This window comes from Pontibacter qinzhouensis, assembly GCF_008017455.1.
In the GTDB taxonomy this organism is placed as follows: Bacteria; Bacteroidota; Bacteroidia; order Cytophagales; family Hymenobacteraceae; genus Pontibacter; species Pontibacter qinzhouensis.
In genome coordinates, this window is record NZ_VRTY01000032.1 from 1 (window position 1) to 56,879 (window position 56,879).

The 56,879-nt window shown below is 48.2% G+C and carries 32 protein-coding genes; 16 read left to right on the forward strand and 16 right to left on the reverse strand.

What is annotated here, in order from left to right; genetic code table 11:
• Positions 1-632: 632 nt before the first annotated feature.
• From FVR03_RS10185 to FVR03_RS10225, 9 genes are all read left to right on the forward strand, one after another.
• On the forward strand, positions 633-3,602 hold the full coding sequence (locus FVR03_RS10185) for a SusC/RagA family TonB-linked outer membrane protein (RefSeq protein ID WP_147921645.1): 2,970 nt from the start codon (positions 633-635) through the stop codon (positions 3,600-3,602).
• Between the two features lie 127 nt (positions 3,603-3,729).
• The gene (locus tag FVR03_RS10190; protein WP_147921646.1) at positions 3,730-5,220 is read left to right on the forward strand and encodes a RagB/SusD family nutrient uptake outer membrane protein; all 1,491 of its coding nucleotides are present in this window, start codon (positions 3,730-3,732) and stop codon (positions 5,218-5,220) included.
• Positions 5,221-5,817: 597 nt separating this feature from the next.
• Positions 5,818-6,903 carry a Gfo/Idh/MocA family protein gene (locus FVR03_RS10195; protein ID WP_147921647.1) on the forward strand — a complete coding sequence of 362 codons (1,086 nt, stop codon included), beginning with the start codon at positions 5,818-5,820 and terminating at the stop codon, positions 6,901-6,903.
• A 286-nt stretch (positions 6,904-7,189) separates the two neighbouring features.
• A complete protein-coding gene (locus tag FVR03_RS10200; RefSeq protein ID WP_222707206.1) occupies positions 7,190-8,779 on the forward strand; it encodes a sodium:solute symporter in 1,590 nt (529 codons plus the stop codon).
• Between the two features lie 312 nt (positions 8,780-9,091).
• On the forward strand, positions 9,092-11,953 hold the full coding sequence (locus tag FVR03_RS10205; RefSeq protein ID WP_147921648.1) for a glycoside hydrolase family 2 TIM barrel-domain containing protein: 2,862 nt from the start codon (positions 9,092-9,094) through the stop codon (positions 11,951-11,953).
• Between the two features lie 366 nt (positions 11,954-12,319).
• Positions 12,320-12,811 (forward strand): hypothetical protein, encoded by a 492-nt coding sequence (locus tag FVR03_RS10210; RefSeq protein ID WP_147921649.1) that lies wholly within the window; start codon positions 12,320-12,322, stop codon positions 12,809-12,811.
• A gap of 99 nt (positions 12,812-12,910) precedes the next feature.
• On the forward strand, positions 12,911-14,479 hold the full coding sequence (locus FVR03_RS10215) for a hypothetical protein (protein WP_147921650.1): 1,569 nt from the start codon (positions 12,911-12,913) through the stop codon (positions 14,477-14,479).
• Positions 14,480-14,707: 228 nt separating this feature from the next.
• A complete protein-coding gene (locus FVR03_RS10220; protein ID WP_147921651.1) occupies positions 14,708-16,018 on the forward strand; it encodes a plasmid pRiA4b ORF-3 family protein in 1,311 nt (436 codons plus the stop codon).
• A gap of 26 nt (positions 16,019-16,044) precedes the next feature.
• On the forward strand, positions 16,045-16,455 hold the full coding sequence (locus tag FVR03_RS10225; protein ID WP_222707207.1) for a DUF3024 domain-containing protein: 411 nt from the start codon (positions 16,045-16,047) through the stop codon (positions 16,453-16,455).
• A gap of 93 nt (positions 16,456-16,548) precedes the next feature.
• Here the strand turns inward: FVR03_RS10225 and FVR03_RS10230 are convergent, their stop codons facing one another.
• The 6 genes from FVR03_RS10230 to FVR03_RS10255 form a co-directional block, all read right to left on the reverse strand.
• Positions 16,549-17,772: an alpha/beta hydrolase family protein gene (locus FVR03_RS10230; protein ID WP_147921652.1), complete on the reverse strand. Its 1,224-nt coding sequence runs from the start codon at positions 17,770-17,772 to the stop codon at positions 16,549-16,551.
• A 1,040-nt stretch (positions 17,773-18,812) separates the two neighbouring features.
• Positions 18,813-22,445 carry a malectin domain-containing carbohydrate-binding protein gene (locus tag FVR03_RS10235; RefSeq protein ID WP_147921653.1) on the reverse strand — a complete coding sequence of 1,211 codons (3,633 nt, stop codon included), beginning with the start codon at positions 22,443-22,445 and terminating at the stop codon, positions 18,813-18,815.
• A 177-nt stretch (positions 22,446-22,622) separates the two neighbouring features.
• Complete coding sequence (locus tag FVR03_RS10240) at positions 22,623-25,466, reverse strand: glycoside hydrolase family 95 protein (protein WP_147921654.1); 2,844 nt, start codon at positions 25,464-25,466, stop codon at positions 22,623-22,625.
• Positions 25,467-26,002: 536 nt separating this feature from the next.
• On the reverse strand, positions 26,003-27,613 hold the full coding sequence (locus FVR03_RS10245) for a DUF5060 domain-containing protein (protein WP_147921674.1): 1,611 nt from the start codon (positions 27,611-27,613) through the stop codon (positions 26,003-26,005).
• 75 nt (positions 27,614-27,688) lie between these two features.
• Positions 27,689-29,308 carry a glycoside hydrolase family 28 protein gene (locus FVR03_RS10250; protein WP_222707208.1) on the reverse strand — a complete coding sequence of 540 codons (1,620 nt, stop codon included), beginning with the start codon at positions 29,306-29,308 and terminating at the stop codon, positions 27,689-27,691.
• A 48-nt stretch (positions 29,309-29,356) separates the two neighbouring features.
• Positions 29,357-30,934 carry an MGH1-like glycoside hydrolase domain-containing protein gene (locus FVR03_RS10255; RefSeq protein WP_255474159.1) on the reverse strand — a complete coding sequence of 526 codons (1,578 nt, stop codon included), beginning with the start codon at positions 30,932-30,934 and terminating at the stop codon, positions 29,357-29,359.
• Between the two features lie 538 nt (positions 30,935-31,472).
• On the opposite strand from FVR03_RS10255, the gene FVR03_RS10260 reads away from it, so the two are divergent.
• The 3 genes from FVR03_RS10260 to FVR03_RS10270 all read left to right on the forward strand — a co-directional run bounded on the left by FVR03_RS10260 (position 31,473) and on the right by FVR03_RS10270 (position 34,520).
• Positions 31,473-31,952: a hypothetical protein gene (locus FVR03_RS10260; RefSeq protein WP_187270114.1), complete on the forward strand. Its 480-nt coding sequence runs from the start codon at positions 31,473-31,475 to the stop codon at positions 31,950-31,952.
• A 678-nt stretch (positions 31,953-32,630) separates the two neighbouring features.
• Positions 32,631-33,518 carry an AraC family transcriptional regulator gene (locus FVR03_RS10265; RefSeq protein WP_147921656.1) on the forward strand — a complete coding sequence of 296 codons (888 nt, stop codon included), beginning with the start codon at positions 32,631-32,633 and terminating at the stop codon, positions 33,516-33,518.
• 45 nt (positions 33,519-33,563) lie between these two features.
• Entirely contained in the window at positions 33,564-34,520 is a 957-nt protein-coding gene (locus FVR03_RS10270; RefSeq protein ID WP_147921657.1) for a DMT family transporter, read from the forward strand.
• A gap of 134 nt (positions 34,521-34,654) precedes the next feature.
• Here the strand turns inward: FVR03_RS10270 and FVR03_RS10275 are convergent, their stop codons facing one another.
• The 4 genes from FVR03_RS10275 to FVR03_RS10290 form a co-directional block, all read right to left on the reverse strand.
• Positions 34,655-36,244 carry a right-handed parallel beta-helix repeat-containing protein gene (locus FVR03_RS10275; protein ID WP_147921658.1) on the reverse strand — a complete coding sequence of 530 codons (1,590 nt, stop codon included), beginning with the start codon at positions 36,242-36,244 and terminating at the stop codon, positions 34,655-34,657.
• A gap of 268 nt (positions 36,245-36,512) precedes the next feature.
• A complete protein-coding gene (locus tag FVR03_RS10280) occupies positions 36,513-39,302 on the reverse strand; it encodes a TonB-dependent receptor (RefSeq protein ID WP_147921659.1) in 2,790 nt (929 codons plus the stop codon).
• Between the two features lie 185 nt (positions 39,303-39,487).
• A complete protein-coding gene (locus tag FVR03_RS10285; protein WP_147921660.1) occupies positions 39,488-40,627 on the reverse strand; it encodes a phytase in 1,140 nt (379 codons plus the stop codon).
• 228 nt (positions 40,628-40,855) lie between these two features.
• Positions 40,856-42,526, reverse strand: coding sequence for a tetratricopeptide repeat protein (locus FVR03_RS10290; RefSeq protein ID WP_147921661.1), 1,671 nt, complete (start codon positions 42,524-42,526; stop codon positions 40,856-40,858).
• 753 nt (positions 42,527-43,279) lie between these two features.
• Between FVR03_RS10290 and FVR03_RS10295 the strand changes: the two genes are divergently transcribed.
• Both FVR03_RS10295 and FVR03_RS10300 read left to right on the forward strand, forming a co-directional pair.
• Positions 43,280-44,026: a DUF4184 family protein gene (locus FVR03_RS10295; protein WP_147921662.1), complete on the forward strand. Its 747-nt coding sequence runs from the start codon at positions 43,280-43,282 to the stop codon at positions 44,024-44,026.
• A gap of 165 nt (positions 44,027-44,191) precedes the next feature.
• Positions 44,192-44,917 carry a DUF4184 family protein gene (locus FVR03_RS10300; protein WP_147921663.1) on the forward strand — a complete coding sequence of 242 codons (726 nt, stop codon included), beginning with the start codon at positions 44,192-44,194 and terminating at the stop codon, positions 44,915-44,917.
• Between the two features lie 208 nt (positions 44,918-45,125).
• Here FVR03_RS10300 and FVR03_RS10305 read toward each other — a convergent pair whose 3' ends face one another.
• The 3 genes from FVR03_RS10305 to FVR03_RS10315 all read right to left on the reverse strand — a co-directional run bounded on the left by FVR03_RS10305 (position 45,126) and on the right by FVR03_RS10315 (position 51,050).
• Complete coding sequence (locus FVR03_RS10305) at positions 45,126-46,418, reverse strand: TolC family protein (RefSeq protein WP_255474160.1); 1,293 nt, start codon at positions 46,416-46,418, stop codon at positions 45,126-45,128.
• Positions 46,419-46,625: 207 nt separating this feature from the next.
• The gene (locus FVR03_RS10310; RefSeq protein ID WP_147921665.1) at positions 46,626-49,730 is read right to left on the reverse strand and encodes an efflux RND transporter permease subunit; all 3,105 of its coding nucleotides are present in this window, start codon (positions 49,728-49,730) and stop codon (positions 46,626-46,628) included.
• Between the two features lie 234 nt (positions 49,731-49,964).
• Positions 49,965-51,050: an efflux RND transporter periplasmic adaptor subunit gene (locus FVR03_RS10315; RefSeq protein WP_147921666.1), complete on the reverse strand. Its 1,086-nt coding sequence runs from the start codon at positions 51,048-51,050 to the stop codon at positions 49,965-49,967.
• Positions 51,051-51,332: 282 nt separating this feature from the next.
• Here FVR03_RS10315 and FVR03_RS10320 point away from each other — a divergent pair, with 282 nt between their 5' ends.
• Entirely contained in the window at positions 51,333-51,668 is a 336-nt protein-coding gene (locus tag FVR03_RS10320) for an MGMT family protein (RefSeq protein WP_147921667.1), read from the forward strand.
• A 279-nt stretch (positions 51,669-51,947) separates the two neighbouring features.
• Here FVR03_RS10320 and FVR03_RS10325 read toward each other — a convergent pair whose 3' ends face one another.
• The 3 genes from FVR03_RS10325 to FVR03_RS10335 all read right to left on the reverse strand — a co-directional run bounded on the left by FVR03_RS10325 (position 51,948) and on the right by FVR03_RS10335 (position 55,379).
• Positions 51,948-52,520 carry a hypothetical protein gene (locus FVR03_RS10325; RefSeq protein WP_147921668.1) on the reverse strand — a complete coding sequence of 191 codons (573 nt, stop codon included), beginning with the start codon at positions 52,518-52,520 and terminating at the stop codon, positions 51,948-51,950.
• A 741-nt stretch (positions 52,521-53,261) separates the two neighbouring features.
• The gene (locus FVR03_RS10330) at positions 53,262-53,846 is read right to left on the reverse strand and encodes a hypothetical protein (RefSeq protein ID WP_147921669.1); all 585 of its coding nucleotides are present in this window, start codon (positions 53,844-53,846) and stop codon (positions 53,262-53,264) included.
• 957 nt (positions 53,847-54,803) lie between these two features.
• Positions 54,804-55,379 carry a DUF1579 family protein gene (locus FVR03_RS10335; protein WP_147921670.1) on the reverse strand — a complete coding sequence of 192 codons (576 nt, stop codon included), beginning with the start codon at positions 55,377-55,379 and terminating at the stop codon, positions 54,804-54,806.
• A 431-nt stretch (positions 55,380-55,810) separates the two neighbouring features.
• Between FVR03_RS10335 and FVR03_RS10340 the strand changes: the two genes are divergently transcribed.
• A complete protein-coding gene (locus FVR03_RS10340; protein WP_147921671.1) occupies positions 55,811-56,872 on the forward strand; it encodes a hypothetical protein in 1,062 nt (353 codons plus the stop codon).
• Positions 56,873-56,879: the final 7 nt, after the last annotated feature.

The following is a 56,879-nucleotide window of genomic DNA, read 5'->3' on the forward strand; positions in this document are numbered from 1 at the left end:
CAAACAGTTCCTGGACGAGAAACTGCTCGTAAACGGCTGCTAATGTATAACAGGAAAGCAGGTGCAGGCAAAACAGCAGTCACCTGCTTTCCTGATGCACACCCGACCCTCCGGACCCTTGAGGCAAAACAGCTTCTCTGAGCTTTGGAAGGCTAAAAACATTAGAATAATCGGGTTGCTTGATGAATGGCACCCTGGTAAGTTCTAAATCTTCTCCACCGTTCGGAGTCATCCGGAGAAGGGCGACTTGAAGCAGCAAGAATTTAACCCTTGGCTCGTTTAGGCCATTTTTTCTTCTGAAGGCCATTTTCATTCAAATAATCTGGTTACAGGCCGATAGGTTAGCTTTGTAGTAGAATAGGCTGCCCTGCATCGGAAAAGAACGAACTTTGTTACCAGCAGGAGGAAGGCCACGAACAGCGATACTGCTTACACCTTATTCCTTCACAACACAAACCCCTTACTTTTGAAATTCTGCTTCTGCAAACAGGTGAAGCAACCAGGTAAAAATACGAAAACAATAGTTTAAGTTTACAAACAGTAGTTCATTGAAACGCTACCAGGAGGCATGGCTGGTAATGGCAGGCATGAGAGCAACTGACGAATAGTTATACACCTTTAACCTTATCAAGATGAAACATATTTTACTGAGAGAGCTGAGATACGCATTGGTACTCCCTCTATTGCTTTTGATTTGCAGCAGCGCGTTTGCTCAGAGCCACTCCGTGCAGGGTAGAATTACCGACGAGAAAGGCGCTGGCTTGCCTGGTGTAACCGTAATGGAGAAAGGAACGACCCGTGGTGCCGCAACTGATCTGGACGGAAACTTTTCGTTTCAGGCTGGAAGCGGTACAGCTACATTGGTAATTTCTTTTGTAGGCTATACGTCGCAGGAAGTGCCGGTAAACAACCGTGCCACCATTAACATCAGCCTGAGGCCAGATGCCAGAGCCCTTGATGAGGTAGTGGTAGTTGGCTACGGCACCGCCCGTGTGAAAGATATAACCGGTTCTGTGGCACGTGTAGGAGAAAAAGACTTTAACGTGGGCATCAACACCTCCCCGGAGCAACTTATACAAGGTAAAGTAGCCGGTGTGAACATTGTGAACAATAATGGAGCGCCAGGCGGTGAGGTTACCTTCCGGATAAGGGGAACTTCTTCGGTTCGTTCTGGAAACCAGCCGCTCTTTGTAGTAGATGGTGTGCCGCTGGATGGCCGTAACACCAAACCAGCCGCTGCAGCCGGCGAACTGGGCAGCCCGGCAGGCTCTAACCCACTCAACTTCCTGAACCCGAACGATATTGCCACCATCGATGTGCTGAAAGATGCCTCTGCCACCGCTATTTATGGAGCCAGAGGAGCTAACGGTGTGGTAATCATCACCACCAAAAAAGGACAGCAGGGCGCTCCAACACTGAATGTAGATATGTCGACGGGTGTGAGCATGCTGGCCCGCAAACCTGAACTGATGGATGCCAACACGTTCCGTCAGGGCCTTGCTTTGCGCCAGATCGAGAACCGCGATGGTGGCGCCGATGTAGATGCTTTTGATGAGATAATGCGTACGGCGCAAACCCATATCGCCAACGTATCGATGGCCGGTGGTAACGACAAAGCCAACTACCGCCTTTCTGTTGGCTACCACGACCAGGAAGGTATCATCAAAAAATCTGGCTTTAAAAAGTATACCGGCAGCTTTACCGGCACCTATAGCTTTTTGCCGGAAGACAGGTTAAAAGTAGACGTGAACCTGATTGTAGCGAACACCATCGAGAATGGCGCTCCTATTGGCGAGAACTCTAACGTAAACGGCAGCCTTATTGGTAACACCATCGAGTGGAACCCAACCGTGCCTTTCAGAAATACAGATGGCACCTTTGTGCAACGGTTGTTTGGCACCAGCGTTTCGGGCTTGCCAACTAACCCGGCTGCTCTGCTCGAGTATTACAACGATGTTACGAACATTACCAATGTGCTCGGTAACGTAGGGGCCACCTTTAACATTGTAAAAGGCCTCGACTACAGAGCCAGCCTCGGTGTAAACCAGTCAAAAGGTAACAGAGCCATCGATACTTCCGGCGATCTGTTTCTTTCTACTATAACCGATATCGGTCTGGCGGTGGTTAATAACTCTACGCTCACCAGCAGCACCCTGACCCACACCTTAAACTATAACAACCAGGTAACCGATGGCCTGACCTTAGACCTGTTGGCAGGTTACGAGTACCAGACTTACAAGAACAGAAACTTTAATATTACCGCCCGAGGCTTTACCTCCTTCGACCTGCGCGGAACCGACATATTACAGAACGCCAGAAGAGACCAGGTAAACATCAGCTCGTACCAGGACCCTACCAATGAGATTCAGTCGTTCTTTGGTCGTGCCAACCTGAACTTCTCCGACCGCTACCTGATTACGGCTACCATGCGGGCCGATGGCTCTACCAAGTTCGGTAGCAACAACAAGTATGGTTACTTTCCATCGTTTGCCGGTGCCTGGGTGCTGTCTGAGGAGCAGTTTATGGCCGGATCGGAAAAGCTGAGCAACCTGAAACTGAGACTGGGCTGGGGTAAAACAGGTAACCAGGAGTTCCCGGCAGGTTCGTCGCAGGAGCGGTATGAGTTCGGGCTGCAAAGCATTGCGCTGGCTAACGTAGCCAACCCCGACCTGAGGTGGGAAACCACAGAGGCCATTAACCTGGGCTTAGACTTCGGGTTCTTTAACAACAGGATAAACGGTACCATCGAGTTTTTCGATAAAGCCACCAAAGACCTGCTGTTCAGGCTGCCTGCGCTACAACCTGCCCCGGCTGCCAACTACTGGACCAACCTGCCGGCCACTGTTAAAAACACCGGCGTGGAACTGTTGCTTAGTGCACTGGTTATAGAGAACGAGAAATGGATGTGGGAAGTAGGCATGAACGCCACCTATCTGAAAAACCGCTTCGAAGATTATACCGGTGCTCCTGTGCTAACCGGCCAGATAAACGGCAACGGCCTGGGCGAAGGCAGCAACAGCCAGCGCCTGGCAAACGGCCAGCCACTGTTCGCTTTCCACATGCGCGAGTTCCTTGGCTTCGACGATAACGGTGCAGCGCAATACAGCCAGGAGGCGAGCTTTGTAGGCGACCCGAACCCAAAATACCTGTTGGGCATCAACACAAACCTGAGCAGAGGCAAGTTTACGTTTAACATGAACTTTAACGGGGCCTTTGGTCACCAGCTTTATAACAACACAGCCAACGCCGTTATTACGGCAGCCAACTTTGGCGTAGGCCGCAACGCCACCGCCGAAATAGCCCTTGGCCCCGAAAGCCTGAGCAACTCCAATGTGGTATCGACTCGGTACATGGAGAGCGGAAACTTCCTGAGGCTGCAAAGCGCCGCCTTGGGCTACACGCTGGGTAACATTGGCAGCGCCTTCAAAAATGCTCGTTTGTACCTCACTGGCCAGAACCTGTTGCTCTTTACAAAGTACAGCGGCTTCGACCCTGAAGTAAACACAAACCGTGGTGTTGGTGGTGTTCCATCATTCGGTATAGAGTATACGCCTTACCCTATGCCACGAAATTTCACCCTTGGCTTTAATGTTTCTTTCTAACAAAAAGGAGAGTTGAATTTAAAATTGAATAGTAAGCACTGTGTTGTGGGCCAGTAAAGCGAAATAGAAAAATTTTCTGTCCTGTGGTACCGGTGTTCTTATGACCAAACCTGTTAATTTTTAGAAGATGAAATTTATAAGATATATAGCTCTTAGTCTGGTATTGGCCGGTTGCACCGACCTGGCCGAAGAAGTACACTCTGAACTTCCTGCTGACAAAGCGCGGGCATTTCTGGAAGAGAACGTTAACTATGCGTCGATGATGGAGCGGGTGTACCGCGATTTCGACAACCCTTTTGTGCAGCATGGGGCATCGGTGTGGGTAATAGACGAAATTAGTGGCGACGCCATGGTCTGTCCGTCGAGGCCCTCGGGCTGGGACAACGGTGGCGTGTACCGCGACCTGCACCAGCACACCTGGCGCGCCGACCATGCCTACCTGCGGCAGGTGTGGGAGCGTATGAACCGGGGCGTGTTCGATGCTACCAATGTGCTCAACTTTAGCCCTACGCCAGAGGTGGCCGCAGAAGCACGCTTCCTGAGAGCTTACTTCATGTTCACTTTGCTCGACCTGTACGATAGAGTGCCTTATCGGGAGCCGGGCTCTAACCTACTGCTTGCACCGGTGGTGTACTCCGGCACAGAGGCCATCAACTTTATAATTAAAGAAGTGGAGGAGGCCCTGCCGCTATTATCAGATACCGCACCAGCGTACAAAGCTTCTAAAAATGCTGCACATGGTTTCCTGGCCAGGCTCTACCTGAACAAAGGCGTGTATGCCGATCGGGCTAACCCACAGTTCAACAATGCCGACCTGGATAAGGTGATCCAGTATGCCGATGCCATTACAGGCAAGTCCATCAACTTTTATTGGGATAGCTTCGGGCCGGACAACAACACTAAATCAACCGAGTTGCTCTTCACCATCGAGGGGCAGGGTGGCGTACGTTCTCACTCTTTGTACGTACTCTGGAATGCCATTTTCCCTACTGAGATAAACTTGCCTAACGGTGGCGGCTGGAACGGTTTTGCTGCTTTAGGAGATTTTTATGATACCTTCGAGCAGAACGACATCAGGCGATACTATGAGCACCCGATTGTAAAAGCAAGAGGCTACAACGCTGGTTTTCTGGTAGGGCAGCAGTATAATGCTAATGGCGATCCAATCCCGAATGTGGTGTTCACAAAAGAAATTCCTACAATAGTAGGAGCCTCTCTCTGGAATGGTGTGCGCCCGGTGAAATACATTCCGGACTATGCCAACCCAACTGCTGCTGATAACGATTATATCCTGATCCGTTACACCGATGTGTTGCTCATGAAAGCAGAGGCCCTGTTGCGAAAAGGATCAGCCAGCGAAGCCTTGCCAATCGTGAATAATATCAGGACAAACCGGGGCGTTGGCGCTTTCCAGGCGCTCACCCTGGATAACCTGCTGGCAGAACGCGGCCGGGAGCTAAATGCCGAAGGACTGCGCCGAACAGACCTGGTACGATACGGAAAATTCCTGCAGCCCTGGCACCTGAAACCAGCCTCTGACCCGATTCGCCTGGTGTTCCCGGTACCGCCTGCCGATGTGCTCGCCAACCCGAACCTGGAACAGAACCCGGGTTATTAGCGCTCATAGTTACAGAGGTTTCTGAAAACAAAGATGGAGTGCCCGTTTTTCATCAGCAGATGTTGGCGGGTATTCCATCTTTTTTTAGTTTGAAATAGAAGACCTTTTGCAGTATAGAGCCAGGTACAAATTATGCTAATGAAACTGGCCTTCCGGAGCTAAACGAGTCCTGTAGCGGCCTTACACTGTAAGGCCGCTACAGGACAAAGCAGCAAGCCTGGAATCTGGCAGATTGAATGGTTAAGGAGCTTCGCCGAATTAGAAATTAGAAATGGTAAAAAATGTGCTGTAAGGGCTCTTATAGAAGCATCTTTATCAGTTTTTTATGAGGAAGTTGCCCAAGTTTCTTCAACCGTTACGACGGCATTACACTGTAAGCCCGCTACAAAGGTTTTGCTTACAAGATTAGCTCCGGAGGCTTTGCTACTGTTGCTGCACATCCGAAAGGGGGGCTACTTTTTTTGTTCCTGATTTTGAGTTTTTACTTGTTGAAACTGCATCAGGATAAAATAAATGACTAAATAGCGTTAGTAAAATTTCGTTGTTTCATTCATAAATTAGATATTTATGGATGAATAGCATCTAAAGAAATCATATATGTTAAAATTAGGAATATTAGGTCTGGGAGAAGGCAGGAGCACCATGTCTGCCGCTTTGCAAAGTCCGAAATGGGAACTGAAGGTAGTTTGCGACAGAAACCTGGATATGTGTAAGCACAGAGCTAAAGAGTTCGACTTCCACCAGTACACCACCGAATACAGCGACCTGCTTAACGACCCGGAACTGGATGTGATTGCTATCTATACCCCCGATCACCTGCACGCTGAGCATATTAAGCAGGCGCTGCTGGCTGGCAAGCATGTAGTTTGCACCAAGCCGCTGCTCAACGATCTGTCGCAGGCAAAAGAGCTACTGGAGGTAAGTGCAAAGGCTGGTAAAAAACTATTTGTTGGCCAGAGCAGCCGCTTTTTCGAGCCCATGAAAAGACAGCGTGCCGATTATGAAGACGGCCAGATCGGAGACCTGGTGACTATAGAAGCCTACTACCACGCCGACCACCGCTGGTTTCTGGAGAAACCCTGGGCGTTGGAGAAAAGCTTCAGGTGGCTATATGGAGGCCTGAGCCACCCGGTAGACCTGGTGCGCTGGTATATGCCCGACATTGAAGAAGTAATGGGCTACGGCATGCTGAGCCCCAACGGTGTAAAAGGCGGCCTGAAAAACGAAGACACCATGCACTTTATCTTTAAAGCCAAAGATGGCCGTATTGCCCGTGTAAGCGGCGTGTATACCGGGCCGGTGCAGCCTGTTCTCCGCGACAGCGAAATGAGTTGTATCCTGCGCGGCACCGAAGGCTGCAGCCAGGGCGACTACATGGACCTGCGCTATGCCATTACCACGAACACCGGCGAAGAAAAAGTGATTACGTTTGAGCATAAACTGAAGCACTATTTCCGTTTCGAGGGCAAGAGCCACCATGCCGGCGAATACCAGAACTACCTCGAGTATTTCGCTGATTGCATAGCGCAAGACAAAACCGCTTACCCAGACCTGAAAGAAGGCATCGGCACCATTGCCCTGCTCAACGCCATGGAAAAATCGCTGGAGACAGGTGCCCCTGTAAAAGTAGCCGACATACTGCAGCAGCACGACCTGGCCGAACTGCAGGGTGCAGCCGTTTAGGCCATCCGTCCTGTTGGTTCATCTATCCGGAAGCTGCCTGTAGTGCCTTTTGCCTACAGGTAGCTTCTTTATATTTTCTGGTAAACCTTACCAGAAAATACTTGTCCTGCAAAAGCCTTGACCTCAAAAAAGTGTTTTTACCTTCGGAAGGCCTTTTTCATTAGCATAATTTGTTCCTGGCCCGGCAAGCCGCAGATAACTTTATTTTATCCATCGTTTTAACATCTAGGTGTTTCGCGCCAGTATCAGTACTGGAGCGGAACCAACAAGTAAAACCAACCTGATTGTGGAAGATATTTACAGCATTTTAGAGCCAATAGACTTTATAGTTGTGGCGGCCTACCTGGTTATTATAATTGGCTTAGGCTTTTGGGTGAGTTTCCGGAAAAAGAAGGATACCGGCGAAAACCTGTTCCTGGCTGGTCATTCCCTGGGCTGGTCCAGCATTGGTTTTACCATGTGGGGAACAAACGTAGGGCCGTCGATGCTTATTGCCTCGGCCAGTATTGGTTTTACCACGGGCATGGTGGCCGGTAATTTTTCGTGGTACGCCTTTCTGTTTATTTTTCTGCTGGCTGTGGTGTTTGCACCGCGTTACCTGGGTGCCAGGGTGCTCACACTGCCTGAGTTTATGGGCAAGCGCTTCGGGCAATCTACGCGCAGCATTCTGGCCTGGTACACTATTGTAACCGTTCTTATTTCGTGGCTGTCGTTAACTTTGTTTGCCGGCGGTATTCTGGTGAGCCAGATTCTGGACCTGCCGCTCTGGGGTTCGGTAATGGTACTGATTGCCATTGCGGCCTTTTTTACCATAGCAGGTGGTTTAGAGGCCATTGCTTTTACCAACGTTTTCCAGATGATTCTGCTCATTGTGGTGTCGCTGGCGCTAACGGTGGTGGGCGTTATGAAAGCTGGCGGACCAGTGGCTGTTTACGAAGCCGTGCCGGGTGAGTACTGGAACCTGCTGCGCCCCCTCGACGACCCGCACTACCCCTGGGCAGCTATTTTGTTGGGTTACCCGATTATGGGCGTATGGTTCTGGTGCACCGACCAGTCTATGGTGCAGTCGGTGCTGGGGGCCAAAAGCCTGAAGCAGGGGCAACTAGGGGCTAACTTTACCGCCTGGCTCAAAATTCTGGATGTGCCGCTGTTTATTTTGCCTGGCATCGTTTGTTTTATTCTGTACCCCGAACTGGAGAACCCCGATACTGCCTACATGACTATGGTAACACGCCTGTTCCCGGCCGGTATGACGGGCCTGGTGATGGCCGTGCTCATTGCGGCACTGGTAAGTACCATCGACTCGGCCCTGAACTCGCTCAGTACTGTTTTCACGATGGATATTTATGTGAAAAAAGTGAAGCCAGATGCCACCCAAAAAGAAATCGTGAAGATGGGGCGTATTGTAACAGTGGTGGGCTCACTCATCGCCATTGGGTGTAGCCTGGCCATCGATAGTATCAAGGGCCTGAACCTATTCGATGTGTTTCAGTCGGTGCTGAGTTTTATTGCGCCGCCAATGTCGGTCGTGTTTTTGTTCGGAGTCTTCTGGAAAAAGACTACCACCCGCGCTGCCAACTTAATCCTGACGGTTGGTACCGCTTTTAGCATTGGCACAGGAATTTTGTACCTGTGGGTGTTCCCATCCGCTATTTACGATTTCTGGCCGCACTTCCTGCTCTTGTCGTTCTACATTTTTGTAATCCTGAGCGTGTTAGCCTTCCTTATTTCTTACTTCGACAAAAATGCGGAGTTCAGAAGCCAGAATGTGCTTGACTTCAGCAACCTGGTAAAGCCAAGCCGGACCGTGTATGTGTTCTGGCTACTGCTTATCGTGGTTATGGTGAGCCTTTACGTGTTCTTTAACGGGCACTAAAAAGGCTGAAAAAGGCAAGGTTTTTTCATATAAAAATGCCTTATTTACATTTGAATACGAACAAAGGTTTGTGCTCCTGAAAAATGGTGGTAGCAGGGTCAAGAATTTAGCCTTCTGCCGCGAGTTGAAAGCTCGTGGGGGTAATACCTTGAATTATTCAAATGAAAATGGCCTTCCGAAGCATATTTCCGGATTTTATACCCAGGGTGTGGCTGAGATTAACCACAGACTTACACCGCTAAAATCTTCAGCACAACTCTTACTATAAATATTCTATTAGCATACAATTAGTTTAATTATTACCCAGAAATCATGAAATCTATTTCAGTCCGATTCCTATTTGCTATCTTCCTGCTCCTGCCGCTTTTTGCGCTACATGCCCAGGAAACGAAAGTGCAGTACCTGTCCGGCACCGGAAACGACAAAACCGTAGACTGGCAGTTTATGGTAACAGAAGGCCGTAAATCAGGAAAGTGGACGAAAATACCGGTGCCCTCTGTCTGGGAGCAGCAGGGCTTCGGTACGTACAACTACGGCCACGACAAAGACGAGAAGCGCGGCAAAGAGAAAGGCCTGTACAAGTACAGTTTTAAAGTGCCCGCCAACTGGAAGAACAACACGGTAAATATCGTATTCGAAGGTTCCATGACCGATACGGAAGTGAAGCTGAACGGTCAGTTGGCCGGGCCGGTGCACCAGGGTTCTTTTTATCGGTTTAAGTATGATATTACCAACCTTCTTAAGCCCGGAAAAACCAACGTGCTGGAAGTAACCGTAGCCAAGCACTCTGCCAACGAATCGGTAGTGAAAGCGGAGCGCCAGGGCGATTACTGGATTTTTGGCGGTATTTTCCGGCCTGTGTACCTCGAGGCCTTGCCTGTGCAGCACATCGAACGCACCGCCCTAGATGCCAAACACGATGGCAGCTTTGTAGCTGAAGTTAACCTGAAAGGGCTGGCAGGAGCCAATGAAGTGGCAGCCCAGGTTTATACTTTGGATGGCAAGAAAGTAGGCTCTGAATTTAAGACAAGTATAAAACAAGGCGAAACCGTAGCCAGACTGCAAACCAACGTGCCATCGCCAAGCCAGTGGACGCCGGAGTTCCCGAATCTTTACCGCGTTACTTACTCGCTGCTGCAAAACGGCAAGCCAGTGCACACGGTAAGCGAGCGTTTCGGTTTCCGTACTGTCGATTTCCGGGAGCGGGATGGCATTTACGTGAATGGTACTAAAATCAAATTCAAAGGAGTGAACCGCCACTCTTTCCTGCCAGAGTCGGGCAGAACCACCAACAAGAAAAACAGCATTGAAGATGTGCAGCTCATTAAAGAGATGAACATGAATGCGGTGCGCATGTCGCATTACCCACCCGATAAACATTTCCTGGAAGTATGCGACTCGCTTGGCTTATTTGTAATAGACGAGCTAACCGGCTGGCACGATGCTTACGACACAGAAGTTGGTTCTAAACTGGCCAAAGAAATGGTGATCCGCGATGTAAATCACCCTTCCATCGTAATCTGGACCAACGGCAACGAAGGCGGTCATAACTTTGACCTCGACCCTGTGATAGATTCTATGGACATACAGAAGCGCCCCGTAGTGCACCCCTGGCAGAACTTCCGTGGCATAGATACGCAGCACTACACCAACTACAACTACGGCACCGGTTCTTACTTCGAAGGCCGCGATGTGTTCTTCCCGACGGAGTTCCTGCACGGCCTCTACGATGGTGGGCTTGGTGCCGGACTCTACGATTTCTGGGAGCTGATGTGGCAGAAGCCCTTGTCGGCCGGTGGGTTTTTATGGGTGTTTGCTGACGAAGGCCTTGTACGTACCGACAAGAAAGGGCAAATAGATACAGACGGCGACCATGCTCCGGATGGCATCCTGGGGCCGCACAAAGAAAAGGAGGGGAGTTTCTATGCAATCAAAGAAATATGGTCGCCCATTAAATTTGAGCAGCGCGAAATCACGCCTGCCTTCGATGGCACTTTCCGGGTAGAGAACCGTTACTTCTACACCAACCTCGACCAATGCACCTATTCCTATAAACTGGCGCAGCTGCCAGAACCGAACAGCACCCGCAAGGCCGAAACCAAAACAGGCACCTTTAAAGCGCCTGCCATAGCACCCAGCGACAAAGGCACACTGGCGCTGCAACTCCCCAACGACTGGCAAAATTTTGATGTGCTTTACATCACGGCCACTGACCCGCACCAGCAAGAGATCTTTACCTGGAGCTGGCCCATTACACGCCCTGCCACCATAGCAGAGCGCATCGTTACAAAAGATGGTACACAAAAAGCAAGTTTCCAGGAGTCTGGCAACATCGTTACGGTGTCTGCCAATGGCGTTCAGGTAAGCTTCGACAAAACAACCGGCCTGTTACAGCAGGTGAAAAATCCGAAAGGTGTGATTCCGTTTGCCAACGGACCGATACCTGCCGAAGGCGAATCGGGTTTCCAGAAGCTGAACGTGGCGCAGGAGGGCAATAATGTGGTAATTAAGTACGATATCGCTGAAAAGAAACAGTTCAAAACCCTGCAATGGACCATGCATCCGTCAGGCTGGCTGCAATTGGACGTGGAGTACCTGACCTACAAAGGTGATGAAAACGACCAGTTAGGCGAACATTCCGATTTCCTGGGTATTAACTTCTCTTTCCCTGAAGACCAGGTGAAGGGTGTGCAGTGGCTGGGCAATGGCCCGTACAGAGTCTGGAAGAACCGCCTGCATGGCAACAAATTCGATATCTGGACGAAGAAATACAACAACACTACTACCGGGCATATTGGCTCTGGTCATACACGATTCGAGTATCCGGAGTTTAAGGGTTATCACTCGAACATGTACTGGATGAAACTGCTGACCACGTCGCAGCCTTTTACGGTGGTAACCGATCAGGAAGATATTTTCCTGCGGTTATTTACGCCAGCCACTACACCCGAGAAAACCTACCACACGGCCCCGCCTTTCCCGAAGGGCGATATTTCCTTTATGCATGGCATTACGCCGATTGGTACCAAATCGCAGAAGCCTGAGTACCTGGGCAATTCCGGTCGTCAGAATAACTACTTCGACTACTGGAGATCGCGCCCGAAACAAATGACGCTTTACTTTAACTTCTCCGAAGACCAGGTTAATACGAATCTGGCTACCAGCAAAAAGTAGCCGGAGCCAATTCTTGCCCCAAAAAGCCCTTGCCACGGTAAGGGCTTTTTTGCCTTTGGAAGGGTGTTTTGATTAGAATAATTCATGCCACGGATAGGGCATGCTGGAGGTAAGGTTTGTGTTTGGAGTAGGAAGGAGCCAGCTGGGATTTTAGTGTTAGCTGGTAAACTAGGAGCTTAAGAGCTAATTTCTTATCTTATAGCACCATTTTATCTGTTGTGCAGCCTGCAATCTGGTTCTGTGAGGGAATAGTGCACAAAGAGACACTCTGCAATTTTGGATGGTAATCTATTTAATACTTGGTGCATAGTGCAGATAAGCGTAGGTTTACTACTGTTATCTAGTAGTTACTTGTAATAAATAATTATGAACTCAGATAGAGATTGGGTAGAAGAATTGATAGGTGTTTGTGAAAAGAATACTTTAGATAAAGTTATCGAATGGCTGGGGCAAATAATTAGAACCGATACTGACCATAAAAAAGACCCAATATATTTTCTTAAGCCAAATAACCCAAGGATAGAAAGGATAATTGTAAATACACAGAATGAACAATTAGACAGAATTGGAATAGAAGGAAATAAGTTCTCACTTACATTTGAGTTTCTTAGCGGACTCACTGACGGATATAAAAGAACTTTCAATACTTATGACCCCATATACGACGAGCAGTACATGTTTTATCCTACGAAAAAAGAATTTCCGTTCGTAGCGTTTGATAGTTGGATTCCTGAAGAAGAGCAAAAAAAGAGTTTAGAAACTATCGCATTTAGAGAAGTGAATTTCTACTTTGGTAAGAATAAAGTTCCATATCATTATAGAGACGGTTGGATTTTAGAAGACCGTCAAAACATATAAAAATTACAGCAAGTAACCCAGTATATACTTCATGCTTCGGCTAAAGCCTCGCAAGTCGTATATACTAGCACCGTTAGCTGTGATTTTAGGACGACCGCAATGAACAGAACGACACTGACGAAAATATTATCAAATTCAACTTTTGCCGACACGACAATTCCATACAGGACATTTGTTGACGAAGACAAAAGACTAATTGCAGTTGCAAACTCATTTTCTACTCAATGGTCAGGTCGAAACATCTCTATTTGGTCAACATCTATACTGCTCTATGACCTTGACACTTTAGAACTAAAGAATTTCGTTGACAATCTAGACTATCCAGTAAATGACCTTTCATTTCATCCAAAAGAAAAAAACATTGCTCTTGGAATAGGTCGTTATGACGGTGGTGCTTATTATGAAGGTGAACTTTTACTCTGGAATTATGAAACTAATGAGCTTAATTCCATCCTGGCGGACAACAGAGAAGTTATCAAATGTTCATTCAGCCCAAACGGAGACAAACTCTCCTTTACCCTAAATCCTACAGACGACCTTGATTGCCCTGACTACACAGACAAACAATACGACCTTGACTTCCCCATTCTAACTAAAATCAAATTAGACAATTTAAGCCCCGTTTTAGTAAACGACCACATTGACAATTTCAATATCGAAGATTACAATAACAGACTAAGTAATGCCGACAGGGTATTGACCGATATTTCAAATCAGAAGAAACAAGTTTACAAAAACCGAAATTTAATTTGGGACATAGTATTTATTAGCAAGAATGAAATTGCATTAGCAAGAAACAACGCAACCGTTGAAATATGGAACATTGACACAGGAACAGTTAGAGAAATTAAATTGTTTAACAATGGCGACTGTGTTGAACTATTCTTCAACTCATCTAACAACTCACTACTCGTAAACCTATGGAGTAGAGATTTTCAATCTGAAAACACGAACGAATTATTTTCTATTGATCTTTCAAATTTAGAATTTCAAGAAGTAATCAATTGCAGTCATATCATTTCAAAAAGCAAAAACAATTATTTTTTAGCACGGCAAGTTGACCATTCAGAGAAAACGAAAAAGGACTTTATTCTTAACCCAAGCTATAAAGTTGTTTTTGAAAAACGCATTGGGCATTATGACTTATTTAATCACTATTTAAGAATTGACAACAGCGAATTGCTTTATTATTTAGTAGGCAATCCGAAGGAGCAGTACCAAAATAAAACCTTGTGTTCTATAAATCCAGGGACGTTTGAAATAAAAGAAGTTTGGCAATTAGAAAAACAACCTAATCACTTCAATGACTTAAACGGGATTAAAATCAATGATTACATAATAATAAGTGGTAAGGTTTATTCCTCAAACAGAAATCCTTACGACACACAAGAATTATTCTGTATAGACTTGGTGACCAAAAAAGAAAAATGGTTGAAAACTGTTGGTAGTCAGGTATGTTCATTCGCAATTCTTGACAACAATTCGACATTAGTTTTAGCTTTGACTAATGGACAAATTGAGTTAATTGAAAGTGAAAACGGCAAGACAATAGAAGTCATTAACAGAAGCAAAAATCAATCATTTGCAAGACCATTATCGCTTGCGACCTTTGACAATAAAATTGCGGTTGGACTAACAAACGGACAAATTGAAATATATGAAAGATAGAAAAACGGCATATAACAGCAGCTACCCAAAAGTGGCGGTTCAGTGGTTAAATCAAGCTTTGTGCTTCTATCAAAGTTTCTGCTTGGTTGACAGTGAAGTGCTTCGAAACCGCCACCTTCGTTTAGCTGCACAAGCACGTTACCCCCTCAATTAGTTTACGCTACTTCCTCTCACCATATGAACCAGTAATACATAATTTTTTCGTGTAAAAAGATACTTAATTTCATCATGAAGAAGCTTACTATTTCCTCACTTCCTGTTATTGATGATTTCGAACTGTTTCTGACCTTTCTTAAGGCGAAAACAAAGGTACCTCTTACGGCTGGTAACAACCACTTAAAGCGAACAGATTTAGCACGCCTGAACCAGGAGATGCATTTCAAGGCTTTCTGGGCCCACGACAAAAGTATGCAGCCCAAATACCCGCTGCTCCACTTTTTTTACCATGTAGTAATTCAAACGGACCTGGCACGCCTGTACCACGAGAAGCAGGCAGCCAGTTTACAGCTAAACCATGCCGTGCTGGAGCAGTATGAGCAGCTGACACGTAGCGAAAAATATTTTTTCCTGCTCGAAACAGCCTGGTGCCACCTCGATTATGAAGCGATGGAGGGGAGCAGGTCGTTTCACTATTTTGGGGTTATCATGCACCTGTTCGAACTCTTAAATAAACTGGAGCCAGGGCAGCAGTTACTCATAAAGGATCAGAAAATAGTAATTCCGGAACAGAAAAACACCAGACCGCTTTGGGTAAGCAACCAACACATGTACTATGTGTTCTGGTTTCTGAATTTATATGATCTGGAACCGGGTGCTGCCTTCACCACAGCTCCTGATAGTTATACATTTCCGTTCAGCAGCTTCGGGGCGACAGCAACTGGAAAAGAATTGATACCCGTGCTCCTCGAAAAGCGTCCGTTTGAACTTTGGAATGACCTGAATGGCGACGAGCTTTCCTTTAACTTTGAGCCTGTTTTTTTGTTAGGCGATCAGGAGGAGGAGGGAGATAAGGATGAACAGGAAGAGGAGCAGCGACCCGAAGAACCATTTCTGGTGGCTTTTAAAGCCTTGGTAGCACCAGGAGAGTTAGAGCAATCGCTTCTGCAGCGCTCCGCAGAAAAAGAAGCCTCCAAGAACGGTGTTTATCGCATAAAAGTTTCTTTGTCGAAGCAGCTATACCGGACAATACTAATTGGAGCCTCTGCCACCTTCGAGGAACTGCACCTGGCCATACAGGACGCTTATAATTTCGACAACGATCATCTGTATGCCTTTTTCCTGGATGGGAAACGATGGTCCAGGAATGCCATTAACGACCCTTATAGCGAGCAACCACCATACGCCGATGAAGTAACTTTAAGTAAAGCAGGCTTGTACGAAGGCAAGCGCCTGCTCTACCTTTTCGATTTTGGCGATGAGTGGCAGTTTGCGCTTCAGGTGCTCCTATTAGACACTTCTTTGCCTGAACCAAAAAAAGCGATTGTAGTAGAAGCAAAAGGAGATGCGCCGGAACAATACTGGTCTGAAGAGGAAGAGTAATTGGAAACTATTATTCATGTAAAGACATGGCAAAAAAGAAAGCGCCGAAAATGTGGGTATTTACCTCAGCTAAAGCTCCTAAACCCACCGTTTCGGAAACTGATAAAAAGCAGGTAGCCGCAATGTGTCAGGCTCTTATAGAAAAAATGAAACCTACCTGGATACAACCGCCTAATCCTGACTGGGGGTATGTGCATGATGTGTACGGCAAGTGGTACCGCAGCTATTTCTATTTTTGCGCCACCTACCGCTGCGATAATCCGGCAGCCGTAGTTTCTGAAAACGAAACCAAGTTCACACGGCTGGAATATGCCGGGCCAGGTAAATATCATATGGCCTACTTCCGTCATACCGGGCAGTGGTTTACCGTTTTTGAAGATCTGACCCTGGAGAACTGCCTGGAGGAGGTAGAGCAGAACCAACTGTTCTGGCCTTAAACTTTGTGGAGCCCTTAGCTAAAAATCAGGTAAAATCCTTTTGGAGGCCGTTTTCATTAGAATAATTCGGTTCAGGGCCGAAAGCTGCTAACTTTATTTCTTCCGCTTCTTACCTTTGGCATAAGAGGCCACCAGTTTTGTTACGGCTTCGTCGCCCATTACGGCGTGTGCAGGCCTTGGGTGTTGGGCATCAAAAACATGCAGGTCTTCCGGCTGTGCAATTTTTACAAAACTTTCGTCTATTTCCCCTTCATCGTTTATAATGTTCTCCAGGGCCAGGTTCAGGTGCTTTGCCAGAAAGAAGTAGGCTGCTTTTCGTTTGTTGGGGCCATAGTCGTGGCCCTCGGTGGGCAGGTGGTGGTTTTCTACGTTTTCGGTTTTGTTGTAGAGGCTGTACACATTTTTGATGTACGGGTATTCTACCTCCGATGTGTTTTTGGTCCAGTCTTTTCCGTCGGAGATCAGGAGCATAGGGCGAGGTGCGGCCAGTGCGGCAATTTCTACGTTGCTTGTCTGGTGGTCTTTGCTTTTATGAATGGGCATGCCGCTCTCGCACACGCAGCCGCCAAAATGAAACGCAGACACCATGACCACCGGCACCGATACCGCAATACGTTTGTCGATGGCCGTCAGAACAAAGGTTTGGGTTCCTCCTCCAGATTCACCGGTTACACCAATCCGCTTTTTATCTACTTCCGGTAGCGAGAGCAGAAAATCTACGGCGCGCTGGCTGTTATGCGTTTGCAGCTGCAGGGCTAGTGGGTGTTTGTGTGTAGTTTGCTGCGCATCGCCGTTACCAACCATGTCGTAGGCAAACACAACTGCTCCCATACGGGCAAGGGTGGCGCATCGTTCCTGCACATAGGCACTAAACCTGGGGTCCTTGCCATGGCCATGAGGCGACAGAATAGCGGCATAAGAATCCAATTGCTGGGTAGGGCGGTAGAGGTTACCGGTTACAAAAAAGCCGGGGAAGCTCTCGAACGCCACATTTTCCACCGTATAGCCATCGTAGGTTTTTTTGCTATGGATGATCGGGTTCAGCGGTGTGTTCATGGGGAGTTGGTGCAGGCGGGCTCCTTCTACTATGCCCTTCTGGATTCGTTTGGCTCTTTTCTCCCAGCTTTTCCGGTCGCTGTAGGTGCTGGCAAACTTATCGAGGGCTGCCTTGCCTTCTGCCTCCGTAAAGTAACGACCCTGCGTGAGGAGCGTGGTGTCTACGGCTTGTGCACCTGCTTTTGCACCAATAATGGCAAGTAGCAGTGCCAGCAGCAGCTTTTTAGATGCCAGAAAATTGATTTTAAAAGTTAAAGGCATATCTCTTTTGTTTATGTTTTCTATCGGCTACAACCGAAATTATTCTAATAAAAATGGCCTTCCGAAGAAGAAATAGGTAAAAGTAGCTAAGGGTTTAAAAACGATTAGGTACTGTAAGTGTGTATTATCATATAGACCTACTACTGTTCTATTTATTGTAAAGCACTTACCTCTTTGTCATCCTGAAAGGATCTTGTGGGCGAGATCCATCAGCAATAGCTACTGGCTTGTTAGTATAAGTTTGCATAGCTGCTGTTTACCTGTTAATCAGGCTGAAGCTATTGCATAGCTGGCTTCTTGGTTCTTTTTGTCTTGATACAAAAAGAACAAAAAAATCAAGAAAATAAAAATCGAGGGTCCCTTCCCCCACTCGCTGACCGCTCTTTAAAGAGGGCCCCTTCCCCCGACAGTTTATTTTCATTCCGTGCACCTGGCAAAGGTATTCGCTCTGTAGCATTCGTAGAGGAATTAATTCTTAGCCTGTCTTACACCTGGTATTGAGGAGTCAGTACAAATTTAATTTAATAAACCCTTAGTAAAGTTCTGGCTAAAATCCTTCTGAAGGCTTTTTCTATTACAATAATTTATAATCTGATATTTTACATCTGGCAAAACAAGAAGTTAAAAGTGCTACTTAAATGTATTTAACTTCTTCCCGGCGCAACGATTAAAAGTGGTAAATGTTAAATAAGGTGTATCAGGTATTGTGCCTGCCGCCACTGCCTTAGCTATCGAACAAATCCCAGTCTTTGGCTTGAGCCGCCCCGTGAGATCCGGTGCCGCCTTTGCGGCAGCCTGAGCGCGAGCGAAGGCAGGAGGGAACGCAACGGCGATGGCCAAAGACGAGGCCTCGCTTATATAGGGCCCCTTCCCCAGCCGTGAGCGCTCGGAGCCAAAACTATGAAACAAAACAGCAGGAGGGCACCGGATAGAACAGCAACTAAGTCAGATGGAACCCCCTCTTCAAAAAAAAGTAGAGCAACACAGATGCCCCTTACTATTAGTTTATCTTGATAATATCTATAGCCTATCTAAACAACCTACTGTACCGCCAGATCATAAAAACTCACATTCTCAGCCTCAGACGAGATAATCCGGATTCTATAATATCCTGCATTTATCATACTGCCGGTGGTGCTGTTTATGTAATTCCACTTGGTTGGGCGTGTAGGTGTAAACTCAACAGCTTCCTCTTTCATCAAAGTACCATCTATTGCTAATAATTGCAATTTACCTTTAAACTCTCGTTCGTGGGGGTTATGATAGCGTACTTCCAGCGCGTAAATATCAGCCACGCCTACCTCAAAATCGAACTCTACCACATTGGTTTCTGAAGCTGATTTAAAAGTTACGGTCGCTTTTTTATTTACCTCGTCTACTATCTGCGTTGGGCCAGCTGTTTCTCCAGGTTTGGCATTGTAGCGGGCGGTGGTTTTGAGGTCGTAGGCCGGATCTATGTTGGCTGCTTTGGTTACGGCTACGGCATACATAGCGGCGCTTCCTTTGGAGATGCTGCCATTGTTGCCTAAGCTAACGGTGGCTCCAGCCTGGAAACGCTTTTTGTAAACCTGGAAACGGTTGCCTTCGTCCTTCGTGTTCTGCATAAAGCTTTTGGTGTCTTCGTAATCTTTCAGCCAGGCTGGCTTTTGTGTGATACGTGCATCGATGCCTACAAAAACATCAGCCTCAGCACTTACCACAAACTGCGCTATGTTGGCGCCTGCCGCTGCTTTTACAGATGCCGGAGTCTGGAGCCACTCAGCGCCATACCAATCAGAAGGCAGGGAGATAAAAGCAGTTTCTGAACCTGCATACGGTTTGTTGCCTGTACCCAGCCAGGTATGTGCCGACCAGTTTTTTGCAGCGGCTTTGTCTGTTACCGTCAGGTTTTGGATTAAAGCAGGAGAGGGGGCAGCCGCCTTAAGAGCAGGATTGGCAGAAGAAATGGCAATACCTGAAATCAGTGCCTGGCCCGCAGTTACCCGCGGAAAAGAAATAACCAGTTGCCCGCCTGTTACGGTTGCGGTTACTGTTTTCTTCAGAGCCCCGTCGTGTCCAACTTCTTTCCAGATATCCAGGTTCTCAATTACGGTCTGGTCGTTTATGGCTACATCGAACAAGCGCCAGCCGGTGCAGTCGAGTCCGCCACCTGTTCCTAACCACGGCTCCGTGAAATAAAGCTCCACCTGGTACTCGCCATCCGGCACCGGAAACTCATACCGAAGCTTGTCGAGGCCATAGCGGAACTGCTGGAAAAGTGGCCACTCGGTTGTTCCGTTTATCGGGTCGTAGGTGCGGCGTTGGCTGGCAAAGAAAGGAGGTAAGTCCGTGAAATCATCTGTCCAGGATACGGAGCCCCAGGTGTTGGCTGTTGTCTTATGCACATCGGCCGACCAGGTATTGCCGGTGGCATCGGTATAAGCCGGGCCACCACAGTTCACGCGGTACAGGTAGTTCTGACTGGCCGCAGCTGCCGTAAGTGGCTTCGCATCTTTCAGGAAGGCCTTGAAGTTAGGAGCTTGTGGCAAGTGGTTCAGCACGATATAATCTTTAGCTACTTGCTTGCCGTTTACATAACCCACTGCATAGAGCACGTTGTAAGTAATGTCTGCTCCGTTCCAGGTAAAGTGCGCTCCTTTGCCTTCCGGACGTTTTTTCTTGCCCAGCGAACGGGTATTTACATCGTTAAACAACTCCACTTCATCGCAGTTAGAATAAACTACAATACCGTCTTTTTTGCCCGGTTTTATCCAGCGGTCGGGCCAGGTGTGGGAGGCAATGTAAACCATCGGCTCGGTTTCTTTGAGCGCGTAGTTAGATCGGAACATGTAGTACACATCCAGCGGCTCCTCCCATGGCGTAAGCGTTCCTTTATAGTTTACCGGCCCAATGCGGTCCAGTTCGCGGAGACCTTCGCCGCCCTGCACGCGGCCGGGGTTGTCGTGCGAGGTAAAGAGCCAGAAGTAGTGGCCGGAGGTATTGTCGCGCACCGATTCTGCCAGCCGCACTTTCATTTCCATGAGCTGTGTCATGCGATCTTCGCTCACAACGCCATTCTGGTCAAACTCGCCTTCGGTATGCAGGTCGAGGGTACGCCAGGCACCATACTCGCCGATCAGGACCTGCCGCTGCATGTCTTCGTGATACAGGCTTGGGTTGCCGCCATAGGTGCCGGTCCAGTTCTGGGGCACATCCCAATCGGTGCCGCTACCACCGTTGCAGGTCGTTACAACGCGGCGTGTTGTCCAGCCAGCCGGGTCGAGTTGCCGGATCAGTTCAGTGCACTCTCTTGAGAACTCTTCCGACAGCTTGCTTTCGTTCTGCAGCCCCCACATCACCACCGACGGACTGTTGCGGCGCTCCCGCACCCAGTCTACCAGCAGCTTTTTAAAGTTCTCTTTAAATTCAGGAGTATCATACCATACGTGTGCCGAAATCTGGGTCCAGAGCAGAACGCCAAGTTCATCCCAATGCTGTTGGTAACGCAGGTTGTGCGGTTGGTGTGCATCGCGGAACGAGTTAAAGCCGGCTGCTTTCATCTGCATGACCCGCGACTTTATCTGCTCTGCGCTAAAAGCATGACTCTGGCCGATGAGGTGTTCATATTCTGCCACACCGTTAATAAACACCGGTTTGCCGTTCAGGAAAAAGCGTTTATCGTTGTCGTTTCGGGCAACTGGCCAGCTGATCCACCTGATGCCGTATGGTGTACTGAGTTGATCAATAGTTTTGTTTTTCTCTACCACCTCCGTTACCAGCGTGTATAAATAAGGGTCTTCAACCGACCAAAGATGCGGATTGTTGATAACCGGAGGCCTCTGGCTGATTATCGCCATTTTACCTGCCTGAATTTTCGACTTCGATTTAGATTCGGCCACCGTTTTACCCGACTTATCCACAAGTCGGTTGATAACTGTTACCGTTTTGTATTTGCTGCCGTAGTTTTTGACCTCTGTGTTGATGTTGAGTTGGGCAGATTTCTCCGAGATGGTGGAGTCGTTCCAGATATGCACGCCAAATGGCTCGATTCGTACCGGGTCTGTCACGATCAGGTGCACCGGCCGGAAGATTCCCATCGGTTGCGAACCTTCGGAAAATCCCCGCTCATCGGAGCAGCCGCCACACACCCAGGGCAAATCCTTTATCTCGGCCGGATGGTCGGCGCGAACAGCCAGGAGGTTTTCTTTCTTGTCGAGTAGAATGGCATCTGTAACATCTAAGGTAAAGGTGGTGCGGCCGCCGGCATGGTAACCGACCTGCTTCCCGTTTAGCCAGACTGTAGCGTAGGAGCCAACGCCTTCAAAATAGAGGAAATAGCGCTGCCCTTTTTTCTGGGGCTCCACCTGAAACGTTTTGCGGTACCAGGCATAGCCGTGCCGGTTGCCGTGGCGCATACGGCGGTAGCCTTCGTAGCCATCCCAGTTGTGCGGCACATCTACTTTCTTCCAATTTTTTGTGGCGTAAGTTGGCTGTTCAAAACCCTGGTAAGCATGTATATTTTTGTCGTCGGCAATAGAATGCCAGCCTTTGTCGAGCGAAATATCCTGGCGAACTTCTGATTGTGCCTTGGCAGTAAAAGCCATGCACAAAGCCAGAAGCAGCAACAAGATTTGTGCTTTTACCTTTTTGTTTAATGATAGAATAGATGCTACTGAAAAATGTAAAACTCTCATGAATGAAATTAGTGAGACTACTTAATGTGATTAATTTTTGCCCCGGCTACCGCACAAACCTCGCAGCGTCTTTCAGACCTGCGAGCGTTTTGGAGGCTACGACGCTTTGGGTAAATTTTCTGGCTGAGGCTCAGATACTCCCAAGTCTGGAAGACGCTATGAGGTCTTGATACAGCTCTAAATCTGCTTCAGCTCTTTGTTTAGCTTATAAGTCTTTCCTTTCTGAGTATCGAAGCTGATGGTTTTGCCACCATACCTTACCACACATTTGTTACCGGCTAAGGATGTTACCTCCAGGTTCTGCAGTTGGCCATTGGCCCATTTCAGGTTTAATTCATAGCCTCCTCTGGCCCTGATTCCTTTTATCTCTCCCTCTGGTAAAGCTTTTGGCAAAGCTGGCAGAATGTCGATGGCACCATCGTGGCTCTGCACCAGCATTTCGGCAATACCTACTGCTCCGCCCATGTTACCATCTATCTGAAAGGGCGGGTGCGCATCGAAGAGGTTAGGGTAGGAGCCTCCTCCCTTTGCTGCCGGATGAATGAGCATGTTCACCATTTTGTAGGCGTGGTCGCCATCCAGGAAGCGGCTCCAGAAGTTCAGTTTCCAGGCAAGGCTCCAGCCGGTGCCTTCGTCGCCACGCATCAGCAGCGATTGTTTCGCCGCCTTCATCATATCCGGGTTCTTCTGCCAGGTAATGTCGTTGCCCGGGTGCATGCCCCACAGGTGCGACACGTGGCGGTGCTTGTTATCCGGGTCATCGATGTCCTGTAACCACTCCTGCAACTGCCTGTGCTTGCCAATCTGGTTGGGCGCAATCTTCGGCCACATTTCTTTTAGTTTGTTCCGAAAGGCAGCATCGGTATCTAGTGCTTCACTGGCTGCTATTGTTTTCTGGAAAAGGCTGCGAACTAATTGGTGATCCATGGTAGGACCGGCTACCAAACCACCGTTTTCAGGAGAGTTGGAAGGCGTACTGATCAGCCAGCCTGTTTTAGGGTCTTCTACCAGGAAATCTACAAAGAATTCGGCTGCTCCCTTCATAACAGGGTAGGCACGTTCTTTCAAAAACTCTTTATCTTGTGTGTACTCGTAGCGGTCCCAGAGGTGGTGGCTCAGCCAGGCACCTCCGCCAACCCAAACACCGTGGTTAGATGAGTTGATAGGGGCAGTGCCGCGCCACAGATCAGTATTATGGTGCATTACCCAACCACGTGCGTTGTAATGGGCTTTGGCTGTAACCTTCCCTCTTTCCGCAAGTTCATCCACCATGTCGAACAGGGGCTCGTGCATAGGCGAGAGGTTGAGCGGTTCTGCCGGCCAGTAAATCATTTCTACGTTGATGTTAGTGGTGTACTTGCTTCCCCAGGGTGGCACCAGCATATCGTTCCAGATGCCTTGTATGTTGGCCGGGTGTGTGCCGGGGCGTGAGCTGGAGATAAGCAGGTAACGACCATATTGCAGGTACAGCGGCACCATAGAGGGGTCGGAGGACGTTGAGAACTTTGCAATACGCTCGTTGGTAGGTAAATCGGCATTGGCCGTATGAGGCGTATGAAAGGTGAGGGTGTTAAAATAGCCCTGGTATTCTTTTACATGCTCCGTTTTTACCTGTTCGTAAGTGGCGTTTTGCACTGTTCGTAAAGCTTGCCGACAGACTTCTTCCGGGTTGCCTGAAACATCGTCGAAGCGTACAAAGTTGGTGCCTGCCGTCAGGTAAAGCGTGGCTTCGTCGGCTCCTGTAATGGTTATTTTATCGTCGGTAACAGTTATTTTTCCACCTTTGGTTTTGGCGTTCAGAAAGCTTTCGCCGCGCAAGGCACCACTTTTCACCTGCAGGCTCAGCCCCAGTGTTTGGGCATCTATTTTGCGGGTAGATGATCTCTTATGAGGACTGCTTAGTGAAGTTTCGAACGTAATCTGCCCTGGCTTACTGGCTTTCAGGTGCACCGCCACTACCTGGTTGGGGGCACTGGCAAAATACTCCCGCGTAAACTCTACACCGTTGGCGGTATATGTCGTGCGGGAAATCGCCTGCTGAATATCCAGCTCACGTCTGTAATTGCTGGCATTTTCGTGTCCTTTAAAATCAAGCCAAAGGTCTCCGAAGGCCTGGTACGATGCCTGAAAAGCGGGCACGGCAGGTGGCATGTCGTCCTGAATCCAGTATTTCCAGGGCTTGGTGTTTAGCGGAATCAGGTTCTTCTCAGGTTCCGGGTCGCCTTCGGAGTAAATCGATAGCGGAATATTGCCAAACTTATGCCCGATAATACCGCCCTTGTCGAAGTAATTGAGCACCTGCACGGCAATCTGGTTTTTTCCTTTCTTCAGGAGTTTAGCCGGAATAACATAGCGTCTGTGGTTGCCGATGCCGGTAGTGGTGCCCACTAACTCGCCGTTTACAAAAGTAAAGTCTTCGTCGCGGATGCGGCCTAGTTCCAGCTTCAGGTCTTTGCCTTTCCACTTTTTAGGAAGCTCAAAGGTAGTTCTGAACCAAACGGCTCCGTCCATGCCTTCCATGCCGGCTATATCGGTGCTTTCCCAGCCTTGTTCGGTCGGGAGTGTCATTTCTTTCCATTGGCTGTCGTTGAATTTTGGTTGTGCGGGTGAGGCAGGTTGTTTCTGAAGCGCTTTTACTTTCTCTACCCACGCTCCCTGATCGCCATCTTCGTTGCTTTTCAGGCTCATGAAATGCTCCTGCGCCAGTTTTTCGGCTTCTTTCTGTTTGCCTTCAGCTAATAATTTTCTTAGTTCGGGCAGGTATTGGGCGGCTCCCTGGCGGGCATATTCGCGTGGCTCTCCGGTCCAGAGGGTTTCTTCATTAAATTGAATGCGGTCTTTTTCTACGCCGCCATATACCATGGCAGCCAGGCGGCCATTGCCAAGTGGCAAGGCATCTGTCCACTCTTTAGAAGGCGTGTTGTACCATAGGGTTAGATCGTTTTTGCTTTCTTGCTTTTGGTTGAAGGCAAACAACGTAAGGAGGAGAAAACAAAGTACTACAAAGCTTTTGGCTTTCATGCGGTTTGGGTTAAAGTAAAATCAGTGGAGCATCTGTAAACAGATGTCGCTGTTAACAAAAGTGATATAAGACTTAGGGCAAAGGGTTCTAATGCATTGAAAGCTGCTTGATCCAGTGCCCTCTTGCCGTATTGTTTCATAAGTTTTGGCTCCGAGCGTTCACGGCCGCGGGGCCTCGTCTTTGGCCATCGCCGCTGCGTTCCCTCCTTGCTCCGCTAAAGCTGCGCATGCCGCTTAAGCGGCACCGGATCTCACGAGGCAGCTCAAGCCAAAGACTGGAAAAGTTCGATAGCCAATGGTAATTACTTACACTCTGATACTCCTATTAATTCATATAATGAGCAAAAGCAATTAGAGCTTTTAACATTTAAGCCATTTAACTATTCAACAATCAACAGACAATCTAATTATTTTAATGAAAATGGCCTTCCAAAGGCTTTTTTAGCTTTTTAAGGTCAAGGGTTACTTCAGTTTTATTACAGATTAAATTGTCGTTTTAAGAATCTGGCAGCCATAATTTCTAATTTGGCGCAGCCCTACGGTTCTACTTCATCTGTTAGCTCGTTTCGCTTTATGGTTTCTTTTGTATCGTTCAACTTTCCGGTATCTACCTGCTGAATCCGGAGCGCGATGTATGGTTTGTTTGGAAGCTTTATTTTCGTGTTTTTCTTATCCCTGTACTTGTAGCGGTTCACTTCTTCTACTTCAAAAACCTGCTTTAGTGGAGTAACCGTCATGTTCCAGGCATCTATAATATCTACCTTAAACTTCATGCCGGGTTTTAAGGCATCGTCTGGCAGTTCAAAAGTCCAGTTTTTGGGTGTGTCTTTACCGAAGTAGTAGAGGTAATACTCGCCGTACTTGCCGGCGGCGTTCATCAGGTAGTATTGGTCCAGCGGGTTCAGTCCTTCTTTTGGTCCCTGTTCCACCACCTCTTTCAGGAAAGCAATGCGTTTAGGGCTGGTGCCGGAGAGGGTGCCGCCATTCGAGATCCAGCCTTCTTCTGTAGCCTCGCCGTGGGTGGCGTAGGAGCCGCCAACATAAGCAATCCAGAAACGATCTACCATCTCCTCGCCGGTTAATTGTCCCCAGCGCCGGCTTACGTTGCCTTCGTAGTTAATTTCGTCGTGCACAATAGGTTTGCGGTATATGTCGCGCAGGAGCGGCGACACACCAAAGGCCTTCACGGCATTGTAATACTGCAGGCTCACATGCGTTACCCAAGGCTTGGAGTAATCGTACAACTTATCGGCATTATGGATGGAGCGCAGGTGTTGGTACGGGTCGTTTTTCTCCACTACCTGGAACAACTGATCCCAGTCTTCCTGCGAGAGGTGGCGCATAAAGCTGTTCTCGTTGGCCAAACTCCACCAGATGTTGCGGTAGGCACCGAACCGGGCAATGATATAGCGGATAAAGCGCTCGTTCGTCTCCATGTCCATTTTGTCGAAACCCCAGGCACCATCGTAAGGGCGCAGCAAAATAAAGTCGGCCTCTATACCTAATGCCCGTAACCGCTCTACACATAGCTCCAGGTGCTTAAAGTAGTCGGTATTGAAGCGGGAGAAATCCCAGTTTTCTTTACTGGTACCCTCAAACGGAAACTGTGTTAGCTTGAGCGGCCCCTCCACATATTTTGGTTTAAAAGGCGGAATAGCCAGGAAACGCGCCTTGTTAAAAGGCGAGTTCTTCAGGGTTTCGATGGTTTGGTCCTGCCGCTCTTTGGGGTTGTAGGGCCACTCGTAAATAGTAGTGCCGAAAGGAAAATAGGGAGTGCCATCTTCGTAGGCAAAGTGGTACTGCGCGCGCACCCGTACCGGACCATGGTTACCGGCCGCGGCAGGCGTGCACACAAAAGAACCTTTTTTGCCGTTTAGCACCTCATGGCGGCTCCGGGTTTCATACGTCCAGGTGCCTTCGGTGTCGGGCATAAAACGCACTTTGTAGGTGCCGTTGCCATCGTAAAAGCCATCCGGGGTAAAGGTTTTGTCGCCTTGCTTAAAAGTAGCTGTGAGCGGTACTTGTATAAACGGATTTCCGGCCGATGGGCCTTGCAGCGTCAGCTCAAAAACATCCCACCGCTCTACCTGCTGGCCCTGAACAGGTTTATCCTGGGCAGCAACAGAGCCGGCCAGGATAAACAGCATTATCAATGAAAAAATAAAAGCTTTTTGACGCATGGTTGGGTCCAAAGGCCTGTTAATGTATGTGAATTTTTCTTTTTACTTCCTGGATGCTGCCTGTGGCTTAATTTCCAGAGCAGGCGTTTCAGCTACTTCCTGGTCTTTGGCTACAGGTGTTTTGGCGTGTCGGAAGTTGTTGCCATTCAGAATGATGCCTTTGGTTTTGCTGCCTTTCAGTTGCAGGTACACATCAGTACCCGGGCGTGGGTTGGCGTTAAAAATAAAGGCATCGTCTACGTTGTTGAGCTCTACAACAGGCGTGTTAGCGTGTGGCGTATGGGTTTTAACGCCGCCGATCTCCATCATCTGTACCTCCTGCGCTATAATGGCCGGGCCTGATTCGGTATTGATCGTCACGTTATGGAATTCAATGTTTTTAGCATTCCGGATGGTGGCACCTGTTTTGGAGTTTATGTTGATGTTGTTGAAGGTGATGTTTTCAACAGGCATCTCCTCAATGCCATCAATCAGTATCGCTTCATTGGCATCGTCCACGGTAATGTCGCTTATGTGGATATTGCGGAAGATCGGGGTTCTTTCAGAAACCGGTTCCGGGTCAGATTTAGCGTATTGCATGCTCAGTACAATGGCTTGGTCCTTAATGTCTTTCATAATGATGTTGTCGACACGGATTTCTTCTACCACGCCACCACGTCCACGTGCTGTTTTTATCCGGATGCCACGGTCTGTTCCGTCGAATACGCAGTTCGAGATGGTGATCTTTTTCACGTCGCCAGACATTTCGCTGCCGATTACCACGCCGCCATGGCCTCTGAGCATGGTGCAGTTGGTAATGGTATAGTTTTCGGCCGGTGTAGCCATTTTGCGGCCTGCTCTGTCTTTACCGGATTTAATGGTAATGCAGTCGTCGCCTACGCTGATGTGGCAATCAGAAATGTGCACGTAGCGGCATGAGGATGGGTTAATGCCATCCGTGTTAGGAGATTTCGGGTTGTTGATGGTAACGCCTGTAATAGTCACGTTTTCGCAGAACTCCGGGTTAACAGTCCAGAAAGGCGAGTTGATAATGGTGATGCCTTCGATGCGTACATTTTTGCAGAATAAGGGCTGGATGAAGGGCGGGCGCAGAAAGCCACGTTCCACCATACCCGGTATGTCCGGCATCAGCACATCTTTATTGTTTTTGTCGAACTCAAGCTGCCACTTGGTACGGGCCATGCTTTTGTCGTAGAGCTTGTGGTGGAAGTCCCACCATTTTTTGCCTTGCCCGTCTATGGTGCCACGGCCCATGATGGTGATGTTTTCCTGCTCGTAGGCATAAAAAAGCGGCGAAAAGTTTACCACATCAATTCCTTCCCAGCGCGATGGCACCATGGGCAGGTAATCGTCAAAATTATCACTGAACTTGATCAGGGCACCAGCATCTATAAAAATAGTGATGTTGCTTTTGAGGTGAATAGGGCCAGTCAGGTATTCGCCTGCCGGGAAGAACACAGTGCCACCACCTGCTTTAGAAGCAGCATCGATGGCTTTTCTGATTGCTTCAGTGGCTATTTTGCTGCCATCGTTCTTAGCTCCGTACTTCAGTACGTTGTAGTAGGGGCTTTTCTCTGCCTTTGTCGTAACTGCCGTAAGCATGACAAAACAGAATAACGAAAAGAAGAAGCTGCGGAGGATGCTGTACCGTCTCGTATTCATTATAGGTTTGGTTGGAAATTATAAGTAAATTTTTTGTGCCGTGTATATTTAGCTCTTTTTCACGGGCAGTTTTGCCACCGCCTGTTTCAGGTCCCTGGAATGATGGATCTCTTTACCATCAACAAAAATCCGGAAGCCTTTGCCTTTGCCATACTTCTCGCCGGTTTTATCCCATAGAATAGTTACAATCTGGTTGTGGTAGAGCACATTGTCGAGGCAGAACCAGTCCCACTGGCCTTCCGGAATGAGTGGCTGCACTTCTAAGCTATTACCGGGTTGTGGCTTAAGGCCCACCAGGTCGTTTATAATAAGGTCGGTATAGCCGGAGTGGTTGTAGTAGCTACTGCGTGGGTTATCGCCTTTAAGCCAGTAACCGGTCTTCTCATCCTGGTACTCACCCAGGTAAGGTTTGCCGTTTTTCTGATGCGATTTGGCATAGGTATGCAGAGCATCATAATAATCCTGCTTCGTCATGGTGTGGTTGGAGTAGTCGTTGAGCAGGTTCGCCAGCCCTTTCAGGGTTTGGGTGGTGGCAAATGGCCAGAGAGCACCATCCCATTCGCATCCGTGGCCAGAGCCGCGCGTACGGAAAGTTGGTTCGCGACGCTCGGCAGTGGTCAGACCCCAGGGAGCAGCAAAACCAGCTGAGTCGCGGATCTGTTCCCAGGCATGTGCAAACGCCGGAGAGTCGTCGGGCAGGTTAAAGTACCACGGAACGTAACCAATGGCTTCGCGGGCTCTGTTTAGCTGGCCGTCTTCGTGGCGGGTCTTAAAGAACTTGTCCTGCTCATCCCACAGGTGCTCCTGTACCGATGCTTTTATGGTGGCTGCTTTTTGCCTGTACTCGGTTGCCAGTTCTGGCTTTCCGGCCATGGTGGCCAGGTTAGCAATGGCGTTGGCATAGCCAAACATGTAGCTGCTGATGGTAGGGCGGGCATTTTTCTCTTTGCGGGAGCCGCTCACCGATTCTTCCATGCCATCGCGCACATCAAACTGCCAGAACAGGTTTTTGCCGTAGTCGTTGGTTTCTTCCCAGGTCTTAAAGTCCTCTACAAAGTCATCGAGCAGGGCCAGCACATGGGCCGAATCCTGGTTTACCAGAAAGCGGTTATAGGCGGCATCGCCCACCCAGCTGCTGAACTTGTAGTATTTGCTGCGGTCTAATTTCTTTTCTGTCTCAAACCAGAAGTTTACATACTGGTTCAGGTACTCCTGGTTATGCAGCCAGCGGCCCTCGTACACGTGGTGGGAGAGGGCACAGCTGATAGTGTTGTGAATGCCGGCATGACTTACGGGCGTAATAAACTCCGTGAAAACAAAGCCATCAGGGGTTTCTTTTAAGTGCTTCCGGAAGCTCCACCAGCGGTAGTAATAGTTCTTTTCGAGCACGGAGTCGGGGCACTCAAACAGCGGCACGTTCTGCTTCATCCAGCTGGCCGCCTGCGCATTCGGCACGTAGTTAACCACGTCCTCCGGCTCCATCTGGTTAAAATACGTTACGTATTGGTCTAGTTTGTCGCCTTGCAGCACCCGCTCGTTAGGTTGCAGCGCATCGGAGTCGGAGCAGGTCTTTACCATTGCAAGCAAACCGACCATTAGAAATAGCTTTTGAGCTAAGTATACCATGAACTAAAAATTATTAAAAACTGATAAGAAGCTGGTTTTCAAACGAACAATCGTTTCTGATGAGGTAAAAAAAAGAGCCATCAGAAACAGATTTTTCTTTGTTTTTTGGTAAGGCTAAGGTACTACTAAATTAAAGCCTTTACAAATAATAATTTACTTATAAAGCAAATGTTTAAATATAAACGGAAGCAAAAAGCGTTCCTATAAGCAGCGTTTTGAGGTAAAAATTCGATTTGCCACAAAAGTAGAGGTGCCTTTCTGTTATACTGCTTTATAGACTGCATACTCACTTATCGGATTTAGAAACGGCATCACCTTGAAAAATACGACACTTATAGCACGATTTTTTATGACTTGTTTAAAACGTGCCCCACATAGTGGTAAGTTGTGTCGCTGGCTATAGTGGGCTATAACTCATCTATCCAACCCTTGGATGTTTTTAGTCGAAAATGCTTCTGAAGGCCAGTTTCATTTAAATAATTCAGCGGTTCCGTTACAGGTATTTTAACTTTAGACCACTATTTATAGTAAGCGTAGTATGATGAAGAACACAGCCTTTCTTTTCGTTTGCTTTGCTGGTTTAGTGGCCTGCCAGGGCAACCCCGATTCTGCCACCACCTCCACACCCGAAGATCCGGAGCCGCTTAAGCAGCAGGAACCAGCCGAGCAGTGCTACTCCTACACCAGCAACACCGATACCATTTGGCTGCACCTGACCAACACAGGCAGCAACGCCGTTAGCGGAACCCTCGTGTATAACTTACACGAGAAAGACAAAAACACCGGCACCATTTCCGGCCAAATGAGCGGCGACACACTTTTTGCCGACTACGCTTTTCAGTCAGAAGGAAGTAACTCTGTAAGAGAAGTGGCCTTTCTGAAAAAAGGAAACACGATGGTAGAGGGCTACGGTGAGGTGGAAGAACAGGACGGGAGAATGGTCTTCCGGAACAGAGGCAACTTAACTTTTGGCGATGCAACGGTGTTAACAGAAACAGCCTGTGAAGAACCGCTCTAGTGCTTGACCAAATTAAAAATTAGAAATTAAAAATTATGCTGGCGCAAGCGTACTGTCTCGTGACGATTATTCTGCGGCCTCTGGCAGCTTTAAAGCACTTTTGCAGGTAACATAATTCCATAAATTAAATTGGAGGAGCACTAAATTTAGTTAGCAGGAGCAATTATTTAAATGAAATTGGCCTTCAGAAGGTTTCTGGCGCAAAAATACCCAAGGGTTGGAACAGGGTACAACTTCATTTAAGCTATAACTACAACTTCTGCCGCAAGTTTCGGATTTGCAGAAAACGCCTTTCCCACTTCAAAAGTGTAGCAGTTTGAGCCCGGTTGCTTACTGTTTGCGCTATCAGCTTCTCTTGTTCTTACAAAAGCTACATTCAACTAAAATATATCAGGTAAATTATCAGACCCTTGGCTAAATTCTGATGATAAACCTTCTGGAGGCTATTTTCATTTGAAAAATTTAGAATAACACTGAGAAAGGTTTGATGTAGCTGACAAAACTTCTTTGCCAGTGCTTAAAAAATTGAATTCGGTTAAATAAGCCGCATTATAATTTCTCTCGATGAAGCTGGTATATAACAAATTTTTCTGAGGGCCAGAAAGCCGGTTTCTGCTTTAAATTTAGTTCATTTGCCTGGAGCCTTTGCAGCAACTGAAGCTGCCTGTAGCGCATCAGATGAAAGAACGGAAAAACGACAAACTGCCTAACCAGGACCTGCTGAACCACCAGCCGCTCACTGTGTTATCGCTGGGGGAGTATAGCAGCGAGCTGTCGGAGGTGCCGCACAGCCACGATGCCTATATGCTCATGGTGGTGCAGGAAACCAAGGGCGGCGATAACCTGATCGATTTCAGGCGATATGCGCTGCAGGCGGGGCGGCTGTTCTTTGTGCGGCCGGGGCAGGCGCACCAGCGGCAGGCGCGGCAGGAGCAGGGTATACTGGTATCGTTTTCGGAGGAGTTTCTGCAAACAACCGGAACCAATGCCCACGATGTGCTGGTGCTGTTTGGCTCTTTGTACCAGCACCCCTACCTCGATTTGCCGCCGCAGCTGCTGCATACGGTAGAGCAACTGGCGCACCTTATGGAGCTGGAGCTGCAGAAGCCTTTGCCAGACTGGGCCATTTTGTCGCGGTACCTGTACATCCTCCTGCGCTACCTCCTGCTCGAGAGTGTACAGATAATTAAGCAGCTCACACCGCCCCGGCACAGCGAACGCCTGTTTCAGCTGAGCCACCTGGTAGAGGAGTATTTCAGGGAGCACCGGCCTATTACCTTTTACGCCGATGCGCTGGCCATTACACCCAAGCACCTCAACAGCCTCTGCCGCAAGTACCTGAACACCACCGTAGCCGATATGCAGCACGAGCGCCTCCTGCTCGAGAGTAAGCGCCTGCTTTACTTTAGCAGCCTATCTGTAAAGGAGATAGCTTTTGAACTTGGCTTTGAAGATGCCAGCTATTTTGTGCGCTTCTTTAAGCGGCTCACCAGCACCACGCCCATGCAGTTTCGGGTGGGTGGTTCCAAAAGTACCACGCTTGCTGCTGAAAATCCTGCTACCTGATGCTGCTGCTGCTCTACCTTTGCCAAAGGATTTTAATTGGTGGAAATGCAGACATCGCAACATTCTAAAGCAATAGCAACTGGCGCACTGGGCGGTGTTTTTTTCAGTTCTACTTATATTCTTAACAGTTTTCTGGCCAAAACTGGCGGCCACTGGGCCTGGACAACCGGTTTGCGTACCACGCTGCTTGTGCTCTTCCTGGGGCTAATGTTGCAGTGGCAGGGGCAGCTTTGGCCGCTGCTGCAAACCATGCGCAGGCATGTCTGGGTCTGGGTAGGCTGGGGGAGTATTGCCTTTGGGTTTAACTATTTTTTGCTAACATTTGGCGCTTTTTTTGGGCCAGGCTGGCTGGTGGCAGGTGTGTTTCAGTTTACCATTGTGGCAGGTATTCTAATCGCCCCTTTTATATATAAAGACGACCGCGCCCGCATACCGATGCGCGCACTCCTTTTATCGGTATTGATTCTGGCTGGCATTGCCCTGATGCAGTGGAGCCAGAAAGAAGGAAGCTACACCACAGAACAATTGCTATGCTGCATCGGGCTGGTCCTGACTGCTGCCTTTCTGTGGCCCCTGGCTAACCGCAAACTGATGCTACACCTGGAGGTAAAGCAGCTAAAGCTGAATGCCATGCAACGCGTAGCCGGAACCGCTATCGGGAGCCTGCCGTTTAACCTGCTGCTAATGACGTTTGGCTATAGTCAGGCTGGCTGGCCCTCGGAGCAGCAATTGCTGGCGGTGTCGGTAATTGCTGTAAGCTCTGGTGTGTTAGGTTGCATCTTCTTTTTTAAGGCCATGCACATGGCCCGCACCAATGGCGCCGCAATGGCAGCTGTAGAAGCCACCCAATCGCTCGAGATTCTGGTAACGGTAATAGGAGAAGTGCTACTGTTGGGCATAGCCTGGCCAAATTGGTCGGGTAACGTTGGCATGATGCTGATAATGGGCGGACTCTTGTTGTACAGCATTCCGGTACGGCGAAAAGCGCTGGCACTTAAATAAGTATAGGTGCTGTTATAAGGGTACCTTTCTGAAAACCTTACGAATTAAATAGTGCCATTTCTTCAAAAGCAACAAAGCCACTGCCCGGTTCTGGAGCAGTGGCTTTGTTGTAAGTATTATAAGTAGTAGGTAGTTTAGTTCCCAAATGCACCAGCATGCGAGGCAGGAGATGGTGCTGTATACGTTTTGCCACCTGCGATAATAGTAGCAAGCTTAGGAGCAAAATCTGTTTTACCTACACCCAGAGCCGGTGAACCAGCCTGCAACTTGAAGTTCAGGTTTGCTGGCGGCACCTCCAGGTTCTCCGCTGATGTGGCAGTTGTGTTATCGAAGTTGCTGATGTTGAGGCTTGCAAACTGCGGGTTGTTCTCGTTGGCGGCACCGGCTACATCGTGAGCCGTTTCGAAAAGACCTTTAGTAATAGAGCCTGTAGCAGGATAAAATTCATCTGCAATGGTAGTATGGTTGCCAAAGTAGAAGTTGTGGCCTGTAGTGGAGTTGGTAATATCGGGGTTATCGGGCGCTTTTGGAAAGCGGATGCCGTAACGGCAGTTTACCACCAACGTATTGAAAACCTTGCCACGTCCGCCTTTCTCCAGGTTAATAGAACCACCTCGACCAGCTTTGGTTTGTCTCCAGCCGCAGTTTATGGCCGTGTTGTTATACATGTTCACATCAGTTTGTGGAGAACGGTCGTCGGAATTAGAGCACTTAATACCGTTTGTAGCCGACTGGTAGAATACATTAAAAGCAGCATCGCCAACAGAACCGCTTTTCAGGTTCAGGGCATCGCCACCGGTGGCGCCTGTATAAATAAAGGTGTTGTTTGTAATCAGGAAGTTGCCCTGGTTAATGCGCATGCCATCGTCTTTGGTGTAGGCGATGGTGGAGTGTTGCATCACGAATCTGCCATTTGGGTTGGTGAAGTAAATGCTGTAACGCGGGTCGCCAGCCCCTAACTCGCCAGAAGTTACAATAGGGCTACCCTCCGCTGCGGGTGCACCTGCATACTCGATGCGCGTGTGCTGAAACACCATTTCCTGCGACTGCATAGTACCCAGAATACCACCCCAAAGGCCCGTAAACATGTTCTCTTTGGTACGGCGTGCGGCTGGCACAGTAAACAGTACCGGCTTTTCGGCAGTGCCATAGCTGTAGAAGTTGCCGCGTACAGTAATTTCAGGAGAGCCGCCCTGTGAGCCATCACCTTCTACAATTACAGTTACGCCTTCTTCTACTGTTAAAGATTTTCCGGCCGGAACGTTCAGGTTGCCACGCACAATGTAGGTCCGGCCGCTTTGCCAGGTGCCGTCCACATCGCCGGCAGCCACTATTACAGGTGGCACCTCACTTACCTCCACACTTATGTCTACCTGCTTTTGTTGGTTCTGCTGGTCTGTTACTAACACCGAAATGGTGCTGGTACCAACAGTGGCAGGTGCTTTAAAATTTACCCTGGCCGATCCGGTGTTCTGCCCGATGCCTGTAATTTCGCTTAGTGTTACTGTGCCGGAGGTGGCGGTAGCGGTAACTTCCTTAATTTTTCCTGCTGCGGAAATGGTCACAGAGAATACCTTCGCTTCATCCTGCTGCACGGGTAGTGTCGATAGCTCTGAGGTAACCTGCGGAGCCGTTGGCAGTGTGTCGTCTTCTTTCTCACATGCCGAGAACGTAAACGTTGCGGCAAGTAAGAGGGCTGTTAAAAGCGATTTTCCAGTTTGCATGGTTTTGTTTGTTTGGTAATTGGTTTGGTTGTTTATTTTCTTGTTTGTGTTGATGCTCTGGAAGTTGCTATCTGGCTGAACCAGAATTTTAAGAATACCAGGATAAGCAGGGTTCAGGACGGCGTTCCTGTCTAAAACCGCTACCTATTGTAATTCACTTATTCTCCCATTCAGTCATTCTCCCACTCACTCATTCAAAATTCCCTGCTCTGTAGCTGGCAAGACGCTAGCAGGTCTTGTAGACGCTGCGAGGTCTGCTTTGGCTTCTTTAGAAGTTCACGCGTACCCCAACTCTCACCGACTGAAAATATTCATCGCGGCGTATGAGGGTCTGGCTGTTCATTTTGTTTTGGTGCGGGTAGGCAATGGTGTTGCCTTCTTCCTGGTACACCGGCTTTTTAATGTACACCTCGTAAGGCGAGTTCAGCAAATTCATGGCTTTTACAAATACCTCCGCTTTCGGCGAAATCCGCTTCTCTACCGATAGGTCCACCTGTGTAATGGGGCGGGCGTACATGTCGTTGTCGAGGAAGGGAGAAATGGTTTCGAGGCGCTCACCGGTGTACACGAACGCAAGTTGCGCGTCGAGGCCGTGCTGTTGGTCTCTGTAGAGCAGCGAGAGGTTTCCGATATGGGTTGCCTGCCCCTGCAGCGGCCGGTTCTGCTCCACGTTTATCACCGTTAGCTGGCTGGTCGGGTCCTCCGGGTTTTCGCGGGTACGGAGGGCTTTGGTGGTGGTAATGCGGGAGTAGGTGTAGGTGTAGTTTCCTTTCAGGCCAATGCGGTTAAAGTATTTGCAGAAATCGAGTTCCAGGCCCAGGTTGGTGGCGGTACCGTAGTTGCCGGGTTTAATTACAGGTTCGTTGTTAACGCCTTCCCGCACCACCGCATACTCAATGGGGTCTTGTATGTGCTTGTAAAAGGCTCCTGCCAGTAGCTGGTCCACGGCAGTCGGGAAAAATTCCCAGCGGAAGTCGAAGTTGTCGGAGCGCACCCGTTTCAGGTTTGCGTTACCTACTTCGTTATAGCCATCTTCTTCCATTACATAAGGCACCACTTCAAAGAAACCTGGGCGCGAAATGGCTTTGTAATAGTTAAAGCGTAGGTTCATAACCTCGTTGGGCCTGTACTTCAGGCTGAGGCTTGGCAGCAGGTCGGTGTAGGTCTGGCTGCTATCAGGTGTCTGGTTTTCTTTTGGTGTTTTCAGGGTATAGCCCTGTAGGGTGTGCTCAACCCGCAGGCCGGTATTTATAGCGAGGTTCGACAGATTAAACTGGCTCAGTGCGTAGTAGGCCAGAATATTTTCGGTGGCTTTGTAATTAAGTTCGTTATTATCGCTGCCTGCGGGGTTTACCAGATCCCATTGCACATCCGAAAACGTGTTCCAGTGTTCTCCCTGCACCTGCCGCCCTGGGTTTGGGTCGAAGCGGTAGCGGTTAAAGTAGTTGTCGCGCTCTTTGCTGCGGTACATGCCGCCTGCTTTTACGAGGCTGCCATTCCAGTTGGCTGGCTTCAGTTGCAGGTTCAGGTAGCCGCTTAGGTCTTTGTCAGCGTTGCGCTCCCATTGCCGGGGGCTGCGGCGCTCTACGTTGGTTGGTTGCTCCACAAAATCGCGTAGCTCGCCATTACGGCTGAAACGGGCATTGTCGGGGCGTTGGCTGCCGGCATCGGAGTAAACCGCCGACCAGTCGAGCAGGAGAGGGGTAAGCAGCTGGTGCTCGCCTTGCAGGGTCGTGTTTAAAATGTACTGGTGGGTGGCACGGGTGCGGGTGCTGTAAGAAAGAATAGCGTTGCCGGCAGCAGGGTTGTAGTTGCGGCCATCCATCATGGTGGTTTTTATTTCGCGGGCCTCGTTGTTGCTTAGGTTATAGTAGCCGGTGTACAGGTTCAGGCTATGTTTGGGGCTGAAGCGGTAGTCGAGGCGGCCGTGGTTCGCGAAACGGATCTGCTGCGTGGAGTAATGTCGCTCCTGCAATTCCCGTAGCGCCGGCTGGTTAGTGCCGAATCGCTCGGTTTCGGCATCGAACCAAATACTTTTGCTGCCACGGTAGGTGTTCTGAAAGCTGCTGCCCAGCATCAGGCCCAGTTTATTGCCGAAGTAGCGGTTACCGTAGGAGATGGCTCCCAGTACATCGGGCAGGGGTTTCACGTTTTCTACCTCCAGGTTTTTGCGGGTGAAGTCGCCCACCTGCGCCTGGTAACCTGCTCCGTAAAGTTCCTTTGGCGACTCTGATTTAATAACACGTGTGTTAAACTGGTTGAAACCTTCCTGCAGGTTAATGTAATTGTAGCCTACTTGTAGGTCTGCCTTCAGTTCGCGGTAAGCAGGTGCACTTTTCATTACCATGTTTACACCACCGGCTATGGCATCGCCTTCGCGGTCAGCCGTAAGGCTTTTGTACACCTCCAGCCTGTCGAGCAGGGCAGCCGGAAAAATATCGAGGGGCACGTAGCGGTTGTTATTATCGGGACTCGGTATTTTAATGCCGTTTACAAGGGTGTAGCTGTAGCGTTTGTCCATGCCGCGCACGATGGCATATTGCGGGTCGCCGTTGCTGTTACGCTCTACTGTTAAACCCGATACCCGCTGCACCACATTCGCCACCGACACATCTGGTGACAAGGCAATGGCTTTGGCCGACACCACATTTATGGTGTTAGATGATAACCGCTCCAGCTGCCGTGCCTCGGTTTCGGTGCCGCGTAGTGCCTGCGCCGTTACCACTACCTCGCTCAGTTCATTCTGAGTCTGCTCCAGCGTCAGGTTCAGCGTTTGGTTTTCGTGCTGCTCGCTTATCGTTACCACTTTCGTCAGGGTCTGGTAACCTACATAAGCTACCGATAAGGTGTAGGTCCCCGGCTGCAGGTCGGAGAGCTGGTACGAACCATCGAGGCCCACCGGAGCGACTTTGTTGCTGTTCAGTACCACCACATTTGCCCCGATTAGCGGCTCCCGTTGCGCGTCCTGCACCTTTCCCTTTACAGTAGCCGCCACCGCTGCACTGCTCAGCACAAGCAGCAAGGTGGTTGCAAGACTGTAGTTAATTAAATATTTCATCTGCCCTTTAATGAGTGAATAGCTTTGAATTTTAAATGAGTGGATGCTGATAATGTCTGAATGAAAAGGGTTTAAATAGATTATGATCCAAAAGCAGGTTTTCTATTCAAATAATTGCTTGCTATTCTCTCACTCTCTCATCCAATCAATCAAAGTTCTATTCTTTCATCCACTCATGCATTCAATCAAAATTTCGATTTCGCCAGAGAACTGGATTCGCCGTTTGTGGCAACTTTCAGGTCTTTTCCTGCTATGTCTTCCCAGCGGTAGTACTGAAAGGTTTTATCGGTTGACATGGCTACAAAAAGTCCGTTCCTGAACTTTCCATCCAGGGAGACGCTGGTTACATCGGAGCCATCGCTATCGAGGGTAGAGGTATTTACCATCTTCAGCAGGTTGTGCTGGTGCGGGTTATCAGCTGCGCCTTCTCTAGGAAATACATGGAACCGGTTGTTACCCTGGTCTGATACCAGGATGTAGCCCGTGCCGTCGTCTATCTTGTAAATAGAGATGCCTTCGTGGTCTTTGCCAAAGCCGGTGGTAGCGAAGAGGGCCAACTCGTTGTTGCCTTTGGCCGGATCAGCGTAGTATTTGCGCACGCCAATGCCTTCGTCGGAGTAGTAAATGTAGCCCAGTTCGTTATCTACGGCTATGGCTTCTATTTCTTTCTGGCCGCTGTACTGGCCGAATTTCCGGACTACGGTAGCTTTTATTGCACCCTGGCCATTATCTTCCAGGCGGTATTGCCACAGGTAAGTGCCATCGGTGGGGCCGGTTTTGCGGCCTGCTATGGCATGTATTTCTCCTGCTGCAGTTGTGTACATGGCAATACCCATCAGGTCGCGGAACTCTGCGTCTGTTTCTCCTTCATACACTTCTATGCCACCATTGTCGATGGGGCGCATGTCGGGCAGCGTAAAAATGCGGAGCTTGTGCGTCATGCGTTCTGTTACTACCGCTATGTCTACTGGTTGGCCGTTCAGCATAAAGCCGTAGGCTACATCCACGTTATTGGGGCGCTTCAGGCCACGTACTACTTTGTCTTTTATTATTTTGCCTTCCAGATCGAACACATACAGCGCACCGTCTTCGTTTTTATCAGTTCCTAATACCAGGCTTTCAGATGGGTTGGCGGCGTTAATCCAGATGGCAGGATCGTCGGTGTCGTGCCTCACGGTGTCGGTTACCACCACTGGCTTTACTACTGCCATGGCTGTGGTAGCCGTAGCAGCCTGGCTGGTTTCGCTTTGGCTGGAGCCGGGCTGGCTGCAGGCGGTGACGGAGAAAAGTGCGGCAAGCGGTAAAATAGTCTTTAAGTTTTTCATGATTTTTAGTGATGGCTTGTTATCGGTGGACTTGGTTTGTGAGAGCGCCAACGACAAGACAAAACTAGGGCGGCAGGAGAGGCGATAGCAAGCAGGGAGCGTATACAAAAAGGCAACAACAGGTTATGTGCGCGTTAACAGAACAGCAACAAAAAGTCTGAATTTATGTTTAAACCATTGAAATACAGCTATATGTAAAATGTTAAGTGTGTATTATCTTATTACTACTCAAAGGTTAAGGATAAAACTGCTGAGACTTTCTTCCTGCTGCAGGAGCAGCTTTTTTTTAAGGCGGTAACGCGCCACACGCAGGCTGTCTTGCGATATGCCGAGTATAGTAGCTACTTCTTTAGACGGTAAGTTGAGCCGGATAAGAGAGGCGAGGCGGGTTTCGGAGGAAGTCAGGTCGCGGGCGTGCAGGTGCAGCTTGTCGAAAAAGTCCTGGTGTACCTGCTCAAAGGTTCCCCTGAAATCTTTCCACTCCCTGTCCTGCACCTGGCTATAGTCTATCTGGTTTATCAGGCTTTTGAATTTTCGTCGTTGCGCCTTCTGGTCGTCCTGCAGCGCCTCGTTCAGTTTTGTCTTCAGCTCGTCGAGCGTCTGGTTTTTACCGATAATGTGGAGCGTGTGGGCCGTAAGTGACTTTACCTGCGCCTGGAGGTCGTGTTGCAGTTGCTTTTCGCGGAGTTGGGTGTTTTCAAGCTCGGCCTCCATTAGCTTGCGTTGGGCAGCATGCATCTGCTCCTGCTGTGCCATAGCCTCTTTGTTCTGCCGTATCTTTAGCCGCTGCCTGCTAAAAACCACAAAACCCAGCAACACCAGCAAGAGCAGACCAGCTGCCAGCGCAATTTTTACAAGGTTGTTGAGCTGTTGCTGTTTCTCCAGCATCTGGATGGCATTGTTCTGCTGCTCCACGTTGAACAACGACTGCAGCAGCGCGATTTGTTGGGTAGTTTCCTGGTTGTAAAGCTCGTTGTGTTGGCGACGAAATATATCGAGGTGTTCGTAAGCGGCTTTGTAATTGCCAAGCAAGCTGTAGACCTGGCTCAGGTCTTTGTGGGCACTGCTGATCTGGTAGCGGTCGCTGAGGCGGGTGGCCAGCTCCAGCGCGTGCTGCGTGGTTTCGATGGAATGGCTGTAGCGGCCGGTTTTGCGGTAAATGTCGCCGATGTTGTTCAGGCCCACGATCATGGCCAGGCTATCACCGGCTGCCTTACTTAAAGCTACCGAACGACTAAAGTACTGCAGCGCCTGTTCAAACTCTTCCTTGTCTTCTAAAATGCTGCCTATGTTTTCGAGAATGGTGGCGGTGCCGGGTTTGTCCTGCAACTGCTCGTAGAGTTGCAGCGCGCGCTGCTGGTACTCCAGGGCAAGTGCGTATTGCTGCCGTTTCTCATACAAGCGCCCAATGCTGCCGTAGGAGTAAGCTATGCCTTTCTGGTCCTGCTGCTTTTCGTAGAGCGCCAGCGCCTCCTGGTGATGCTTAAGCGAGAGATCCGGCTGCCGGATGGCGTAGTACACCAGGCCCTGGTAGTTCAGGTTTTCGCCCAGCCGATCCTGGTGCTGTAGCTGCAGGTATATTTTCTCGGCCTGGAGCAGGTTCTGCAGCGACTGGTTGTACACCCCCTGGTGGTACAGCAGCCGCCCGATAAGCTGGTGACTGTTTGCCTGCCCCAGTTCGTACTCCAGTTTATCGGCCAGTTGCAGGGCTTGGTGTGCCAGCGCATAGGCCGAATCGGGGTGGCTGGAGTACAGCCGGTTCGCCAGCTGTGTCAGGTGGTTTACTTGTTCTGTACTTTCTGGGGAGGAGATGGTAACGGAGTCGCGGGCATTGGCTGGCTGCCAGAAAAAACATAGCAGCAGGCAGGCCGCCAGGCAGCATCTGAAAAGGGTAGGCATGTGTACTAGTCTCTCTACTGGGTGAAGCAGACCAAGGTAACAGCTACGTGTTAAGTAAATGTTAAGAAATTGTTGTGGTATTTAAATCATTACAAACCATCTCTAATAGTCTCCGTCTTACCCTATCTGATAGTGGAATTGCACTGCCACCTGTTGCAGGACACAAGACGCTGGACTCAGGATAGAAGATTGTTTTGAATGATAGCGTGTTGAAGGCCAATAGGAAGTACTTTTTCGTCTTTGTCTCCGGAGAGCATATCATGTGGTGAATAAATGGCTTATACTTTATCAAGTACGCAGCTTGGGGGCAGTACACGGAGCTGCAATGCGAAGTACCCAACTTCTCTTGTAAGTAAATTGCTGTATAAAGCGCGCTGCAACCCTTGACTAAAAATGGAGCTAAAACCTTTGGAAGGCCAATTTCATTGAAATAATTGAGGTTTCCCTGGCGCGAATAAAGCAGGAAGTCGCTGAGACGTGGCATCGGTTAGAGATCGGCACAAGCATTACTTCCTGTGAGTTGCTCCTGATTATTGGTTCCTAGTATTGCGGAACCAGCTAATTATGCTAATGAAAATGGCCTTCCGAAGAAAAATTTGATGTTTGGTGTCAAGGGTATGTAAGCTCTAATGTGGTTGTATTTCGATTTTTTGCATCGGGAAGGGAAGGGTATACTGGTAGAAGTAGTAACTTTATAGCTCCGGAGAAGTATGTTTGCCAGGAGTGCAGCATAGCCATCAATAATAAAAACGCATGCCTTTTACTTTTTCTCACCCTGCTATTGTGTTACCGTTTTGCCGGTTTGGCCGAGGTTGGTTTTCGTTAACCGGTTTAGTTATTGGCAGTATGGCTCCCGATTTCGAGAAGTTTCTGAAGATGGGGCAAGGCAATACCTATAGCCATACCTTGTTAGGCATTCTGTGGTTTAACCTCCCGATTTCAATTTTAATAGCACTGCTTTTCCATGAGGTGGTTCGCAACCCCCTGATTGAGAGTTTGCCCAATATACTGCGAAGCCGCCTGAGCCGCTATAAACGCTTCGATTGGGTAGTACATTTTAACAGGCATTACAAAAGTGTGGTGGTTTCCATTATTTTGGGGGCACTAACGCACCTGCTCTGGGATGCCTTTACGCACAAGCATAGTTTCGTGGCCGATATGGTGCCGCTACTGAAACAAAAACACGTTTACTGGGGCTTTAGAATGCCGGTGTACCTGGTGCTGCAGCTTATAAGTTCGTTGGTAGGTTTGCTTTACATCTTGTTCTTTATGTACCGTTTGCCTGTTTCTGAACTGCCAGAGCGCCGTAGTTTTTCGCCGTGGCTCTACTGGCTCCTGGTGCTGTGTGTAATGGCGTTGGCTATGGCGGTAAGGTTTTGGGTAGAGATGACGCACGTAATGGATTTCATTTTTACCACGATCGCAGCTTTTCTGCTCGGCATTGTTATCGCTTCCTTCTGGCAAGCAGGCAAGCGAATTCATCTTTTTCGGAAGGCGTAGCAGTGCCTTGCAAAACCGACAAGGTGTAACAGATAGTGTGCTGTAAACTGCCACAAAACCTGTCGGGATACCACCATCCAACTCTTCTGCTCAAACAGAAGAAAAAGGTTTTGTATGCTGTTATAGCACAATTTTTTGAACGCTTGCCTTTTTATTCTGCTTTCTATGCCGTTCACATTTTCGCATCCAGCCATTGTTCTTCCTCTGCATGCAGTCGCCAGAAGGTGGACTTCACTCTCGGGTTTGGTAATGGGAAGTATTGCGCCAGATTTTGAGAAATTTCTGACCATGAAATTCTCCAACGAATTTAGCCATAGCCTTGCAGGTGTTTTCCTGTTTAGCCTGCCTGTGGCACTGGTGCTTTCCTTTGTTTACCATTTGCTTGTTCGTAATGCACTTATCGAGAACTTGCCCGATTTTTTGCGCAGTCGTTTTTACTCTTATAAGAACCTGGAGTGGATCTCTTATTTCAGAAAAAATTACCTGCTGGTTCTCTCTTCTATTTTGGTTGGAGCTTTTTCCCATCTTTTCTGGGATGGCCTTACCCATGATGGCGGCTATTTTAGGAATGCATTTCTGCCTGAACTGAACAATACAGTGGTGTTGGCTGGTGTGGTGCTGCCGGTTTACCTCTCGCTGCAGGTCATAAGCTCAGTGTTGGGGATGTTAGGCATTGCCTATGCTGTTCTTCGCTTGCCGGTTGCGCTTGTTCCGAAACGCGTGCAGCACCTGCTGCCCTATTGGCTCCTGGTGCTACTGGTAACACTGGCACTGGTGGTGGCGAGGGTAATGCTGTACGCACCCGACAGGAGATTTGAGGTTGCGCTAACCGTTATGCTGGCATTTCTGCTAAGCCTGGTGCTGACGCCTTTGCTCCGAAAATTTGCGTAGTAGGTGGTTTATGTGTTTCAGGCTTTCGTTTAACCAAGCCAAGTCAGCAGTATGTAAACAACAGTGCGCCTAGCCCTTGTACCAGGACTCTGAATTCTGCCAGCTCATAAAGAATGGTACTTCTTACATCCCGGACCCTTGAGCTAAAAAATGAAAAAGGCCTTTGGGAGGCCTTTTTCATTTGAATAATTTGAGCAGGAGCAGCTTTTTAATCTACTTCATCTAATAAGGTGCTGCCAATGCGTTTCAGTTCTGTTTCAGAAGCTTTTGCCTCAAACTGGATATCGATGAGCCTGGTTTCGGCTACCAACTGGTTTCTCTGTGCTTCGCGGAGCTCTATGGCGGTCAGTAAACCCAACCGGTACCGTTCGAGGGCGATTTCAGCGTTTTGCTTTGCCAGTACCAGATTAGATTCTTCCAGTTCCAGTAGCTGCAGCCTGTTCTGGTAACGGGTAAATGCACGCGACATATCTGACTGCAAAGCGTTTTGCTCCCGTTGAAGCGCCAGTGAGTTTGCCTCTACGGCAATGCGGGAGTTCTGTACCTGCCGGTTAATTTCAAGCCCGTTAAAAATTGGCATGCTAATCGTTAAACCATAGTTAAAGCCCTGTCGCCGGCTTTCGTTGGTGCCCACGGTGTTACCAAAAATTACGGGGTCTTGTAATTGCCGGTTCAGGCCATACGCACTCGATAGGCCAATCATGGGCAGACGCATGGCCCTGGTGGAGCGCAGGTCGTAAAGTGCAATGTCGCGGTTAATGCGCAGGCGTTGCAAGTTCGGGTTAGATGACAGCAATTGGTTGTTAACTGATGCCAGCCTGAAATCGTTACTTACTTCAATTATGTCATCTACCATGAAATCGATGTTAGGATCACGACCTAAAAGTTGGTTCAGCGTAATTTTGGAGGTCTGCAGAAGTTCCAGTTGCCGCAGCAGTTCGGCACGGTCGGCGTTATAGTCTACCTGGGCACGTAAAATTTCTACTTTGGCGCTTACACCTACATTATACTGCTCTTGTGTAATGTTAACGCGTTGCTCAGAAATGGCAATAGCATCTTCTATAGAATTGATTTTGCGCGCCTGCCGCACCACCTCATGGTAGGCTATAATAATGTTAGCCAGAGTTGTCTCAATGGTTGCTTTGGTGAAAAAGGCACCAGATCGTTCCAAGGCCTTTAAGCGATTATGGTTAATAAACATGCGGCCTCCATCAAAAATGGTCCAGTTCAGGAGCATGCTTGCGTTAGAGGCCCTGGTGGTGGAGTTGTCTACGATGCGGGGTTCGTTGTTCTCGAACTGGTTACGGAGGTCGTTCCTGGAGAAGTCGCGGGTATAACGGGCATCAAGGGCAGGCAGAAACCCGGCGTTTCCTAAGGTTACGTTGTTCTCGGCAATCGTCTGCTCTTTCGATACAATCCTAATATCATAGTTATGCTGCAGGCCAAACTGTATGGCTTGTTCCAGGGTTAGTTTCTCCTGCGCCTGCGTGAGGCCTGGCATGAAGGACGCTATTCCTAGAAGGATGAACGCAGTAGTTTTTAGAAGTGACATCAAATAAACGTATCTCTAACGGAAGAATAAATAATTTACTAATTGAATGAATAAGACACAAGGCACAACATGCTGGCAATGTGCATGATTTACCACCTTCTGAAACCTGCTCTGGTTGGTAGTTCAGGTTTCGAAGGTTGCGTTACTGGGTGCTTTTTAGGCTACAGGAGTGGCAGCTTTCGCCAATTTAACTTTTTTAGGTTTTATTTCTTCTTCCTCATCTTCTTCTACTGGTTTAACGGTGGCATTAGAGAAGTAAGAGTAGATGGCCGGAATAATATACAAGGTCAGGCCGGTTGAGAAAATTAGACCACCTACCACGGCAATCCCCATAGAAGCCCTGCTTTCGGAGCCTGCACCCAAGGCCAGCGCAATAGGCAAGGTACCTAAAATGGTGGAAAGGCTGGTCATGAGAATTGGGCGGAAACGCGAAACAGCGGAGTCTACGGCAGCATCTAGCTTCGATAGGCCTTCCTGCTTGCGTTGGTTGGCGAACTCCACCAGCAGAATACCGTTTTTGGTTACCAGCCCGACAAGCATAATCATGCCTATCTGGCTGAAGATGTTCATGGTTTCGTTAAAGAACCAAAGGCTGAACAATGCGCCTCCCAGGGCAAGAGGAACGGTAAACATGATTATAACCGGGTCGCGGAAACTCTCGAACTGTGCCGATAAAGCCAGATAAATCAGACCCAGGGCTAAAATAAAGGCAAACATTAAGCTGCCGGAGCTTTCGGAGAAATCTCTTGATTGGCCTGCTAGGGTGGTCTGGTAGGTATCGTCCAGCACTTCGGCTGCAATACGCTCCATGGCTTCCACGCCATCGCCTATAGTTTTGCCTTTGGCCAGCGAGGCACTAAAAGTAGCAGAGGCAAAGCGGTTAAAGCGGTAAACTTGCGGTGAGGAGCTTTCCTCTTTCAGTTCGATCAGGTTGTCGAGCTGAATGAGTTCACCGTTGCTATTTTTAACGTAGAGGCTGCGCAGGTCGAGCGGCTCGCTTCGGTTTTCACGTGCTACCTGACCCAGAATCTGGTACTGCTTGCCACCACGTACAAAATAGCCAAAGCGCTGGCCACTCAGGCCTAGTTGCATGGTTTGTGCCACATCTCGCACACTTACACCTAAGGTGGTAGCTTTTTCGCGGTCTATCTCTACCCGCAGTTCCGGCTTGTTAAATTTAAGGTCTACATCTACAAAGTTAAAAGTCGGGTCTTGCTGGGCTGCTTCCAGGAAGGGTGGTATCATCTCGCGCAGTTTCTCCATGTTCTGCGACTGCACCACAAACTGAACAGGCTGGCCGGCACCACGACCTCCACCCAGACCTTTGTCGCCGGATGCAAATGCACGGGCACCGGGTATCTGGTTTATAAGAGACGGAAGTTCGTCTACAATTTGCTGTTGCGACTTATCGCGGTCTTTCGGTTCTTTTAAACGTAATCTTATAAAGCCAGAATTGGAGTTCCTAGTCATGGAGGTAATGCTGGCAATACCACCAACAGAGTCGTTTACGAGCGAGGTAAGCTCATTCATGTACTGGTCCATAAACTCAAAAGAAGCTCCTTCGGGGCCGGTTGCATTTATGCGCAGGCCGTTTCTGTCTTCGTCTGGCGTTAGTTCCGACTGCAGCGTTCCCAGTTGCCACCAAATGGTACCCACAGAAACAATGATCAGGATAAAGGCCATCCAGCGTACTTTCATGAAACTCTCCAGGCTCCTGCGGTAGCCATCGGTTAACGATGCGAAAAACGGCTCTGTTTTTCGGTAGAACCAATTTGGCTTGTCGCGGTGCTTGAGTATCCGCGACGACATCATGGGCGTAAGTGTTAACGATACAAACGACGAGATAATAACAGAACCAGCTACTACAATACCAAACTCACGGAAAAGCCGGCCTGTGGTATCTTCCAGAAAAGCTACCGGCATAAATACAGCTGCCAGTGCCACGGTGGTAGAGATAATAGCAAAATAGATTTCAGCAGATCCTTTCTTGGCCGCCTTCATGGGCTGTTCCCCGTTTTCTATCCGGGTATAAATGTTCTCCAGCATAACAATGGCATCGTCTACCACCAGGCCAATTGCCAGTACTATCCCCAGTAATGTGAGTACGTTTATGGAAAAATCCATCAGGTACATAATAAAGAAGGAGCCGATAAGCGATACTGGTATGGCAACAACCGGAATGAGGGTAGAGCGCCAATCGCGCAGGAACAGGAAAATGATGACTACCACCAGGCCGAAGGCAACAAAAATAGTCTCCTTTACTTCTGCAATAGAAGCTTTTATGTACTGTGAGTTATCGAAACCGATGGTAAGCTCCAGGTCTTCAGGCAGGTCCTTTTTAATATACTCCAGGCGCCTGTAGAATTCGTCGGCTATTTCTACCTGGTTAGATCCTGGCTGGGGCACCAGTACGACCCCTATCATCGGGATGCCGTTGAACCGCAGAACTGTTTTCTCGTTTTCGGGCGCTAACTGGGCATAGCCAATGTCCTGGAACCTGATCAGGCGGTCGGCATCCTGCCTTACCACCAGGTTGTTAAACTCCTCAATGGTAGAGATGCGGCCCATGGTCCGGACAGAAAGCTCTGTGGTGGCGCCTTCTATGCTTCCTGAAGGTAATTCCACGTTCTGGCGGGTCAGGGCATTCTGTACTTCTATAGGAGTAATCTGCAGCGCAGAGAGTTTGTCGGGGTCCATCCAGAGGCGCATCGAGTAGCGTTTGTCGCCCCAGATCATAATTTCGCTGACACCCGGAATAGTTTGTAGCTGCTCCTTAAACACATTGGCCCCGATATCAGAAAGATCCAGCAAAGATCGCGATTCGCTTCTGATGCCCAGAAACAGAATCGGGTTAGCGTCTGCATCGGCTTTTGCGATGGTAGGGGGTTCAGCGTCTTCAGGTAATCGGCGTTGTGCTCTGGCTACACGGTCGCGCACATCGTTGGCGGCTGCCTCCATGTCTACGCTCAGGTTAAACTCTACAGTAATGTTAGAGTTGCCGTCGCTGCTGGAAGAGGTAAGCGTTCTGATGCCGGCAATGCCGTTTATAGATTCTTCGAGGGGTTCCGTAATCTCCGACTCGATGGTTTCGGCGTTGGCACCGGTGTAGGTAGTGCGTACGTTTACAATGGGCGGGTCTACGCTGGGGTACTCGCGAACACCCAGGTAATTAATGCCAATAAAACCGAACACCATAATCGTGATGCTCATTACAATTGCCAGCACCGGGCGCTTGATACTTATGTTAGATAAACTTGCCATGCATTAAAGTTAATACCGAAGAGCAGCTCCGATTGTTTGATCTGGTGGCAGGTGCGTGCGGGTGTAAGCAAGCAACTGCCAGGCAAATACGTATGTTGTTGTTTTCATATTCCTTCTGTTCAGCCTGAAGGAGCCGGGGTGCCAGTTGTAGTAAGAGTAACACCTTCATACGACTATTGTTTTAACAACAGACACAGGTGCCTGGGGCTGATGTGCTTTGAACCAGCCTTTTTTTTACTTGTCGGTCGAGGCGCTTATGTTCCGGACTTTCAGGGTGGAGCCAGGCCTTACCTGCAGAATACCTGACCGTACGATGGTGTCGCCGGGCTCAATACCTTCTATTATCTGTATTAGCGTTTCAGATCGCTGCCCTATCTTCACCATCTTCGGAACGGCTTTTCCCGATTTTGCTAAAAATACTTTGTGGCCGGTTGCCTCTGGTATTATGGCTTCGGTAGGCAGCAAAATAGCCTCATCTACATCTTTTAAAGAAATTTCGACCTTCACAAATGCTCCTGGTCTTACTTCCTCCTGTTTGTTGTCGTAAAGTGCTCTAACTAAGAGCGTGCGGGTAGCGGCATCTATGCTTGGGGCAAGGGCGTAGATCTTAGCCTCATATCGTTCGGCACTTCCTTCAGAGGTGAAAATTATCTGATCGCCCTCCTTCAGTAACTGGCTATAGCGGCCTGGTACTGCAAACTCAATTTTTACCGGGCTTATATCGACTACACGGGCAATGGGGGTATTAGCCGACACGTAGCTTCCTTCACTAATTTGGCGCATGCCAACAATACCATCGAAGGGAGCGCGCAGGTAAGCTTTGTCGAGGGTAGCCTGCAGGGCCTGTATGTCGGCAGTGGCAGTGGCCAGTTGGTTACTTACCTGGTCGTACTCCTGCCGGCTAATGTATTCTTTCTCCAGGAGGGTGCGCTGGCGTTCTTCCATGTCGCGGAACAGCTTCTGGTTCGACTTAAGCTTAGTGAGTTGTGCCTGCAGTTCCTGAACGTTTACAGTCAGGAGAAGTTGACCTTTTTTAACCCGCGTACCTTCGTTAAAGTTAATGCCCGTAACCCTGCCGGCAATTTCGCTTGTAAGCTCCACCTCTTCGTTTGGCAGCACTGTGCCGGTAGAGGTTATTTTATTCTGAAAAGCCAAGGGAGATACAACAAACAAATCGACTGTTACTAGCTTGGCCATTGGGCCACCAGCCGGCCCGTCTTTTTTTGCCTCGCCATTATCTGAAAATACTTTGGTTACGAGCAGATAAGAAACTGCCGCAATGGCCACTAATAGGAGTACGAGTTTAACAGGTTTGTTCATGTATGGTTGTTGCACCAAGGTGCGCTATGAGGTATTTGTCTTTCAAAGTTATACTGGTTGCATGGGTGGCAAACGCAAAAAAACAGATGTGAAAATCTGTCTTGGCGTTTAAACATTAATGAGGTGCTCCTTTATTAACCCTAAGCTTAGTTGTAAAGTTCTTAAAGGTGCAGTAAACTTACAAGGGCGAAGAGCTAAAGTCTCACATTATTTGTTTCGGGTATTAGACAAAACAAATAGCATCGGGTTTAATTTAGATGAAAATTTATTTTTGAGGTGCTTATGAAAGCAGAGAAAGAGAATTTTTTTCAAAATGTGTACGAAGTGGTGAAGCTGATTCCGGAGGGGAGGGTAACTTCTTATGGCGCTATTGCGGCTTATTTAGGTACAAAAGGATCGGCCCGTATGGTTGGCTGGGCACTTATTAGTTCACAACCTTTTGCGGCTATTCCGGCTCACCGGGTAGTTAACCGCAACGGACAGCTTACGGGCAAGCAGCATTTTGAGCACCCTGATGCCATGCAGGAGCGGCTGGAGCAGGAGGGGGTGCAGGTACAAAACGATCAGGTGGTCGATTTTAAGAAACGTTTCTGGGACCCGGCTACAGAATTGTTGTAACCATAATTTAAAAAAGCCTTTAGGTTTGTTTTTACCTAAAGGCTTTTAAGAAGAGTATTAACACGTAGCTGGTGTTATAGACTGCGGTATAAATTAGCGGAATTCGATATATGTTATCGTTTCAGTTTCAACAGGTTTATTAAAAAGTCTTTTGTCCTGCGTCTTGATATTTGTGTCCTGACATTAGAAAGTAATACAAGTCCGAATCCCAAATAGAGATGTTGCCACTTTAAGCTACCTGCGGTTGTATGCGTTTAAGGTAGGAATGCAGGTACAGATTTAAAGTTCGGCAGTTCTGGTTGGTGTGTACTGGTACTGATAAGTGAGTTGCATATTTCCTTTTTTATCTGCCTGATGCACTATTTTAGAGAAAGTGCCATCTTCCTGAAACACATAGCGCCACTGTTCTGCCTGCGCACGGCTGCTTTTTATCGGTGTAACAGCTGTTAGCAGTAAGGTTTTATATTCTGGGTACCAGGAGCCTGTAAACAAAAGTACTTCTTTTCCTGTCGCGTCGTTTAGTTTCACGAACTCAAATTGGTTGCGCTTTTTAGAGAACTTCAGATAGCCCTCTTCTTTCTGAATGGTGCCATCTGCGCCTGTAAATTCATACTGTTCGTGTACCGAAACATCTGTTGCCGAAGGACTGAAAATTCCTTTGCCTGGGGTGTTGAGCATTTGTTTTGTTTCCGGTTGCCATGTAGACCGAACTACGAGCCAGTTGCCAACAGTTTTTTGCAGCAGAAAAGCCGCATCTGAAGAAGTAAGCTGAGCTGGTGTTTGCGCCTTAACAGCTGTGGCGGTCCATGCTAACAGCACTGCTGCTAGCACGAAAATAAGGGATTTTTTCATTGTATAAATTTTATATAATTTATAAGTATAGTTTTTTGCGCTGTGGTTAATTAATGGTATAAATGTAAGCAAACGTTTGTTCATATTGAGCTTTTAAACCAGCGATTTTGGTCATTATTGGGCCAGAAAAAAGATGATATTTATCATTTTTGTAATTAATGGCTGCTTTAGTCTCTCTTATTATAATTTATTGCAATTTTATGGGGTGCTAATTAGTAATTTATTAATTGGGCTTTTGTAGAGTAGAAAATATAAAAATAGCAACATGTTAGCTGTTGATAATCAGGTTATTGTAGGGTGTGGGAGTGGCCTCTTTGTTACATGTAACTTGTTTGGCAGGTTCTGGTGCAGATATACCTGGCAACAAAGAATGGCTTTGAAGCATTTTCAGCCTGGGGTATAAGTGCCATAAACAGCAGAAAAGGAGAGTTCTAAGCTGAAGGCTAAATTGCCAGATACAAAAGAGCCACACAAAAAGCAGCTCCTGTTTCTATAAGGAGAGGTGTTTTTGTATGGCTCCTCATGAACCCATCTCAGGCAATAAAAGTCAAATTATTTAAATGAAAATGGCCTCCAAAAGGATTTTTTAGAAAAAAAGGTCAAGGGTCTGTGGGAGTTTCATAACCTGGCTTTTGCTATACGCGTGGTTTCTTTAGTGGCTGCTACAGTTTAGAACTGTGCCAACTGGCAAGGTGGCTGGTGCGCAGGCAACATAGGCCGCCTGCTGGAGTTCCCAAACCATTATTCTGCGTCCGCTATCGGGAGAGGCGTATAGTTCGATTTGTGCATGAGTAGCATATTGCCATGCTCATCGGGTTGGTGTACCAGTTTAGAGAAGGTTCCGTTGTTTTGAAACACATAGCGCCATTGTTGCGGTCTGAATTTTTTGAACAGCTTTGTTCCTTTAGGTCTTACTTCAAACATGAGCAAGGTGTTAAACTCTGGGAACCAGTGGCCGGTAAACAATTTTACTGCTTTGCCGGTAGCAGCTTCTTCTTTCACAAACTCAAATTGGTTATTGGTGGTGGAGTAGCGTAAATAACCATCGTGTGCATCAGAGGCGCCATCGGGAAGTTGTATCTCGCAATGCTCGTGCACGGCAATATCTTTATCAGATGCTTTGTAAACTGCTTTGCCAGCGCAGGTCATCACCGATTTTTGTGTTGGTTGCCAAACCGATTCACTTACCTGCCAGCTGCCAAGGGAGCGTTGCAGCAAATAAGTGGCATCGGCATGAGATAACCTGGGTAAGGTTTGTGCCTGGACGGCAAGCACAGTACATGCTAACAGTATGGCTGTTAGCAGTATTTCTTTTACTTTTTTCATAGAAGTAATGGTTTACTATTTTGAGAAGGCGCTTCAAAAGGAAGCGCTAATAAGATAAGAGGCACCAGCTGTTTACATTTTGAACAGCGTGTGCAGCATGGCTTACTTATAGAAGCTCAGGTAGGCACAGGGAGATATAACCGATCTGTAAACCGGAAGAGGAAGGGGAGCAGGCCTATACCGGATCGGTAAGAAACCAGGGCTGGTAAGCTTGTAAACCAGGATATGCCGCTTACTGAATAGCTACTGTAGCAGCTTTGGCAGGAGAGAAATGGTACTGATACTGTTATAGTAGGAAAGCAATATGCCGGTGTAATGTGCAGTCTTAAAGGAAGACCCGTTGTGGAGGAAAATGGAAGACTAATAACTTTGGGTTTTTGCTCGTGAGTTCACCTCTATTCAGAACTCAGATAACCAATATATGTTGGTGCACTTGCCACTGATTTTTATAATGCAAGCCACACCGCCGCAAGCAATGTAATGCCATGCAGGGTGAATGGCTTACGTAGTTAAATTAATTTATTTTTTGAGCTTAAATATTTGTGAATCAACTATATAAATATAGTAAATTTTAAGATGATTACAATATTTTATTTGAATTTAAACAAAATCAACTCGAACTTTTCTCGGGTTTGAACATCTGGTTTTCACCTCTCTGTATACGCTGTAATTACCACGTAGAATCACCAGGTTTATATACCTGCATAGCCTATAACAATGTGCTTCAGAAATGGTGGAAGAGAACAGTTGTTATGGGTAGTGGTAAGAAATATGCTGCTGCTTTGTGCAGCAGCGGTTATGTTGTATCATAGCTGGAAAGGCGGCGAAGTAGGAGCAGGCAAAAGTCTTGCCTAAAGCAGGGAGTTATGCGGTAAGCCGGCCTTGACAGCTCTGGCAGAAAAAACCTGCCCGCCTGCTGCAAAGGCAGCCTGCGAGCAGATTCTTGTAAAGGTTTGACTAGTTTATGCCGGCAGTGGCAGCAATATCTGGTTTAAAGTTATATTGATTGATCAAGATCATGTTTCCATCTTTGTTGGCTTTGTGCACCATTTTAGTGAAAGTGCCATTCTCCTGGAACACATAACGCCATTGGTTAGGTTTCTGATTTTTGTCTTTGGTAACCTGAGCAGCGGTCAGCAGAATTGTTTTGTACTCTGGGTACCAGTGGCCGGTATACAGCAGCACCTCTTTGCCGGTGGCAGCATCTTTTTTAACGAACTCAAACTGATGGCGCGACTTAGAATAGCGCAGGTGGCCTTCCTCCGCTTCAGAGGTGCCATCGGCCAGCATCAGTTCAGCCTGTTCGTACACCGAAACATCGGAGGTAGAAGGGCTATAGATAGCCTTGCCACTAATTTTGTTCATTTCTTTTAACTCTGGGTTCCAGGTGGCTTTGGTTACCTGCCACTTGCCTAACGTTTTCTGAAGCAGAAAAGAGGCATCGGAGTAAGAGATGTGAGCTTGTGCCTGAGTAGTTGTGGCAGAAAAGGTAAGCAGCACGGCTGCGAGCAAGAAGATTACTGATTTTTTCATGGTTTTATTTTTTTAGGTTATGGTTGCGATGTTACCGATTTGCTTGTTTTTCAATCAGATAACGATACAAGTATAAAGCGAAATTCAACACTGAAATTTTGTTTTATACAAACACCCGTAAGGCATAGCTCTACCCCAATATTATCTAGACAAAATACTTTTCTGGCTCTATAAAAATCTACCAACCTGAGCATCGTTTTTCCTTGATTTTGATGTGCTTACAGAATACTTAGCCTGCAAAGCACTTTATTTACAGGCAAACAGGGCCACGGTAGCTTTGCCCGTGCAGGTGCTTCTGGTTAAATAATGAGAAACATCATTATGAAAAAGAGATGGCATGCTCTATCTTAACCCCGTAGGCGCTGCAGGTACCCACATGGCCTTTTGCCTGCCATTGCCGTACCAGTGGTTTAGAAAAAATAGTTGTTGCCGTGAATGATATCTCTAAAAAGAAACTGTTCTACCCCATTGTAGACCGCCTTCGCAAGTACCTGAAAGCCTATGACCGGGAACTGAAGCTGCCCATACGTTACGAAGACCTGCTCCATTTCTCAGAGTCCTTTCCGTATTATGATAAGAAAGGAAATGACACCCTCTGGGAAACGGTGATGTATGACCAACAGGAGCAGAAGGACCTGAACCTGGGCCTGAAAGTAATTTATGCCATACTGAAAACAGATGGTGATATGTCGGTGATGGAGCACCTGGTGGTGTCGCGGATAGACTATTGTACCTTCGGCAACTCGCATCCGTTCCGGATTCAGATCATGAACCAGATCAACGACAACTACGATTACTTTTATGTGAAACACGCGGATGCCTCGCGGGTATACGGCCTGGAACTGGAGCACCTGCTCTCGCCGAGCCGTCTTAACTACCTGGTAAATGCTGATACTCTGATTGAAGAGCACATTGCCGGAATTCCGGGCGATGTGTTTATGAACGACTACCTAAAACGGCCTATCACTAACAAGGTGCGTATTGCCAAGGAGTTCGTGAAATTTAACGAGCGCTGCTTTGTGCGCCTGCTCGGCGATATGCGCGCCTACAACTATGTAATAGACATTACCCCCGATTTTGAGGAAGAACAGTACCGGGTGCGCGCCATAGATTTTGACCAGCAATCGTACGAAGGCCGCAAGTCGATGTACCTGCCGCAGTTCTTTAAAGATAACAACCGGGTAGTAGACCTGGTGGTGAACCTCCTCGACAAGCAAGCCATTGAGCAGTACCGTAGCGAGGAACGCACATTGCTCTACCGCCGCCTGCGCATGAAAACAGTACGCTACCGCCTCAAAGAGCTTGTAGACTGCATGCGCGTAGATACCATTTCGACCCCGGAAAAGGTAGAGCAGCTAAAAAAGGAGCTGGCGAAGCATCATAAGACCGATGAGTTTCTGAAATGCAACAGCATGGGCGATCTGGTGCGGCTCAACATCAAAACCGTTCTCACCAGAGATGCCCGTATCGCCTCCGGCAAGTTTAAGATATAGGCTGCGC

Coding starts and splice junctions, on each gene's coding strand:
- FVR03_RS10280 (WP_147921659.1), bottom strand. CDS start 39,302: ATGAAATATTTAATTAACTACAGTCTTGCAACCACCTTGCTGCTTGTG.
- FVR03_RS10220 (WP_147921651.1), top strand. CDS start 14,708: ATGAAGAAGCTTACTATTTCCTCACTTCCTGTTATTGATGATTTCGAA.
- FVR03_RS10305 (WP_255474160.1), bottom strand. CDS start 46,418: ATGCCAGGCCTCACGCAGGCGCAGGAGAAACTAACCCTGGAACAAGCC.
- FVR03_RS10300 (WP_147921663.1), top strand. CDS start 44,192: ATGCCGTTCACATTTTCGCATCCAGCCATTGTTCTTCCTCTGCATGCA.
- FVR03_RS10205 (WP_147921648.1), top strand. CDS start 9,092: ATGAAATCTATTTCAGTCCGATTCCTATTTGCTATCTTCCTGCTCCTG.
- FVR03_RS10335 (WP_147921670.1), bottom strand. CDS start 55,379: ATGAAAAAATCAGTAATCTTCTTGCTCGCAGCCGTGCTGCTTACCTTT.
- FVR03_RS10260 (WP_187270114.1), top strand. CDS start 31,473: ATGATGAAGAACACAGCCTTTCTTTTCGTTTGCTTTGCTGGTTTAGTG.
- FVR03_RS10225 (WP_222707207.1), top strand. CDS start 16,045: ATGGCAAAAAAGAAAGCGCCGAAAATGTGGGTATTTACCTCAGCTAAA.
- FVR03_RS10210 (WP_147921649.1), top strand. CDS start 12,320: ATGAACTCAGATAGAGATTGGGTAGAAGAATTGATAGGTGTTTGTGAA.
- FVR03_RS10320 (WP_147921667.1), top strand. CDS start 51,333: ATGAAAGCAGAGAAAGAGAATTTTTTTCAAAATGTGTACGAAGTGGTG.
- FVR03_RS10275 (WP_147921658.1), bottom strand. CDS start 36,244: ATGCAAACTGGAAAATCGCTTTTAACAGCCCTCTTACTTGCCGCAACG.
- FVR03_RS10285 (WP_147921660.1), bottom strand. CDS start 40,627: ATGAAAAACTTAAAGACTATTTTACCGCTTGCCGCACTTTTCTCCGTC.
- FVR03_RS10310 (WP_147921665.1), bottom strand. CDS start 49,730: ATGGCAAGTTTATCTAACATAAGTATCAAGCGCCCGGTGCTGGCAATT.
- FVR03_RS10330 (WP_147921669.1), bottom strand. CDS start 53,846: ATGAAAAAAGTAAAAGAAATACTGCTAACAGCCATACTGTTAGCATGT.
- FVR03_RS10295 (WP_147921662.1), top strand. CDS start 43,280: ATGCCTTTTACTTTTTCTCACCCTGCTATTGTGTTACCGTTTTGCCGG.
- FVR03_RS10290 (WP_147921661.1), bottom strand. CDS start 42,526: ATGCCTACCCTTTTCAGATGCTGCCTGGCGGCCTGCCTGCTGCTATGT.
- FVR03_RS10230 (WP_147921652.1), bottom strand. CDS start 17,772: ATGCCTTTAACTTTTAAAATCAATTTTCTGGCATCTAAAAAGCTGCTG.
- FVR03_RS10190 (WP_147921646.1), top strand. CDS start 3,730: ATGAAATTTATAAGATATATAGCTCTTAGTCTGGTATTGGCCGGTTGC.
- FVR03_RS10250 (WP_222707208.1), bottom strand. CDS start 29,308: ATGAATACGAGACGGTACAGCATCCTCCGCAGCTTCTTCTTTTCGTTA.
- FVR03_RS10315 (WP_147921666.1), bottom strand. CDS start 51,050: ATGAACAAACCTGTTAAACTCGTACTCCTATTAGTGGCCATTGCGGCA.
- FVR03_RS10235 (WP_147921653.1), bottom strand. CDS start 22,445: ATGAGAGTTTTACATTTTTCAGTAGCATCTATTCTATCATTAAACAAA.
- FVR03_RS10265 (WP_147921656.1), top strand. CDS start 32,631: ATGAAAGAACGGAAAAACGACAAACTGCCTAACCAGGACCTGCTGAAC.
- FVR03_RS10195 (WP_147921647.1), top strand. CDS start 5,818: ATGTTAAAATTAGGAATATTAGGTCTGGGAGAAGGCAGGAGCACCATG.
- FVR03_RS10245 (WP_147921674.1), bottom strand. CDS start 27,613: ATGCTGTTTATCCTGGCCGGCTCTGTTGCTGCCCAGGATAAACCTGTT.
- FVR03_RS10255 (WP_255474159.1), bottom strand. CDS start 30,934: ATGGTATACTTAGCTCAAAAGCTATTTCTAATGGTCGGTTTGCTTGCA.
- FVR03_RS10185 (WP_147921645.1), top strand. CDS start 633: ATGAAACATATTTTACTGAGAGAGCTGAGATACGCATTGGTACTCCCT.
- FVR03_RS10270 (WP_147921657.1), top strand. CDS start 33,564: ATGCAGACATCGCAACATTCTAAAGCAATAGCAACTGGCGCACTGGGC.
- FVR03_RS10240 (WP_147921654.1), bottom strand. CDS start 25,466: ATGAAAGCCAAAAGCTTTGTAGTACTTTGTTTTCTCCTCCTTACGTTG.
- FVR03_RS10215 (WP_147921650.1), top strand. CDS start 12,911: ATGAACAGAACGACACTGACGAAAATATTATCAAATTCAACTTTTGCC.
- FVR03_RS10325 (WP_147921668.1), bottom strand. CDS start 52,520: ATGAAAAAATCCCTTATTTTCGTGCTAGCAGCAGTGCTGTTAGCATGG.